The following is a 53935-nucleotide window of genomic DNA, read 5'->3' as shown; positions in this document are numbered from 1 at the left end:
AGGATCTGAAGGATTTGATGCTTTGGGTGTCAGTGAATTCTCTTTCTTTATCAGGTCAGTACCCTATAACCTGTATGCTCTGCTTACCATTATCATGGTAGTTGTCATCATTCTGAGCGGACGTAACTTCGGTCCCATGGCAAAAAGCATTGCCTATGCCAAGGAAACCGGTAACCTGTACAACGAGACATATGGACCAGCACCGGGTGAAATTGACATCGATGGTGATGTGAATGCAGCAAAGGCAAAGCCTCTGGACATGCTTTTCCCGATTATCGTTCTCATCGTTTCAGCGGTTATCCTGTTCCCTGTCACTACCTACCTCTCATCCATAGATGGAAAGACCATTACCAGCATCGGTGCTGCAGCAGCATCCATGTCTCTCGGTGATGCTTTCAACAATACCGATGCCTCAATGGCACTGTTCTATGCAGTAATCTTCACGTTGGTAATCACGTACATCTACTACACTGCTCGTAAGCTCTTTACGATCAAGGGAGCAAGTGAGGCAATTACCGACGGTATCAAGAGTATGGTTCCCGCCCTTATCATCCTTACCATGGCTTGGACCATTGGTACGGTTATCAAGAGCAGTCCTGCAGATGGTGGCCTTGGGTTGGCTGCCTATCTCAGTGATGTTGTTGTTGGTGGTGGATTCCCGATTGCCTTGGTCCCTGTCATTGGCTTTGCACTTTCTGCCCTGATCTCGTTCTCAACCGGTACGAGCTGGGGAACCTTCGCCATCATGATCCCGATCGTTATGCCTATCGCTGTCGGTCTTGCCCAGGCAAAGGGCCTTGCAGACGCAGGTTTACTCAATGCAGCTATGATCAGCGTGAGTGCTGTGCTTGGTGGTTCGGTCTTTGGTGACCATGCTTCCCCGATCAGTGATACCACCATCCTGAGTTCAACCGGGGCTGGGTGTCCACACCTTGAGCACGTTGCAACCCAGATGCCCTATGCAGTTACCTCTGCAGTTTGTGCATTGGTTGGTTTTGCCGTAGGGGGAATCTTCCTGAACGTTCTGGCAGCTTGGATTGTAACCTTGGCTGTTTTTGCAGCAGCCATGATCTTTCTTCCCAAGATCCTGAACAAGTAATCTCCAATTCACTGCCAAGTGAGCCCACCTAGCAAGGTGGGCTTACTTGCTCTCTGAGGCCAAGCGAACTATACTTTGGCTTGGAGGCTGATATGGACATTGTACAAATAAAAGGACATATCAAGGAGTATGAGTGGGGAAACACCTCATTTATTCCTGCGCTGTTGGGTGTTCCAGAGGATGGAAAAGCCAAGGCTGAGCTTTGGTTTGGTACCCATCCCTCTGGGGATGCGATTGTCATGGAAACAAACCAGAATCTTTCCTCCTTCCTGAAAGGGGACAGTGAGCATTGGTTCGGAGAGGACCACATCGAATCCTTTGGGGATGAGCTGCCACTTCTATTCAAGGTCCTGGCTATTGAGAAACCCCTCTCCATTCAGGTCCACCCTGATAAGCTTCAGGCGAAGGCAGGGTGGGAGTGGGAAGAAATCATCCGTAAGCGACTTCCCCGGGAACTCTGGAACTACAAAGACCCCAATCGTAAGGCGGAAGTCATCTATGCGCTTACCCCGATTACGGCAATGTGTGGATTTCGTCCCCTGGGTCAAATCACACCCGTACTGAAGCTTTTGTTACCTAAGGCATATGAGAACCATTTCTCTTATCTTGATGAATCAGGGGTTGATGATGATGAGAAGCTTGCACGGTTGTTCAAGCAACTGTATACCATGAACAATGAGTCCTTGTCCGCCCTTATTGATGAGTACATAGCCTCATTGAAGACCCATGAAGAGCTGCCCACCAGCACTGCTGATGGACGTTTTCTTGAGAGCAAGGGGATTGTGCTTGCCAGCTATGTCTCCTATCCCCATGACCCAGGACTGTTTTGTCCTTTCTTGCTGAACGTAAGACACCTTGAAAAGGGAGAAGCTCTCTATATCTCCCCGGGCACCTTGCATGCCTATGTTATGGGTAATGGTATTGAGCTTATGAGTGCATCGGACAATGTGCTTCGTGGCGGGCTTACCAACAAGAAGGTAGATGTCAAGGAGTTGATGAAGGTCACAGAGATCAAGGGGAAAGAGGTGGAGAAGGTACAGATATTGCGTGGGACCTCAGGGCGGATGCATCTTCTCACTCCTACCGAGGAGTTCCACTTGATGGTCCTTCCCAGTGGAACCTATGAGATTACCGACCGCAGAAGTATCGAGTTACTGTTTGTTGGTGAGGGAAGTGCCCAGTTCATCTCTGAGAAGGAGAAGCGAACGTTGCAGAAAGGTAGTTGTCATGTGGTTGCAGCATCACTTGACTCATATACCCTGAAAGTGGAGGGAATGCTGTTTATTGCTGATGTTCCAAGATGACGGAATATTTCGTTTTTTTTAGGTTGGAATGAGTATCTGAGCAGTGATATAGTACATATATGGATAAATACCTCAAAATATTGCGAAAAGAGTTGCGTCCCGCAATGGGATGTACTGAACCCGCAGCCTCAGCGTTGGCTGGTGCAAAGGCTGCGGAACTATTAGGACTGGTACCTACCTCTTTGGAGATTTGTACCAGTAGGGATATGGTCAAGAATGCGATGGGTGTCGCTATCCCAAATTGCTCCTTGAAGGGAATTCAGGCAGCAGTTGCCCTTGGAGCAAGCGGGGGAGACAGCGAGAAGGGGCTGAGCATTCTCAGTAGTCTTAGCGAAGAGCAGATAGAGAAGGCTTCAGCAATTCCAGTCTCTCTTGTTATTGAAAGCGGTGTCCCTTCCTTGTATATCAAGGTTACTGCAAAAGCGGGAGATGATCTTGCCATTGCCACCATCAGTGGGGAACATGACCGGTTCAGTTACCTGCAGCATAATACTACCGTTTTACGTGAACTCGCAGTTGATGCCTGTGGTACAGAACTGGAAGTGGAGGATGAGCAATTCCTCGCTGCTGCGAGTCTTGCTGATCTACTCTCGTGGGTAGAGCAGGCACCCCAGGAGGCAATCGACCTGGTTCTGGATGCAAAGGAGACCAATCTCGTCATTGCACGACATGCGCTCGAGCACCCCTATGGGCTTTCTGTGGGGAGAATTGCTGCTGAGCCGATTGGGAAAGAACCAAGCAACCTAACAGAAGCCTTCAGCCTGGGGTCAGCCATGGCTGCTGCAGCCAGTGACGCAAGAATGGCGGGATGTCCGTTGCCGGTGATTATCAACAGTGGCAGTGGAAACCAGGGGATCACCTTGACCGTTCCCATCGCGGTAGTCGCAGCATATTTGAAGAAAGATGATGAACAGCTTGGAAGGGCTTTATTGCTCAGTCAGCTGATAGGATTGGGATTGACTGCCAGGAAAGACCGGCTGAGTGCTCTCTGTGGTGCCTTCACAGCCTCCATTGGGACGGCTTGTGGGTTGGTATATCTGCTGGGAGGGAATCTGGAAGAGATGGACCGTGCTTTCAACACCATGGTTGGAAATCTTACCGGGATCATCTGTGATGGGGCCAAGTCCACCTGTGCCCTGAAGATCTACAGTTGTGTGGAAGCAGCAAACCTTGCCTGCAAACTTGCATTCCGTGGTCTTTCCCCAGGAAATGAGAGCGGAATTGTTGGAAAGTCGAGTAGGGAGAGTATGGATTTTCTTTCCAGAATCAGTCATGAGGGGATGGAAGAAACAGATAAGACGATTCTCTCCATCATGTTGGGAAAACAATCGTGAACTATGTAGCATTGGATTTCGAGACGGCAAACAGCTACCCCGGTGGTGCTTGTTCAGTAGCACTTGCACGGTTCGATGAAGAAGGTACCTTGCTTGAGACGTATTATTCATTGATCCGTCCCAAGCATCCGTATTTTGATCCAGGGATGACCGCAGTGCATAAACTCTCCAGTGATGAGTGTCTTGCTGCCCCTGAGTTTGATAAGATCTGGGAGCATATGCGTTCATTCATCGGTCGCGACATCCTTGTTGCCCATAATGCAGTCTTTGACATGGGAGTGATGAAGGCTGCATTTGAAGCATATGACCTGGAAGCGCGGGAGATGAGCTACCTATGCACCCTGACCATCGCTCGAAAGCTCTGGCCCAAAATGCACAGCTATAAACTCTCCTATCTGGTTGATTACTTCGATATGGAGTATCAGGCTCACTATGCCCTTGATGATGCAATCATGTGTGGAAAGATCATGTACCGGCTCTGCAAGGGGCACCTGAATGAGCTGCTCGATCTTCGCCGGTTCCTGATCACCAAGGGTATTGAGCCGAAGGTTATCGAGCACCAGAGAAAAGATGCAGATTTTTTCCTATAAGCGGATAGAGGCCGGTTGCCCAGAATCCTACAAGGCTGTATCGCACAAAGCTCCCAATTGCATACAGTGACTCTGGGATGATTACCTTGGAGCCCATGATCAGAAGCACAACAACCAAGCCGATAAGATAGCGGCCAATCTTCTTTCCTAATGTTCCTTCGGTCAAGAATTGGACCTTCTTGTTCTCAAGGGCGAATCCAAGATAGCCTCCACCACCGAGAGCCAGAATCTTCATCAGGTCATTGAATGCCGTCTCATCAGCAGAAAAGAAATTGAGCAGGATACTGATTACCGCTCCGCTCATGGCAAAGATGGTCCCGAGGACGATCAGGTACCTTATGCGTCGCTTCTCATCATCATAGATGAAGTCCAGGTAATGGTAGAAGGCAAAGCTGATGGAAACTCCGAGCAGGAGTCCAGCAAACACGTCAATCGGCCAGTGAACGCCAAGATAGAGCCGGCTCAATCCTACCAGCGTCATCATGATTGCACAAAAGATACTGAGCTTTCGTTTTCTAAAAGAAAGAGCAAGTGCAGAATAAAATGCTGCACCGGTGGTGGTATGTCCGCTGGGGAATGAGTATCCGGTTGCGGTTTCCAGTCGTTTGCCTTGGATCGAATCCAAAACCTGGAACGGACGTGGAGCCTTGACCGTGGCTTTCAGTATACCCATTGCGAGTACAGAGAGTAGAACTGATGAGTAGAGACCGAACCCTTTCTTCTTGTCATGATTCCAGAAGATATAAAGGATAACGACAATGACGAAGGTCTGCTCTCCCAAGAGCGATGCGAGGTTGCCCAGGAAGTCGAGAACGGGGTTCTCGATATTCAGAAAGAACAGCATTATGGATTCTTGCATGGGTATCTTCTCCTTGCGGGAAGTATACGAAAGGGTAGTCGTTATGGCAACCACAAAGCATGTTGACAAAAGATGGGCTATCGTGTAGTTTCCAAGAGTGCTTTTTGAGGGTGTAGCGAAGCTGGTTATCGCGACGGCCTGTCACGCCGTAGATCGCGGGTTCGAGTCCCGTCACTCTCGTTACCAAGAATCTTTTGTTCATCTCTGGTGAGCGAAGGATTTTTTTTGCTCCAGGAGATGACTATACAAGTCTTGATGATTTTAATGAAAATGGGAAAATCTTTTTTAGCTCTGTTGACAAAAATACAGGGATAGTGTAGTTTCACTCTTGCTATGAGGGTGTAGCGAAGCTGGTTATCGCGACGGCCTGTCACGCCGTAGATCGCGGGTTCGAGTCCCGTCACTCTCGCTTGAAGAAACCGCCTTGGATTCCAGGGCGGTTTCGTTCTATTATATGGTTCGATTGAATCTCGGAGGGATGATGAAGGTACTGGTAGGAATGAGTGGTGGGATAGATTCTTCTGTTGCAGCATATCTGCTGAAGCAGCAGGGACATGAGGTTACAGGGGTCACTATGACCATCTGGAACAAACGTGCCCATTTGGCTCGTCCGCTCGGTTCAACCAGTTGTTTCGCCCCCGACAAGAGCGAGGATATCAAGGCGATCAAGCGAATCTGTGAGAAGATCGGTATAGAGCATCATGTGCTTGAGCTGAGTGATCAATTTGAGGAAGTGGTGCTTGCAAACTTCAAGGACGAATACATGGATGGGCGTACACCGAACCCCTGTGTATGGTGTAATGCCAAGATCAAGTTCGGAGCCATGGTGGATTATGCCAAGGAAAGCGGGCTTGTCTTTGACAAGTTTGCCACCGGGCACTATGCCCGCATTACAGAAGAAAACGGTCGCTATGCGATAACCAGGGCTGTCGATCTAAAGAAAGACCAGTCTTACTTCCTCTATCGTCTCAGCCAAGCTCAACTTGCCGCCACATTGTTCCCCCTCGGTTCCATGACCAAGGAAGAAGCACGCACTATTGATATGGCGCAAGGATTCCATAAGGTCTACCAGGAAGAGAGTCAGGATTTCTATGATGGGGATTATACCGATCTACTGGAAGTGGAGAACAAGCGGGGAAATATTGTCACCCAGGATGGAAAGATCCTTGGAACCCATGACGGGATCTGGCACTACACCATTGGACAGAGAAAGGGGTTGGGTATAGCAGCCGAACGACCACTCTATGTATTGCAGCTTGACGCACAAAAAAATGAAGTGGTAGTCGGCTATGTAGAGGAGACTCTGCAAAGTACCGTAACAGCTGATGATGTTGTGTGGAGCAGCAAGCCTTCCTTGGATGGCGAAGTGGAGGTGCAGGCAAAGATCCGCTCCACCGGGTATCCAACAGAAGCCAGGGCCCACAGGAATGATGATGGTACCATCACCGCTGTATTCTCGGACTCTGTAAAGGCTGCTACTGTTGGACAGTCACTGGTTCTCTATGAAGGGGAGAGAATCCTCGCCGGGGGAATCATCAAGGAAGCCTTCTGATAGTTGTCTCATACTGTCTTTCCGTTTATGATGGAGTGACAAGGAGAGCATAATGCGAGTCATCATCCAAAATGATTATGAGAATCTTTCTCTCTGGGCTGCCCGGTATATTGCAAGCAGGATCAGGGAGTTCGAACCAAATGAGAACCGACCTTTCGTACTGGGACTGCCAACCGGATCTTCTCCGCTGGGTACCTACGCTGAACTGATCAGGCTGAATAGGGAAGGGTATGTCTCATTTGCCAACGTCGTCACCTTCAACATGGATGAGTATGTTGGTCTTCCAAAAGACCATGAGCAGAGTTACTACACATTCATGTGGAAAAACTTCTTCAATCATATCGACATCAAGAGAGAGAATGTCCACATCCTTGACGGAAATGCAAAAGATCTGGAGGCGGAGTGTGCTGCCTACGAGGATGCAATCGCTGCATTCGGTGGGATTGAGCTTTTTCTGGGTGGCATAGGTTCGGATGGCCATATTGCATTCAACGAGCCATTCTCTTCCCTCTCCAGCAAGACCAGGATCAAATCACTCACCTACGATACCAAGGTGATGAACAGCAGATTCTTCGACAACGATATGAACAAGGTACCATCCCAAGCTCTTACCGTTGGAGTGAAGACCGTAACAGACAGCAAGGAAGTCATCATCCTGGTAAACGGCCATGCAAAGGCACGTGCCTTGCAGGCAACCATCGAGGGTGGGGTAAGCCAGAACTGGACCTGTAGTGCTCTCCAACTACACCCGAAGGCAGTCATCGTCTGTGATGAAGCAGCCTGTGGGGAATTGAAGCTGAATACCTACAAATACTTCAAGGATATTGAAGGTGATAATCTTTCAGTAGAGAATATGCTCTCGTAAAGAAGATCGAGTGAACCAAGGAAACAGGCCCGAAACCAGGAAATTATCGGGCCTTCGTTACAGTGTTTCCTGATCAGTACGCTAACGAGATTCCTACATAGGGAGCGAGCGCGAAGCCGCTCATCCCAATATCAGATTCTGCTGAAGCATCATCAATTGATAGCGTGACAGTGCCACCAATTGGGAGCAATGCCTTTGCACCGATACTCACAAAGGTTGTTGCTGTTACTGCATAGTTGATTTCTGCATATCCCGCAACGTAGGCTGCGAAGATCTCCCAAGAGTAGGTGTCTGTTCCATCATCACAGGTCTCTGACTCACTGCAGAACTGGAGGCCAGCTCCCGCTTCAACAAAGGCTGAGTAGGATACATCCTGTTGGAAAGCTGCATATACGCCAATATCCCAGCGAAGCGGAATATCGGAAACATCCTCTTCTGACCCATCAACTTTGGACCCAATGGTCTTTCCTATTCTCAGGCCGTAGGAGCAGCCGAATAGGTTTGCTTGATCGGAGAAGTAAGATCCCTTGGCCATCAATCCAACACTGGTACGTTCAATATCTACTGCTGTGGAAGATCCCCATTGAGAAAGATACTGCTCAGAAGACTCTACTGAATAATACCCAGCAGCTGCGTACACGCAAGGAAGAAATGGGCCGGAAGAATAAAAATCCTGCCGGTATGGAGTGTTTCAGCAAGAATACCTGGCTTCTTGTGTGGTTACTTCACCTCAACCAGCTCATACTCCATCGTTCCCAAACCCAGTTTTTCCCCATGCTCCAGGGCCACTTTCCAGCTTGTGGTAGGGTGGGTGTCGGTGAAGTGGTCATGATGACAGTGTTCTCTCTCTCCAAGGGCAGAGGAAGGGATGAACGGTTGCCGGTTCACAGCATCCGCACATGCCTTGTCCAGGGCAATAGGGTCGAAGGATGCGAAAAATCCTACATCCGGTACAATGGCCAGGTCATTTTCTCCATGGCAGTCGCAATTCGGTGAGACCTCGATTACGATGTTGATATGAAAAGTTGGCCTTCCATGACAGATTGCATGGGTGTACTCAGCAATCTTGCAGTTCAGCTTGTCATTGGAGCTGTTGTCATTGTTTGAGATTGCATCAGTGGGGCAGACCGCAATACAGCGCCCACAACCAACACACTTGTCCTGGTCTATCCAAGAAAGCCCATCGGTGATGTGCGGGGCATCGTGGGCACAGATATCGATACAGGCACCACAACCGATGCAAAGACTCTGGTCAACCTGTGGTTTCCCATCACAGTGCATCTCCATCTTCCCTGCACGTGAGCCCCCACCCATTCCGATATTCTTGAGTGCACCACCAAAACCGGTGGCCTCATGACCCTTGAAGTGGGCGAGGCTGATAAGGATATCGGCGTCCATCAAGGCACGTCCTACCTTTGCTTCCTTGACATACTCCCCTCCAGGAACGGGGACCAATGTCTCATCTGTTCCCTTCAGTCCATCACCAATGATGATATGGCAACCTGTTGCATAGGGCATAAAACCGTTCTTATAGGCACTCTCCATGTGATCGAGTGCATGCTTTCTTCCCCCGACATAGAGGGTGTTGCAATCGGTAAGGAATGGCCTTCCTCCCAACTCCTTTACCAGTTCAACCACCGTGGCGGCATAGTTTGGTCTCAGGAAAGCCAGATTGCCAGGTTCACCGAAATGGATCTTGATGGCAGTAAACTTGTTCTTGAAGTCGATGGTCTCAATTCCTGCTCGCTTGATCAGCCTGGTGAGCTTATGCAAGCGTGAGTCCCCGTTATCGCAGCGTAGGTTTGTGTAGTAGACTTTGGATGCTTCCAAGAGATACCTCTCTTCATTCTATTTTTTTGCTTGATTATCGTAGTCCCAGCTCTCTAGCAACCTTGATGGCTAAAGCTGGTTTGTCGGTCATTACTGAATCTACCCCCATCTGGTAGAGACGCCTCATTTCAGCTTCATCATTGATGGTCCAGACTTGGATGATGCTTCCCCTGTTATGCATGGTTTTTACAAAAGAAGGGGTGATCACCTCGATGCCCCACTGACGGGTGGGGACCTGGAAAATGATGGGGTGCGTCTTCCCTGAGAGTAAGTGGAGCTTCTGGAGTGCCAGGAGGGGTACCACCTCAAGGGTGGTAACACTTGTCAGTATATCGGGAGCTTTTTTTCTCAGTAGTTTGAGATTTGGGAGATGAAAAGAAGCAGCAACGACTCGCTGTGTGGCCTGCGTCGAGTGGATAACCTCGATGAATGTGTCAACAATGGCTGGATCCTTGCTTTTTAGGTCAATGTTGAATCGCTGGTTTGGACATGCATCCAAGGCCTCTCTCAATGTACACAGTTGCACACCTTTTCCCCTGAAGGGAAACGTTTTTCCGTTGTCTGGAGTGAATGTATATCCTGCATCGTAGGTTTTCAGTTCAGAAAGGGTATGATCCTCCACCCGGCCGGAACCATCGGTATTGCGGTCCAATGTCTCATCATGCCAGATGACAAGCTGTCCGTCCTTACTCAGATGTACATCGGTCTCGATGACATCAACACCCAATGTACATGCACTCAGGAAGGCACTGAGCGTGTTCTCTGGGAAGTGTGCACTATCCCCCCGGTGGGCTATCACCCGGGGCATTGGGTCAAAAAAGGAATCAGTCATCTTGCTCCTTGGTCTTATGGGCCTTGATCCTGGCTGATTTAACAAAGACCTTTTCCATCTTCTGGATTTCGCTCTCTGTGAGAGCAGAACGTACAAATACATCACGAAGGAAGCGGAAAGTCCAAAGTTTCTCCTGGCCTAGTTTGAAGTACCCGATCTCATCGAGTGCATCACACGCTTTAAGTGCCGCTTCCTCACAACGGCCTTGCGTTACCGGGTTTGCTCCCTCAGGGTATGTCTTGATGGTATCGTAAAGGCAGTAGGTAATGATTTGGACCGCTTGAGATAGATTGAGAGAGGGGAACTGGTCGCTGGTTGGAATGGTGACCACCTGACTGCACATGGCCACCTCATCATCAGTAAGTCCGTCGGACTCTCGTCCGAAGACGATTGAGATAAGACCGTCACCGGTCTTCTGCACCACCTCAGCCAATTGGGTGGGGTTGAGCGAGCTATGCTTACGGAACTTTCCTCTTCTTCTTGTAGCTGCAACACTGAGCACACTTCCTGAAAGTGCCTCCTTGAGTGAAGAGAATCGTTTCGCTTGCAGCCAGACATCGCTGGCATGTAATGCAAGCGTTCTTACACGGTTCTCATCGTATTCACGATCACTCACCAAGGCCAGATGGGTAATGCCCATGGTCTTCATGGCTCGACAGGTTGAGCCAATATTGGCTCCATCCTGTGTATCAACCAGTACGATTTGAATCCTATCCAAATTGGTTTGTTGGTCCATGGAACCAGTAATAACAGATATTGCAGGTTTTTCCAAGCTAGTCTATAGTTGTCCTATGACAGAAAAACCGTTCTCAGGAAATAAGTACATCCAAATATTTCTTGGAGTCATCGTAACATTGGCAGTATTTGCCGCCTTGAAGATCTCCAAAGACGTCATGATTCCCCTTGTTCTTTCGTTTTTCTGTTATTTGTTATTCAGCCCACTACTTCGCAGGCTTGATAGACTCCATGTACCAAAAATCATCTCAGTCATCTTCGTCATGGCTTTGTTGCTCTTCCTGTTCCTTGCTGCAGGCTGGTTCATCTTCATCACAGTCAATACTCTGATTGACCTGGTGCCATTCTATGCAGAGAAAGTAGTCTCATTGGACCGTCTGCTTACCAGCAGGGCCAGTGCCTTTATTGATCTTCCTGAAGGGGCTTCCTTCCTATCCATACTGCCCGTGAACTGGTCGAACATTGCCATCAGCAGCTTGACCTCCATCAGCAACAAGTTCCTCTCGATTACCAAGGTTGCACTATTGGTTTATATTTTTGTTCTTTTCCTGTTGCTGGAACGGCAGAGTGTAATTCCCAAGTTGCTGGCAGCCATCCCTCGAAGCAAGGGTATGAAAGTTGCTGTCATGTTTGAACGCATTACCCGCCAGACCTCCAAGTACCTGTTGCTGAAAGTGGTGATCAGCTTATGTACCGGTGCACTCTTCTTTCTCACTGCAGTGGTCACCGGTCTCGATCTTCCCATTCTCTGGGGAGTCCTGGCATTCATATTCAACTTCATACCTTCCATTGGTTCAGTCATTGTGACAACCATTGTCATCTTTATGGCACTGATCCAGTTTGCACCCGATTGGACCAATGTCTTTTACGTGGCGATCCTTGCAATAAGTACCCAGATGATCCTGGGGAACATCATTGACCCCCGCTTGCAAGGAGGCCAACTCAATCTATCGCCCTTTGTTATTCTCGTCTCACTTTCTCTCTGGGGCTTCATCTGGGGACTTCCCGGGATGTTTATCTCTGTACCCCTGACCAGTGTGTTGCAGATTCTCTGTGCAAATATCAAGAGTCTCAGACCCGTTGCCATCCTGATAAGCAGCGGTAAGAGCTATCAGCGGGAGACGGCAAAACAAAAAGCGCTGGAGCGTTATCTAAGAAAGCAGGATAAGCTCAAGAGGGGAGAGCATCCCACCGCAGAGCACATCAATGAAGCACAGGAGAAGGAAGCCCATGAGAACTATCACAAGGGTGACTTCGTCCTTCCGGAGAATTTCGGCGACAAGAAATGATTGATTTTCCTACACTCTCAATGGAAGAAGCGGCAAACTATCTGAGCCTACCTTTCAGCCAAAGTCAAGAAGGGTATGAAGCATTTCTACAGACAATCCTTGGCTTCTATGAGGGACACGGAAGGCAGTTTATCTGGAGAGAGACCAGCGACCCCTATCGGATCCTGCTTTCCGAGGTAATGCTGCAACAGACCCAAACCAGTCGCGTCATTCCCAAGTATGAGTTGTTTCTCTCCCTATGGCCAACACTCAAGGACTTGGCTGGGGTGGCGCTGGATGAGTTGCTGTACCACTGGAAAGGATTGGGCTATAACCGTAGGGCGCTGAATCTCCGTAGGAGTGCCATCGCATCCAGGGAGTGGGATTGGAACCTACCCACAAAGCAGACTGAACTGCTCTCCTTGCCTGGGGTGGGGAAAGCAACCGCAGCCGCCATTGGTGCATTCAGTTACCGAGAGCGAACCATCTACCTTGAGACGAACATACGCAGGGTTCTGCTCCATTGCTTTTATCCCGACCAGGAAGGCGTGAAGGACAAGGAACTGGAATTGTTGCTTGGTCGTTTAGTGCAGTTGGTTGAGGACCCCAAAGCATGGTACTACGCCCTGATGGATTTCGGTGTCTTGCTTAAGCATCTCCTTCCCAATGCCAATATGAGAAGTGCCCACTATACAAAACAGGCAAAATTCGAGAACTCCAACCGACAGATTCGAGGACAGTTGATCCACCTGCTCTCTGATACCGGTGCCAAAGAACAGCAACAGGTCACCACATTGCTCTCCCACTTTGAAGAGGAGCGTGTACTGTACTGCCTTGGGCAGTTGGAAAAAGAGGGCTTCGTTGAGGAAACAGAAGGTACCTATCGGATAGCTAAGGCCTAGGCTTCCTATCCGCAGCCAGATTCCCTGCCATACCCAGCAGCATCAAGAGTGCTCCTATGAGAAGCGGTAGGCTGAAACTGTCAAAGAAGAGATAATCGATCAGGAGGCTCATCAGGATCTGGGCAGATGAGAGCAGGAGTGCAGAGTAAACAGCAGGAACCTTCACAATGACATAACTGGTACTTACCACGACAAATGCTGCCAGCGTTCCCCCACCAAGAATGAGAAGTAAAGGGATTTGGGGAATGGTTTTTATCCCAACGATTGTTGCATCCTTCTGGAACAGGAAATAGAAGACCAGGCCTGCCAACAGCCCGCCGATGAAATTCCTATGCGAGGCACGTATGGGCCCCTCGTAGAGGGCAAGTGTACTGTTGAGTACCATCTGTGTCATGGTAAGTGCACCTGCAAGTATGCCTAGCATAACATACAGGAAAGCAAAGTTCGCCGTACCTCCGCTCGCCATGATGATGATTCCGATTGCACTGATACTCAAACTGAATATCTTCGTTCGGTTAAGACTGCGCTTTTGCATTCCCATCCAACCGGTAAGGTCGAACACCAATGAACAGAAACTCTGCCCGAATACTGTGGAAGCCATCGCAAGCGATGCCCCGGTATGGACGACGGTCGTGTAGTTCAGGTTCAGGATGGCGAGGCCGAACAGGCCATTGAACATGAGATACCAGGGGACTTTTCTTCCTGGGCCATTGATGGCTGGCCTCTTCCTGCCAAGGAGCAGGATAAGGGAGAGGATGACCAATCCGATCATATGATTGACGATTAATGAGACACCCATGGTGGTAGCCTGTCCCAGGAGGGTGTTGGAGACCACCATGATGGAGATGATCATACCGGTCATCATGTCGAGGAAGAGATAAAGTGCCTGATTCATGGAGGCATTATATCGGTTTCTGCCTTGTAACGCCAGAGCCTCCTCCTCTACAATGAGCTCATGTCAATCAAAGCAATCGACTTCAACCGGCAAGCTGTATATGAAACCCAGTTGCTTGCAAAGGCCATGCCCCCAAACAGTCTCGGGAGACTCGCCTCCCTTGCGCTTAAGCTGGCGCTTATCAAGGATGGCCCGCTTGATTCCCTTTCTCTCTTGCTGTTTGCAGGCGACCATGGGGTGGTGGAGGAGGGGGTAACCCACAGTCCTCAACAGATCACCTACCAACAGTGTTGCAATTTTGCCTCCGGAGGAGGTGCGTGCAGTCTCTTCGCTTCCTTGAACCATGCAACGCTATCAGTAATTGATGTTGGGGTGAATCATTCATTTTCTGAACATGATGCGGTAGTCGATTGCAAAATCGGTTATGGGACAAGAAATTTCTTGCAAGGTCCTGCAATGGAACGTGAGCAATGCCTCCAGGCAATGGAAGCAGGTAGAGAACGGGTTCGCCTGGCAATTGGAGAAGGGGCCCACGCCATTGCATTTGGAGAGATGGGGGTGGGGAATACCACCAGTGCCTCGGCTGTAGCCGCTGCCCTTACCAATCTTCCAGTCTCGGCAATCACAGGGAAAGGATCCGGTCTCAGTGATGCCGAACTACAACACAAGATTGCAGTCATTGAACAAGCCTTGGTCCTGCATCCCGAGAGGGATCCCCTTACTGTGCTCTGCAATCTTGGAGGGTATGAAATAGCTGCCATCTGTGGTGGAATGCTGGAAGTTGCAGAGGCCTCTTTGCCCATTCTTCTTGATGGGTTTGTCGTAACCAGTGCTGCCTTGGTGGCGAATGCCATGGACGAGCACTTTCATGAGTATCTCATCCCCTGCCATCAGTCAGGAATGCAGGGGCATAGAAGAATGCTGGAATCTCTTGGTTGTGGCCGGCCTCTCTTGGACCTACAGATGCAACTCGGGGAGGGGACCGGTGCATTGGCGGCCTGGCCCTTGGTACGTCTGGCAAGTCATTTGCTTACCGATATGACCAGCTTCTCTGATGCGCAGGTAACTGATAGCACGAAGCTGTTGCTGTCAATGGGGTTGGTATGAAGCATATGCGAATTGGAACAACAAGTTACATCATCCCGGATGATATCCTGCCGAATGTACGATATCTTGCCGACAAGGTGGATGATATTGAGCTGGTACTCTTTGAAAGTGAAGAAATGAGCAACCTACCTGATGAGAAAACCATCAGGGAACTTGCCCGATTGGGTGAATCACACGGTTTAAGCTACACCGTGCATTTCCCCTTGGATATCTATCCCGGTTCAGCCGATCTGGATGAGCGAAGGCGATTCATGCGAACCGTTGAGAAAATCATCTTCCTTACTGAACCTCTTGATCCCTTCGGTTATGTGTTGCATCTTGCCCCGGAGTCCTATGGAACGGTGCCATCCAAGGATATAGAGCGTTGGACTACCTGTCTAGATATGAGTCTTGAGATGATGATGTCAAAGTATGAGGCTATGAGAAGGATGTTTTGTGTTGAGACCTTGAGCTATCCATTCTCGCATGTATATCATCTGGTGGAGCGCTATGACCTCTCTGTTACGCTCGATATCGGGCATATCTGGCTGATGGGGTACTCCATGCAGGCCAATCTTGACTTGCTCTTGCCGAGAACCCGCATTGCTCACCTTCACGGCGTTCATGACGGTAAGGATCATCTGGGTCTGGACAAGGGGAATCCTGCACTGATAAGCCAGTTCATTTCTGCCCTTTCGAAGCAAATCCAAACAGACAACAGGGAGAGGGTACTCACCTTGGAGGTGTTTTCTGAGGCAGAGTTGGATGCTTCCCTCTCCCTCTTGGGGAAAAGCCATGATATGATGGGAAAAGACTGGGGAGGTAGATATGGCCACCATTGATATGAAAAAGACTCTTGTAAAGGGATATCCGCTGCGGCCTGCAAAAGGCACGATTGTCTCCACCGCTGGGTCCATGAGAATCCACACAAAGATCAAGAGTGGGGTTACGCTGGTTATCGGGGGAGGAAGAAGCGGAAAGAGTTCCTATGCCCAGGACTATGCCCTGGGAGTATGTGACGGTACCCAGTCCCGTGCCTATATTGCTACCGCCGAACCGATTGATGAGGAGATGAAGGCACGGATTGCTGCCCATCAGAAGGATCGCGCTGATCGATTCATTACCATTGAGGAACCCCTTAACCTTGCAAAGGCCATACAGGATCTTCCCCCATCAGTCGAGGTCTGTATTGTTGACTGTCTTACTGTTTGGTTGGGAAACCTCCTTCATCATAAAGGAATCCCTGAGAAAAGATTCCCTGAGGAAGATGCTCTCTATGAGGTTCTCAAGCATCCCCCTTGTGAAATTCTCCTTATTACCAATGAGACAGGCCTTGGGCTTATTCCTGCAGATGCAGAGAGCCGCTCCTTCAGGGACCTGAGTGGATGGATGAACCAGGACCTAGCAGAGATTGCCACGAATGTAATTTTGATGGTTGCTGGCCTTCCCCTTGCCCTCAAGGGAAAAGTTCTGTGATCACACTCGGTCTTGGAGGAGCCCTGCGTACCCTCACTCGGTTTCCCTTGCCTTACCGAGCCTTGGAGAAGGAGCAACGGATTCTGTTTTGGTTTCCTCTTGTCGGGTCTCTCTTTGGTCTTTTCTTCATAGGGGTATCCCTGCTTCCTTTTTCAGTCCAGGTTCGTTCAGCGCTTATCATTGCACTCTCGGCATACCTGTCCAGGGGTTTCCATCTCGATGGGCTCTGCGATTTCGCCGATGGGCTGGGTGGAGGGTGGAATAAGGAACGCAGCCTCGCCATCATGAAAGACAGTCACAGCGGAGCCTTCGCCCTGATCACCCTGTCCTGTGTGCTCTTGCTACAATATGCAGCCCTGCAGCAACTCTCCGATATTCCTCTGGCATTGATGCTGGTACCGGTTCTGGGAAGGCTGAACCAGGTCATAGCTGCCTCCTTGATGCATTATGCGAGGGAAGGAGAGGGAACAGCCTCCCGCCTGGTACGTGCAGCAAAACCTTATCATCTGCTCCTCCCTCTCCTGCAGATACTTATCGCTCTGGCCCTGTTGCTTGTTTTTTCGAATGAGTATGCCCTGAATGCTGTATCCTCGTTCCTCTTTGCGCTCCTCGTTTGTTTCTTGCTGATGCTGGTCAGCAAAAAGCGACTTGGTGGGGTGACCGGTGATGTGTTGGGTGCTGTGGAGGTACTCACTGAGACTGCTGCCATGCTTGGATTCCTTCTCCCTCTTGCATCGGGGGCCCTCCCTCGGTAATACTAGGTGGTACAATCGGGGAGGTCGCGGATGGATATTGTGTGTCTTGATATGGAAGGGGTCTTGGTACCGGAGATTTGGATCAACGTGGCAGAGCGAACAGGTATTGAAGAACTGAAGATTACCACCCGCGATGAGCCGGATTATGACAAGCTTATGGCCGGACGGATCAGGATCCTTGAGGAACACAACCTGAAACTGAAGGATATCCAGGATGTCATTGCCCAGATGGGTCCCATGGAAGGAGCACTCTCTTTTCTCGATTCACTGCGGTCGATGACCCAGGTTGTCATTCTCAGTGATACCTTCAGCGAGTTTGCCAATCCCCTCATGCGTCAGCTCAAATGGCCTACCATCTGGTGCAACAGCCTGGAGGTGGATAAGGATAACCGTATCATCCGGCACAGGATGCGACTGCATGACGGCAAGAAGAAAGCCATCCAAGCCTTGAAGACCCTCAATTACCGTACCTTTGCGGCTGGGGATTCCTACAATGACCTTACCATGATCCAGGAAGCGGATGGTGGTTGCTTGTTCCGTGCCCCCAAAAACATACTGGAGCAGTATCCCCATCTGCAGATAGCCGAGACCTATGATGAGTTCCTGGAGATCATCAAGGAGTTCCTGGACTGATGAAACAGGGCAGGCTGACTCCCTCCATTATCGTTCTCATTCTCTCCCTGTTCGTAGGCTTTTCTCTCCTCGCAATCGCCTACAAGCCTTCTGTTGTCCTTGTGGTCATGCTAGCATTGGTCTTGATGGTACTCTCTGTACTGTTGATCAGGTATGCAATGATTTTTGACCGCCAAATGCGAGAGAAACAGGAGGGACAGCATGAAAAGGAAACTACGCGATAGCTTGGTAGCCTTGCAGGCTTGGAAAGAGCGGAAGACAGTCGTATTCCTCAGTGATTTCGGCATGTCCGACGGAGCAGTAAGTGCCATGCATGGGGTGGCAAACGGGGTGTCCAATCTCCTGAGATTGGAGGACCTTACCCATGAAATCCCTCAATTCAACATCTGGGAGGCCTCCTACCGACTGGTACAGGCACTTCCCTATTGGGCCAAGGGAACAGTCTTTGTCTGTGTGGTCGATCCTGGGGTGGGATCGGACCGAAAAAGCGTCGTCGCCTTGAGTGAGAGTGGCCACCTGATCGTCACCCCTGACAACGGAACGCTGACCCATGTGGCAGACAGTATCGGGATACTGGAGGTGAGGATGATCAATGTTGATACCCATCGTCTCTCAGGCAGCCAGAAAAGCCACACCTTTCATGGAAGGGATGTATATGCATACACCGGGGCACGATTGGCCTCTGGTGATCTGGACTATGAGGAAATCGGTCCATTGGTCCCAAAAACCGTCAAGCTGAAAATGGAACGCTCCAGAATTGAAGGATCCTCACTGGTCGGTTCAGTGGACATCCTTGATGCCCGCTATGGTTCGCTCTGGACCAATATCAGTGCTGACTTCTTGGATGAGCTTTCTCTGGGCAACGGGGATATGCTGCAGACAACCATCTCCTGCAATGGCCGTATCGTCTATGGATACAAGCTTCCAATCTGCAAGTCCTTCACTGAAGTGGGAAAGGGTGAGCCTCTTATCTACATCAACAGCCTCCTCAATCTTGCAGTTGCCCTGAATCAGGGGGATTTTGCTACAACCTACGGAATTGGAACGGGTGAGGGATGGAAAATCAGTTTTTCGGTGATAGAATGATTGGTAATTGCCTGTAAGGAGGTAACAAATATGGAACAGAACAAAGGAATGCAACCGGTGCGCATTGTCGTGATCATTGCCATCGGTGCAGCTCTCTATGGAGTGGGAGGACTGGTCAGTATCCCCGTCTTCGCCAACACCACCATCAAGCCTGCCATGGCTATTCTGGCCTTGTTTGCAGCTGTTTTTGGACCAATCGTGGGTTTCTTGGTAGGATTCCTGGGCCACTGGCTGACCGACCTGTTTGCAGGATGGGGTGTCTGGCCCACGTGGATGCTTGGTAGTGGTATTGTGGGGATTGCAATCGGAATGTTTCCTGCAATGAGCAAGAACTGTGTTGAAAAAGGAGAACTTCCCCGTTCCTCAATCGGTTTGTTCATCCTGCTCGCATTCCTGGGAAATTTCATCGGCTACATGATCAGTGCATTGCTTGATTTCCTCTTCTTCGCTGAGCCGATGGACAAGGTCATCACCCAGCAGTTGATCATTGCCTTCTCCAATACGGTTGTCATCGCCATTCTTGGTACTCTCTTGCTGCTGTTGGTTGTGAAACGCAACAAGAGCAGAGAAGGACTTACCAGGGACGAAGAAGCCTAAAGGAGAATATCTGCAGCTTGTTCTGCAGTCTGGTACATGCAAGCACCTCAGATTGTTTTCAAGGATTTCAGTTTTACATACCAAGGTCAGACGGAACCCACGCTTAAGCATATCGACCTTACCATTCGAGAGGGAGAGAAAGTCTTGATCGTGGGGCCATCCGGCAGTGGCAAAAGTACCCTGGGGTACTGCATCAATGCGCTTATCCCTCATGCTTTCCGTGGTGTCATTGAGGGAACTGCATCCATCTGCTCGATGAATCTTGAGGATGGAGACATCTACGCAGTGAACAAGAAGGTGGGAACGGTACTGCAGGACACTGATGCGCAATTTGTAGGATTGACTGTCGCTGAGGACATTGCATTTTCCCTGGAAAACCAGTGCATGGAACGCAAGAAAATGGAAAACCTGGTGTCCAAAATGGCTGGGATTGTTGGGATGCAGGAGTTCTTGAAGCAAAGTCCACAGGAAATTTCAGGGGGACAGAAACAACGGGTGTCTCTTGCCGGTGTATTGGTGGATGATGTGGAAGTTTTGCTCTTTGACGAGCCGCTTGCCAACCTCGACCCAGCCACCGGCCTGAAGGCAATGGGGCTTATCGACCAGCTTTCCAGGGAGACTGGAAAGACTGTCTTGATCATAGAACATCGACTTGAGGATGTGCTCTCCTATCCCGTTGACCGAATCCTGGTGATGCAGGAAGGTTCCTTGGTCGCCGATACCACTCCACAGGTACTGCTGGGGACAGCCCTGTTGAGTGAGCTGGGTTTGCGCGATCCCTTGTATCTGGCGGCTTTACGGATGGCGGGATGTGACTTCTCCACGCTTGGTGATGTAAGCAGCCTGGATACCATACATCTTAGGGGATGCATGGATAGGGTCAAGGCATGGCATCAAAAGGAACAGAGGCCCATCGATGTACAGGAGAAGCCTGTCCAGCTGGAACTGGAACATATCAGCTATTCCTATGATGGCCTGAAGACAGTGCTGGATGATGTTAGTGCGACCATTCATGAAGGGGAGATGGTCAGCATCCTAGGGAACAATGGGGCAGGGAAATCCACCCTCGCACAGATATTGATGGGAGTGATCCGTCAGGATTCCGGTCATATCCGGTATGAAGGGACCCTACTGGATGCCTACTCAGCAAGCCAACGCTCTTCACGGATCGGCTTTGTTATGCAGAACCCGAACCATATGATCAGCTGTGACCTCGTCTATGATGAGGTTGCCTTTGCCCTCAGGCAACAAGGCTATGGGGAGGAGCAGATCAAGGACCGTGTTATGGACGTGCTTGGGCTCTGTGCACTCCGTCCTTACCATCACTGGCCCATCTCAGCACTCAGCTACGGACAGAAGAAGCGGGTGACCATTGCCTCCATCCTCGTGACCAATCCAAAGTTGCTCATCCTTGATGAGCCAACCAGTGGCCAGGATTACCAGAGATATACTGCATTGATGGAGTTTCTCTCAGAACTGAATAGGAAGACCGGTCTGACCATTCTCTTCATCACCCATGACATGCACCTCGCTCTCGAATATACCCATCGTTCCTTGGTGTTGCATGATGGGCATCTGCTCTGTGACAAGCCAACCAGTGATGTACTTGCCGATGATGAGGTGCTCCACAAGGCAAACCTGAAGGAGACCAGTCTTTCCTTGCTCGCAAAACGGTGTGGAATTTCCGATGTCTCTTCATTCATCGATACGTTTGTCCGTGCAGAACAACAGACCCGGTCACGAGCGACCAAGGTTTCCCAGATTCCTGCCTTGGAGAAACCCCTCTCTGCAATGAAACCGAGACGGAAGCGGGTGGAACGAGCCAAGAAGGAGGGGAGAAAGTTTGGGTTTGCGCTTACCTATGAGGAGACCGATTCCCCGTTGCACCAACTCAATGGTGTTACAAAGTTCATCCTCTTCCTGACGTGGATTGTGTTCTGCCTTACCACGTTCGACATACGGTTCCTGATGGTAAGCACCATCATTTCATTCTCCTTGCTCTCCCTGACAAGGATACCCCTTCGCAAGTTCTCTCCCTACATCATGGGTATGTTGACGGTAATTGCTCTAAACGCAATGTTTATCTATCTTTTTTCCCCTGATCAAGGCACCCGGTATCTTGGCAGCAGAACCATCATCCTTGGTCCTGAACATGCCAGGTATTCCCTGAGTGCGGAAACCTTGTTCTACCTGGTGGTGGTCTGTCTGAAATATTTCTCCATCTTCCCGATGGCTTTGCTCTTTGTCAGCATCACCCATCCCTCACAGTTTGCTTCTTCATTGAATCGCTTGGGGATCTCTTATCGTATCAGTTACGCAGTTGCACTTGCACTGAGGTATCTCCCAGAAGTTACCAAGAGCTATATGCATATCCTGCATGCACAGATGGCAAGGGGCGTTGACTTCTCTTCCCAGACTCCACTAAAGAAACGGCTCTCTTCAGTGGGGCGTGTGATCACACCCTTGGTATTCAGCAGTCTTGACCGGATCGATGTCATCACCAATGCCATGGTCCTTAGGGGATTTGCCCGTTCAAAGAGCCGTACCTGGTACATGCAACGAAAACTAAAATCGGTGGATTTTGTGGTAATGGCTCTCATTATGGCCCTTCTTGCAGCCAGTCTCTATTCTCGTTTTATCGGAAAGGTTATGTTTTGGTACCCTTTTTAGACAAAATCACTCTGAATATGCTGAAAATGAGGTAAGGAGCTTGACAACAACGCATCTTATCCCCATCTTATATGGATAAAATCCAAAGGGTACAGGTACTGTCCCTTGTAGGAGGCGTATAATGTCCGAGGCATTTGTGCATGAGATGGAAGAGCTTCTCGTTTCCATGAGAAATGAACTGTTGGAGAAACTCACTGAGGATAACAGTGATTTCCGGGAAATGGTGAATTCCATGGGGATCAAGGACAGCATCGATGTTGCGGCTGATGATATTGCGTTCAAGAAGATGGAAGCGATCAACAAACATGAGGCAAACCGCCTCCGCTCCATCGAGAATGCCATCGCCCGTATCCATAATGGAAAATATGGGTACTGTCTGAGATGTGGAAAGAAGATTCCAGAGGAAAGGCTCAGAGCTATCCCCTATGCTGTACTTTGCATCGATTGCAAAAACGCAGAAGAGGTCCCGGGGAGAAAATAGTCTCCTGTCTGGGCAAAAAAAAACCAGATGGAACTCCTTGTTAGGGACCATCTGGATTTTTTTACAGAAATGGATTGTTGTATTCGTTCTTGATAGTACTGGTAGGTCCATGCCCGGGAAGTATTTGCACTTCCCCGGGGAGATTGAGCAATCGTTTGCAGCTTGCCATGATCTCGGTGTAGGAACCACCTTCCAGATCAGTCCGGCCTATACTACCGGCAAACAGTGTATCACCGGTAAATATGAATTGTCCTTCCTCATGATACAAGCATACACCCCCCTTTGTATGACCCGGGGTATGCAACACCAGCAGGTGGCTGTCTTGCAAATACTGGCCATCAGAGAGAAACCCTGTTGGCCTGGGAAGCTTTTGCAACTCCTTGTCATGCATTTGAAGGAAACTCTTATCAAAACAAACCTGTTTGACATGCTCATATGATAGAGCAGAGGCTTCCTCTTCAGCTACGAGCAGCTCAAGATCAGGCCATTTCTCTATAAGGGTTCCTATGGCAGCAATATGATCCCAATGAGTGTGTGTCAACAGAATGGCGACAGGGGTGAGGTTTCGTTGGGTGATGCGGTCAATGATGAGCTGACCATCAGCCCCTGGATCGATGATCCAGGCACTGGAGGTCTCTTCATTACCCATGATGTAACAGTTCGTCTGGTAGGGCCCCACCACAAGTCGTTCCACAATCATTTCCTACTCCTTGTTGGAATAGCTGATGGAAGCTGTCCTTCCTCTGATATCCATTCCATTAAGCTTCTCAATAGCTTTCTCACAGTTCTCTTCACTCATGCTGATGAAAGAGTACTTGTCATGGATGCGGATGCTGTAAATGTCATCCCTTTCGATACCAAGCTCTGTCTGGAGGATCTGGCTCAGTTCCTTGGTGTACAGTCTCTTCATCTTGCCAATGTTCAAGTACAGTGTCCTTGCTCCCTCTGGAAGGGTCCTGGGAGCTTTCTTACGGGGTTCCTGGCTCTCCTTCTCATCCTTGGGTTCCTCTTTCTTTGCAGGAGCTTCTCGCTTTGCCTTCGGTGCTGGTCTTGAACCAGCCTTTTTCGGGGTATTTGCCTGCAGGACTTCCCTGAGCAAATAGGCCATAAAATAGCCACGAAGTGTGAATGGGACATTCTTTTTGATCAGACGCTTGAGTTGTTCCAATTCATCAGGATTCGGGTCAGCCTTGGTTTTACCAGCAAGCAGCTGGATGGTGTCAATTACCAGGTCGTCGGTCGGGGTGCTCTTGTTGTCAATAGCCATGAGCAATTCTCCTTGGTTCGTAGAGCCTCTTGGTCCGTGCCAGCGGAAGGGCTGAATGTTTAAATTTTTTTGGGAACAGGCTCCCCCGTCCCCCCGCCTCATAGGGGGTGTGGGAAACGTGGTGGGCATAGCTTCTGCCCATTTGAGACAGAAGTAAGTGGATACCGTTGTGGTCACACTCATAGAAGAGGGTACATGCTGGCACATGTAAGCAAACGCTCTCCAAATCTGTCGTGGAAAAGAATATGGCAGCATGAATAAACCATTCCCATCCCAAGGCAGTTTGTATCCAGAATACCGAACCTCTTCTCCCTTTGTCAAGGAACGATGAAAAGGATGCATGCTGGTTCTTCTCTCTTTGCCTAGTAGCCCCCCTCTATGATACTATCAACTATGGGCTCATTACAGGCAGATATCCAGGAAAAACAGAAAGCGATCGAACAGCACCATGAAGATTTACTTGCTTTATACATGGATTTGGCAAAAAGCGTTTCCCTGATAGAGGAAAACGTCAGTCTTGGGTATGCCCGCAGTGAATATGAGCAATATCGGGACACCCGCCAGAAATGGGAAGAAGCGAAACAATCGTTCGAACAGGTACGTGTATATATTCAGCAGATGCAAGATCGTTCAAGAAAAGTGAAGGAGATTGCTTTTGACATCAAGGCACTTGCACAACCAAAACGTAAAATCCATGCCCAAATTGGCGCCATTGCCTATGAGGCTTATGGTTCAGAGTCCCTTCCCGGGTACATACAGGAGGTTTGCCAACCACTGTTTGAGGAGCACCAGAGAAAGACCCGGAAGATTGAGGAGCGCCTTGGGTCCTACAAAGGGAAGTTGGGAAGGCAGATCCTGCATCTGCGTCTCGATGCAGCAAGAAGGCAGATGGAGGGGTTGCTGTCAAAAGCAGGGGAGACCCTGGTAGCTATTGGGTGTGAAGCCGACCTTCCACTCAGCCGCCATCCTGAAGTTGGCAAGCAGCTTGAACGGCTGAGAAAGGAGGAATCTGCGCTCAAACAAGAGATGGAGCTGCACCAAAGTGCGATTGCACGACTTCGTAGTGAAGAGGTGCAAAGCCCAAAATCGCGGTTGGAAGAACTCTCTCAGGCTATGAAAAAGGAAGAGAAAACGTATCAAGGAGCGGCCCACTTGTATGGGAAAGCTCTCTATGAATCCCTTCCAGATTCAGTGCATGCAGGGATGGTAGGACAGAAAGCGATCTCCTTGATGGACCAGATTACACTTCATCGGTCCCGGATAAGAACATTGGAAGAAGAGATCAAGAATCTACAAAACTTGATCAAGGTACAGGAGTTGGAAGCACAGATTGAACTGGAAAAACAAAAGATCGACCACTTACAGACGCAAATTGAGACATATAACCGGCAGATTGCCCAGGTGCATGCATCCATCCGGCTCAAGCAGAACAAGATAAACGAGTTGTTGCCCATGAAGGAACCTGAGAGCGATGGCTGAGAAACCCAAACCTCCAAAACAGCTCACCCTTGACCTCGAGGGAAAGGAAGAGAAGCCAAAGCAAAAGAAGGGTACCTCATCCCACAGGGTAGTACTTGATGCTTCAGCCCCGTCAAAAAAAACCAGTACAACAAGAAAGAAGCCAACCGTCACCACACGCAGCATTACAGTCAGGATTCCCTCTGACAAGCAACCTGCGGTAAAGCCTGAGACCAGGGTTCCTCCTGCAAAGGGAAAGCCAACTCCCCGTACTGCTGATCAACCGAATCCCCATGTGGTGCAGACAAGAACCCGCAAGCATCCTGCAACCAAGACATCCAAGCCCAAGAAACAGCAGGTTGTGCCTCCTAAGATAGGCAAGCGTACCTCCTACCGTCCTCCTCTCTCTATGCGCCTTTTGCTTCCACTACTCATCGCATTGCTGGCATGTACCGCTCTTATCCTCCTCTATGCACACTATGAGAAGCCTGCCATTCTTGCCCCTTCTCCACCGGTGGTGGAGGAGCGCGATGTTGTAGCACTGACCATTGAGAGTGGAATGACCGCTCGTACTGTCAGCCTCTTGCTCGAACAGTTGGGGGTAGTTGAGGATGCGCAGGCGTTTCTTGCCTACCTGGTGGAAGAAGAACTTGCTACGGTGATTCAGACTGGTACCTATATAATGGGACGTAATCTGTCGTTCAGTGAAGTTGCATCCATGCTTGCAAATACTGAGAAAACCATGGATGTGACCATTCCCCCTGGTTTCACAATCTCTGAGATTGATGACTATCTTGCAAACAGACTGGAAGGGGAGTCGGGTATTTTCATTGAAGCAGTCAATGATTTGGCATCTGCCTACCAGCTCAGCTTCACTGAGGGGTGGTTATTGAGCGGAACCTATACGGTTCATCGTAATCGTGCCGGAGAGGAGTTGGCTCTGGCAATGTATCAGAAGATGCTGCGTGAACTGCAAGGGCTGTTGGACTCACCTCTGCTGGAACGCTACAGCATTGAGGAGCTCTTGATTGTAGCCTCCATGATCCAAGCCGAGACACAGGATGTGACACAAATGGAGGGGATTTCCTCGGTTATCCATAATCGTTTGGAGAATGGTGAGCCATTGGGAATTGATGCAACCACCCGCTATGAGATCGGTGATTGGGAAAACCCGATACCAACGGAAGCCTTGGAGACAAAGAGCCCGTATAATACGCGGAGAAAGGCAGGCTTGCCACCATCAGGGATTTGCAGCCCTGGAGTTGATGCGCTTGAGGCAGCTTTCTTCCCGAAGGACTCTCCCTATTTCTACTATCTACATGGGTATGACAAGGCAATCCACTATGCCGAGACCTACGAAGAGCATAAGCAGAACATCAGTCTGTACCGCTAGCCTGCTGTCTCTGGGCCAAAAGAAAAGAGTAGACCAATGGGAATGTCACCATCGCTGCGATGCCCAAAAAGAAAATCCAGACAACATAGAAATCAAGGAGGATGACCAGGATGAAGAACAGGCTGAAGAAAGTCCAGATCCAACCGGCAAGACGATGGGTTTTCTTCCAGTTCTCCTCATCGGCCAAGGTCCATGGCAGCTTTATGCCGATAGTGTAGTTCTGCTTGATCTTGGGTAGATAGTTCCCTACCACCAGAAGCAATACACTTACAGATAAAGGCACAACCTTTTCTACCCGGAACGGTTGTCCAAGTGCAATAAGGAGAGAGAAGGGAACAATGAACAGTGTCAGCATAGCGATGGTCCATCGTGCTATATGATACAGTTTGCTGGAGGTATCTCGCTTTGGGTCGGTTTTCACCGCAAGTTGCACAAAAATATTGAGTAGTGCCAACAACAATGGCATGCCGAATGCACCGAAAGCCTTGCTCGCATAATGATCGGGCCGCCCCTCTGCATTGAAATGTATGGGGACCTGGTCAGGCAACCGCTGGTAGACAGCAACCGAGAAGAGAATCGGGACCAAGCAGATAATGGTCGTGACTATGAGAGTTCTGTCAATGAGATGGTTACGGTTTTTCATCGATACCTCCGGTAAACTGGGCACACCAAAGTATGATTTCCTCAAATACTGAGGCATTGAGTTCATAGTAGATGAAGTTCTTGTATTTCGTCTCTGTGATCAGGGAAGCTTTTTTCAACAAGGAGAGATGGTAGGAGACGGTAGCTGCAGAGAGGTTGGGAAACTGCGTAGCAATCTCTCCCGCACTCATGCGTTGTTTCTTGACAAGGGAGAGCATCTCCCTTCGCTGGGGATCGGCTATCGCTTTCATGGTTTCTGAAAACCCCATGGTTACTCCTATTTCGAAATAATTCTAAATAGATAGTATCCTTCTCCTCACCATTGGTCAAGCGTATTCCTTATCTGTCTCTTAGGGATATACGTTTTCCCTCTACAGCGGAATTTCTTCAGCACTTCTTGTGCTACTGGAAGGTAATGTTGTAGGTTCAATCCAGGGGGGCCTCGTATGAATGAATACACACAAAGGAACGAGCAATGAGCCCGATACTTGTTGATGATGTGGTGAAGCATATCCTTACCAGCAAGGTATATGATGTTGCAATTGAAACCCCCACTTGCCTATGCTCCTCGCTTAAGCAAGGAGAAAGCCTGTTCTGTGTACCTGAAACGGGAAGATCTGCAGGGTATTCACAGCTTCAAACACAGGGGAGCCTACAACAAGATTGCTCATCTCAGATGTGAGGAGAAGAGCCGGGGAGTCATTGCCGCAAGCGCGGACAACCATGCGCAGGGAGTTGCCCTCTCAGTGCAAAAGCTTGGCATTGATGCCTTGATCATCATGTCCAAGACTACTCCGTCCATCAAGGTTGATGCTGTCAGGGTTTGGGGGCAAAGATTGAACTGTACAGCGATAGTTACTCCGAGACCTACGCATACTGCAGAAAGTGGATAGTGGAAAACGGAAGGACATTCATCCATCCCTTTGATGACCCTCTGGTCATTGCTGGCCAGGGAACGGAACGATTGGCAAGGAGCTCATGGAACAGCTCAGTGAGGTCACCCCTATATTTGTAGGGGTAGGGGGAGGGGCCTTATCAGTGGGATTGCAAGCTATGTGAAAGCACTCAGACCACATGTACAGATCATTAATGTGGAACCCCAGGACAGCAACTGCCTTGCCGCAAGTATAGCGAGTGGCCAGCGGGTGGTGCTTCCCCATGTTGGTATCTTTGCAGATGGTGTTGCCGTCAAACAGGTTGGCTCTCTTCCCTTCAGCCTTGCTTCCCGTCTTGTTGATGATTTCATGACGGTCAGTACCGACCAGATCTGTTATGCCATGAAAGGTATTTTTGAGGAGACGAAAAGTATCCTGGAACCTGCAGGTGTCTTGGCCCTTGCAAGTATGACCTTCCCTTTGATGTCCATGCGGCAGCCATCTGTTCAGGGGCGAATATTACATTCGAAAAGCTTCAGCAGGTTGCTGAGAGAACCCTTCTGGGTTCAGGAAAGGATGCGTTGCTCTCATTGCATATGCCCGGGAAGTCTGGAGCCCTGCATACCTTTTGCAGGGAGGTGGTAAAGGATAGAGGTGTTACGGAGTTCTCGTATCGATTGCAACGCCGATAAATGGCTCATGTATTGGTTGGACTGACTGTTGCAGGAAACGAGGACGAGCATTGCTTGTTGGAACGTATCAAGAAAGCAGGCTTTGCCTGTACTGATTTCTCGGATAGTGACATTGCCAAGGAGCATCTCCGTCATATGATAGGGGTGAGGCCACCGAAGTAGAGCACCAGGTCTTCTACCAGATTGAATTTCCTGAGACTAGGAGACTTCCTAAGTGCTCTGAAAAACCGATGGAATATCTGTCTTTTCCACTACCGTAATGCTGCAAGTGATACAGGAAATGTCCTCATTGGATTTGAGACCAAAACGCAAGAAGCATTGGAACTAGCCTTGAGTGAGGCAGGATACACTTGGTCTACCTGGTTGTGAGGACCTATCTCGGGGACTCCTGACTACTATCATATAGAGGTGTTATTCAGCCAAAAAACAACAAAGGTGCACATTTGTGCACCTTAAATCGTTATATAGTAATGATTTATCTACCGGCGATCGGACTTGAACCGATACAAGCTTGCGCTCAATAGATTTTGAGTCTATCGTGTCTACCAATTTCACCACGCCGGCGTTAACGAGATTCATGCTATCAAATCCCTTTGAAAAAAGCAACAGCGTTTCCAAAAAAGTAGCATGAGATTGTCTTTTCAGCCTCTTTGCTTTACAGTAAGGCATACATGGAGGAAATCGTGAAGACTTTCAAGAAGTTGCTGATAATGGCTTTGCTGATCTGTATGGTGCTTTCAAGCCTTGCGGCTGCTGATGAAGCTGATGATATTCTTCTCTCTGATGTACCCATCTCCTATGGGGATGAAATGTTCAGGGAGCGGATACTTGCACGTACCCAAGGAGAACGCTCTCCTGTCGGGCTCGTACTAAGCGGTGGTTCAGCACGAGCTTTTGCCCATATCGGGGTTCTGAAGTACCTGGAGGAGCAGGATATTGTCCCTGATTTCATCATAAGCAATTCAATGGGCAGCATTGTAGGGCTCCTCTATGCAGCAGGGCTTTCCCCTGACCAGATCCTTGAAAGCGTAACCTCGGTTAATCTCCAGAGCATGTTCGACCTTACCCTCCCTGTGAGCGGTGGGATGCTTGATTCCTCCCGTTTCCTGGCGAAGGTTGCCTCGATTGTTGGCTCCGACCTTCAGCTCGAAACGCTTCCCATACCCATCATTGTGGTGACAGAGGACCTTGTGACCAAGCGACAGGTTACCATCAGTGAAGGCGATTTCTTCACTGTCCTGCAGGCAAGCTATGCCCTCCCCGTGTATTTCCCTCCTGTTGAATACCGGGGGCACCTATTGATAGATGGGGGTATTACCAATCTCGCCCCTGTTGATTTGGCATACACGTATGCTGATTCTGTCATCGTCTCAACAACCTTCTATGATATGGATACCCTGAATCTTAAGAATCCTCTGACCGTGCTCAATGTTTCCATCGATATTGGGAAGAGAAGAAGGGGGGTGGAAGAGCTCAAGCAGGCCCTCCCAGATGTTGTCTGGATTCGTTGTGCCGTAGAGGATGTCTCGTTCATGGAATTCGACCGCGTAGAATACCTGGTCGAGCAAGGGTATCGCTCCGCTAGTGAACACCAGGAGCAATTGTCCACCTTGCATAAGAATTCGGTTTCCCTTGAACTCTCGGAAAAACGCAATGACTTGGCGTTGAAGATGGAAGAGAGCTCCAACCTCTATAATCTTTACAAACATGTGCCCTTGAATATTCCTTCCAAGCTGTTTGGATTGGGCTTGGATAGTGATTACCTCAAGGCTGATCCTTCTGTGCTCAAGGATGATTCCACCATCGGTTTGAAGTTCATCTACAGGAAGGATGATATCTCGGTAAGCGTCAATCCTGGATACTCCTTCGACTTCCGCAGCAATGACCGGTTTTCTACTGCCCCAGCAATTCGCGCACAGTTTGATTACACCTTCCTCAAGTATTTACGTCTCTCCCTCTACAGCTCCTTTATGTTCGATATTGCAAACGTGGCACCAATCATTTCCAGTGGTGTTGACCTGGAGGGAAGGATCTTCGCCTTTGATCAAAAACTGGGAATCAGCTTGCTGCAATCCTATGAGCAGATAAACAACTTTGAGGATAGTGACCATGTCGATTTCTTTGACGGTCATACCTTCCTTTACTCTATCATCGCAAAGGGGAGTCTGTATCCGGCGAATGGTGGCCTATGGGCATTCAACGATTCATCACTCTCTCTCTCCTTCCAGATGTTGGGAGATTTCTCAAAAGTACGCTCGTTTGTTGCTACTCGAGGAACAACAGAGATTCTTAACCAGAACCTCGACCTGTTTGCCACAGTCAATGCCTTTGGGCGATTTGCACTGGATGGACAGGGGGATGTTCCCTTCTTTTTCTCGGATGGGTTCAGAACCACTGACTCCCAGATCAAGAGCCAGGGCCATGACCTGACAGTCAGCAGCAATCCAGCGAATCATCTGGTGGGATTGGGGATGTCGATAGGGTACCGGCCGAGTGGATTAGCTCCCACGATGGCAGAGATGTTCATCTTCAACAACAGTTCTGTTGCCATCTATACGGATTTGCTCTGGAACCGGAATACCTTTGTTCCCTATCTCTCCCTTGGCTTGCAACTGCACACTGACATCTCCCTGTTGGGAATCCGTTCACTGCCGTTGACCATCTACGGAGGTTGGGACCAGAAGGTAAATACCCTGGTCTGGGGCTTCTATTTCAACATGGTATTTTAGTGATCTGTAACATGTAAATCTTTGCTTTTCATTTCTTGGGCCTATCGAACTGATGGACTTTGTTCATGTCAGCTCAGATATCTCGATATCTTCGCTTCCTTGTCCTCTGTCCGCTCCAAGCCCAGTTACAAGTTTGATCACTAGCGTTACTCAAGGTTGTGCTTTCTGATATACTCCAGGTCCTCCTCGGTGAGGTCTGTATTGGGGGTCCTGTCATCGCTCTCAACCAGCACGTTATTCTGCTGTTTGGGGGCGCTTTTCTTCTGTTTTTTAGGTTTTGCGAACCCCTCAAGCACATATCCCTCCTCTGGGGGAAAGTCCTGGTCGATTGATGCAGGCTTTTTCCCCAGTGCCACTGAAGCAGTGTCACTGTCTATCTCCAGTGCGCTTTTCCTTCTGGTCTCTGGATTTTCCAAGCCATCTATCATTTGCTGGATAATTTCCTTGCTGAAACCTGAGGTATTTGCGTAGCGGGCATCCAATGCCTTTTTAAGCAGTTCAATTGCATCACCCACTTGCCCAAAGTGAATTTTTACTTGTGCATGATGTACATAAGGTTCAGGGAAACGGGGACCCTTCTCAATGAGTTCCTGGAACAGTGCATCTGCTTCTTCCCATTTCCCACGAAGGAGAAGCAACCAGCCACGGCTGTCTCTGATGCCCGGGCTGCTTTCTTCCAGCTGTCCTGCCTCTTCAAGCAACTCTTCAGCTTTTTCAAGATCACCGGCAGCCAATGCATAGGTGGTGTAGTTGATGAACAGGTTCTTATCCCGATAACCACCCTCATGGACTTCCCTTACACATTCAATTGCTTTCTCAAGATCCCCATCCATCCAATAGGCCATGCTGACCATGGTCTTCGCAACATTGTCAAGATTTTCATTTCGGCCCTTTTCAGCGTTAAGGTAGTCTTCAATGATCTGCTTGCCTTCCTCTGCATCCCCACGCTGGAGGAACATGCTTGCTGCCGTAATGACAAAGGGTTTCTGCAATCCCGCCTTGATGGCCTTTCGGTAGAGGGGCCAGGCGTACTGCCAGTCATCCTCATTCTTGCTGGTGATCTTGCTGTTTGCCCTGATGTAGTAGATGACGCTTCGCCTGTAGTATAGCAGGGAGCACAGGAAGAGGGCGATCAAGAGGAATTTGCTATACGTAGGGATATCGATTACGGATATGAGTACCACGATCAACAACGTAATCCATAAGCCAAGGTTCTTCTTTCTATTCATAATGTTGGGACCTCCCTTCAACGGTTGTACTCTACACAGAAAGGCAGGTGGTTGCAAGTTCATGATGGTTTGCCGTATGCTGGGCACATGGAAGAGAATGACATTCTGGTACATGCCTGTTGCGGACCTTGCAGTACCGCCAGCATCGAGAGACTGCTTGAGGATGGGTGGAATCCTGTCCTGTACTTTTCAAATAGCAATATTTACCCCCTGGAAGAAGCCCAGAGGCGCTATGAGACTCTGGTGGAGGTGGCTCAAGCCTACTCCTTGGAGGTAATTCATGAACATTACGACCATGAACGTTGGTTGGAGAGTGTAAAAGGCCATGAAGGGGAGAGGGAAGGGGAAACCAGATGCAGCCTCTGTTTCGCTTACAACCTGAGGGAAGCCTCCCTCAAGGCTGAGGAACTGGGTTTCAAGCATTTTACGACTACCTTGACGGTCAGCCGATTCAAGAACAGTAAACGAATATTCAGCATTGGAGAACAATTTCCGGGTTTTGAGCAGATTGATTTCAAGAAGAAAGGTGGTTTTGAAAAGAGTGTCCGCCTAAGCAAGGAGTTGGGGCTCTATCGCCAGCACTATTGCGGGTGTGAGTTCTCGATGCCCAAGGAGTAGGCTTTGCCTAGCTAGGGCCGAAATGTTATACTCTTCTGCCAAGGGGGAGAGCAGCCATGTTTCGAAAATTACTGAAGTTCTTCACGGGCAGACTCTTTATCTCCCTCGTTCTCATCTCCCTCCAGATTGCCATCCTTATCAACATCTTTGGGTTTGCCCAAAATGATGCGCTCTGGATTAAGTTCCTCTCAGGTCTTTCCATCATGATGGCTCTTCTTGTAGTCGTCCGGGATCTCAACCCTGCATATAAGATCGGGTGGATGCTTATTTTCATGACCATTCCTGTCTATGGCGGCTTGTTCTATATCCTCTTCGGTACTCGTGGGCTCAATGCCCGCCTTCGTGCACGAATGGAAAGACTGGAGGAGCTCAACCTACGAGGCATGGCCGGTGGTGCCTATAGCAACCTCCTTCCCATGAAAGCCCTCGCTGCCTATTCAAGAACGCTTGCACGGCAAGCACAGTACATTGCACATATCAGTTCATACCCAGTATGGGGAAATACTGAAGTTGAATACTTTGCAAGTGGAGAGGACTGGATAAAGGATGTTTTGGTAGAATTGAGAAAGGCCAAGAGCTTTATCTTTCTTGAGTTCTTTATCATTGGAGAGGGAGAGGTCTGGGACTCTGTGCTCGCTGTACTCCTTGAGAAACGTATGCAGGGAGTACGTGTCTGTCTCATGTATGATGATGTAGGCTCCATTTTCGATATCCCTTCCCACTACGATCGTAAACTTCGTTCACTTGGGCTTGAGGTAGTTGCCTTCAACCCATTGAAGGCTCACTTGAATAGCCGATCGAACAGCCGCGACCACCGTAAAGTCTTGGTCGTTGATGGCAATGTGGGCTACACCGGTGGGATGAATATTGCCGATGAGTATGCCAACCGAAAAATCAGGTTCGGACATTGGAAAGATACTGCGGTCAAGCTTAGGGGGGATGCTGTTTGGAGTCTCACCCAGATGTTTCTCCAACTCTGGGCTTTCTCTATCGGGCAGCCCATGGATTACTATGCATATCGCCCCACCATAACCTGCAAAACGGATGGATTTGTCCAACCTTTCGCCGATAACCCTTTGGATAATGAGAATGTTGCAGAAAATGCCTATATCCAGATAATCAGCATGGCTAAAAAGTATGTCTGGATCACAACCCCCTATCTCATCCTGGACAATGAGATGCTCACTGCGCTGAAGATTGCCGCCCAAAGTGGCGTTGATGTCCGTATCATCACTCCCCATAAGCCTGATAAATGGTATGTGTTTGCGGTTACCAGGGAAAATTATCGGCCTCTGCTGGAGTCGGGGGTGAAGATTTATGAGTACATACCAGGGTTCCTGCATGCCAAGATGTTCGTAAGTGATGACCGGGTTGCCATTATTGGAACGATCAACATGGATTATCGCTCATTCTACTTGCACTTTGAGAACGGGGTGGCGTTTTATGGCTCTTCCGTCGTACAGAAAGTGCATGATGATATACGAAAGACCCTGGATGTCAGTAGAATAATCACCCTGGATTTTGTAAAGAACCGCTCATGGATCAAGAAGCTTACCGGGATGGTCCTGAAACTGGCTGCCCCGTTGTTATAGGAGGAAAGATGCGATTTCTCAATTATGGTTCTGTCAATATTGATTTGATTTTCACGGTAGACCACATTGTAAAAGGCGGGGAGACACTGCAGAGCACGTCTCTCACCAAAAGTGCCGGGGGCAAGGGTGCAAACCAGAGTGCTGCCCTTGCTAAAGCTGGTGCTGAGGTTTTTCATGCAGGAAAGATTGGGGAGGATGGCGCATTCCTGTTGGAGTTGCTCTCAAGCTATGGGGTCGATACTTCTCTCATCCATCGGTATGAAGGGGCGACAGGACAGGCGTTGATACAGCTGGATAGCAATAAACAGAATGCAATCATCCTCTACGGAGGAGGGAACACTGCCATTACCATCGATGAGATTGATAAAGCGCTCAAGCAATTTTCCTCAGGTGATATGCTGGTTCTCCAGAACGAGATTGTCCACAATGGGCACCTGATCCGTGAAGCGAAGAAAAGGGGGATGAAGGTTTGCATGAATCTGGCGCCCTATGACCAAAGTGTACGCAATCTTCCTCTGTCACTTCTGGATCTTCTGGTAGTAAATGAGATCGAAGGGGCCAACCTTGCCGATCTTCCAGAGGGCAGTGCTTTTTCCGATATTCTGGAACAGCTTGTTAAGAATTATCCTGAGAGCGAAATTCTCCTGACTATTGGGAAGGAGGGCTGTCTCTACGGTTACAAGGATCAGAGGATCAGTGAGGGAATCTACGACACTCCGGTTGTTGATACCACTGCAGCAGGTGATACCTTCATCGGATACTATCTGGCTTCGCTCTCACGTGGACTCTCCATAGGGGAGTGTTTGCGTGCAGCCAGCAAAGCGGCTGGGCTTGCTGTCTCTCGCCCAGGGGCAATGGCATCGATCCCTCTGGCGAATGAGGTATTCGACTAGGAATTCACCCATACAATCAGGTAAAGATAGAAGCCAGTGATGTTTCCCTCATCACTGGCTTCAATATTTGCAAGCTTGTCTGTCCGGACGCGCTTCAATCTGTCTTAATTGGCAACCACGAACAACATTCTGTTCGCTCCCTCTTCAGCAACTGAATAGGTGAAGTTGTACGCATTCGATTCAACTTCAAAGTATCCAGACTCATCGGCGGTAAAGGTGTTCCTCTCAGGGATGGAGGCGTGCAACTTGAGTACTGCCGTATCCTGCATGCCGGCAGCAAAAAGAGCAGAAGAGAAGACGGTCATCAAGATGGCTGTCAGTATGATGGCTTTAAGCTTCTTCATCTTCTTACTCCTTTGTAACCGTTGTTACAGTTATATAGTATGTAAGATGTAAGAAGATGTCAATAGAGAATAAAAATAAATTGTTATAATAGAAGAAATTATATATTGTCATATGTTAGAAGAAGTAACCTATAACATATACCAATAACATATCACATTACACAAGTTTCATGAGAAAATCTGCGAGAAGTAGTCACTTATGACATGATGAAATCGTCGAATCTGAGAGGGATTGAATAATAATGAAGAAATATTACTTGTGGCACATCCCATGATATGACAAAAGACATGTACAAAGGTACCTGTCACTTCTGACAAGAGGTGCGTGGAAGAAGTTCCGTATCTTCTTCCACACTTACAAGCCGAGAAGTTGCAAATGGGTCTTTCGGTAGGAAGAGGGGCTGCTCCCTGTGGATTGCTTGAAGCGTTTGGAGAAATGGAACTCAGAACAAAACTGCAGTTTCTCTGAAATTTCCTTGATGGATTGGGTTGTGCTGGTAAGTAGTGCACGTGCCACTTCAAGCTGCAGGTTTGAGTAATACCGCATCGGGGTGGTGTTCATGCGTTTCTTGAACAGACGAACAAAATATGAAGGATCGAGTTGCACATGGTCGGCGATCATCTGCAGACTCAGATTGTCAAAGACATGTCGTTGCATATAGCGGATGGCTTTCTCGAGGTGCACATTCTCCCCTTGATTCTCTTCCAGCTTTGTGCCGGCAGCAAGGTTGTACAAGAGGCCGAGCATCTGGTGGCAGGCACTGATGCGTAATTCCTTCAGTTGGCTGAGGCCCTTGTCCCTGACTTCCTCAAAGAAGAAACGCCAGTTTGTTCCCAGCCGAATAGGGTTCATTGTTTCCAGCTTGTTCACCAAATCCTGTTCTTCAGGACAGTTGATCAGGGTGGCATAATAGGTGAGACCAGCCTGGCGGTCGGCCTCGATAGCATGCACAGTTCCCCCAGTGGTTACAAACAATGAGCCTGGTGAGATGGTGTATCGGTTTTGGGCATTGCTGAACGTGCCACTTCCACTGACAAAGTAGTGGACTTCAAATTGTCCAGGCTCGTGATTGTGTACTCGCTGATGCCACAGGAGTTCCTGTTCTTCATGCATTTGGAATACAAAGACCGCATCTAACAGTTCCATAAGTCAATAATACATATGTTTTCACAATCTTGTCTATGGTAATCGTGTCTTTGATGGGTAATGCTATAACAAAGGAGAGGATTTGTATGCAAGTTGTTATAGGAATTGATACTGGCACCCAGAGCACCAAGGTACTCTGTTATGATGCTGAGACAAAGCAAGTCCTGCTGACCGTCAGTGCCTCCCACGAGATGGAGAGCCGGGATGATGGGACACGTGAGCAAGAAGCTGTATGGTATCTGGATGCAATCAGGTCCTGCTTTGCCCAGATAGATCCAAAGATCAAGGAGAAGGCAGTCGCAATCGGCGTCTCTGCACAGCAACATGGGTTTGTTCCCGTTGGAAAGGATGGAGAGGTGCTGGCTCCAGTCAAACTCTGGTGTGATACCTCAACCAAAGCACAGTGTGACGAACTTACGAAGAAACTCGGGGGAGAAGAGAGGGTGTTCGAGCTCCTGGGAAACCAGATTCTTCCCGGCTATACCTTGTCCAAGATCCTTCACTTGAAACAACATCGGCCAGATGCATATGCAAAGCTGGCGCATATCCTTCTTCCCCATGATTACATCAATCTGTATCTGACGGGAGTCTACAGTGCTGAAGCAGGTGATGCTTCCGGTACTGCCTTCTTTGATGTAAAGAACAAGGCATGGAGCAGGGAAGTACTGCTGGCGGTGGATGAGGAGCGTGATCTCTATAGCATGTTGCCGCCGATTACCAAGGCAGGGGATGCAGCTGGCAAGGTACAGGCATCAACGGCAAAGGAGCTTGGCATCCCACAAGGGATTCCTGTCTCCTGTGGTGCAGGGGACAATATGGCGGGAGCCATTGGGACCGGTTGTGTGGGAAAGGGCGATCTTACCATGAGCATGGGTACCAGCGGTACACTGTTCGGATACAGTGATGATTGCATTACCGACCGAAAAGGCAGACTTGCAGCCTTCTGTTCTTCCACCGGTGGGTATCTTCCACTGCTCTGTACCATGAACTGCACCATTACCACAGAGTCGGTGAGACAGCTCTTCGGCTATGATGTCAAGGAACTTGACAGGCTGGCTGAGAAGGCTCCCATTGGCTGTGAGGGGGTGACCATGCTTCCTTTCTTCAACGGAGAGAGAGTGCCTAACCTGCCACACGGAAAGGGAGTGATCGCCGGTCTGGATATGGGGAATATGAAGGTTGAGAACATTGCCCGGGCTGCCTTGGAAAGTTCCATCTATGCCATGAAGGGTGGATTGGATGCATTCAGGGAGCTTGGCTTCATCCCCAAGCGGATCATCCTCACCGGCGGTGGGGCTAAGAGTGCCATCTGGAGACAGATCGCATGTGATGTGATGCAGTTGCCGGTTTCTGTACCAGAAGTCGGAGAGAGTGCTGCCTTTGGAGCAGCTCTCCAGGCATTATGGACCCTCAAGGGAGGGTCGATTGTGGACCTTGCATCAGAGCATGTGCGGTTTGATGATGCAAAGGGTTGTGAACCGAATAAGGAAGCAGGAACGCAGTATGCGAAGGCATACGAGCGTTATCAATCGTATGTTGAGGCGATGACGCCTATATTTCAGTAGGAGGATGTAATGGAATATTTTGTCGGAGATCAGGAATATTTTAAGGGAATCGGAAAGATTGCGTTCGAGGGAAAGGGAAGCAAGAACCCGCTCGCATTCAAGTATTATGATGAGAAGAAGATGATTGGCGGCAAGACAATGGCCGAGCATCTTCGCTTTGCAACTGCCTACTGGCATAGTTTCTGTGCAGATGGTACGGATCCCTTCGGTAGTGCAACGATGGACTTCCCCTTCAGGAAGTCTGACCCGTATGCGAATGCAGTTGCCAAGGCTGATGCAGCTTTCGAGTTCTTCACCAAGCTGGGGACTCCCTTCTATTGTTTCCATGATGTGGATGCTTCTCCCGATAGTGAAGATGCGGTTACCTATGAGCAGACGTTTCACAAGATTGCTGACGAATTGCTCGCAAGGCAGAAAGCAAGTGGCGTGAAATTGCTTTGGAATACCGCAAATGTGTTCACGCATCCCATCTACATGAACGGAGCAGCAACCAACCCTGATTTCAATGTTGTCGCCCGTGCAGCAGTGCAGGTGAAGAACAGTCTGGATGTGAACGTAAAACTCGGTGGGCAGAATTATGTCTTCTGGGGCGGTAGAGAGGGGTACATGAGTCTCTTGAATACCGACATGAAGAGAGAACAGGATCATCTGGCACGATTCCTTACCATGGCACGTGACTATGGTCGAAGTATCGGGTTCAAGGGAACATTCCTGATCGAACCAAAGCCGATGGAACCGACCAAGCACCAGTATGACTATGATGCTGCCACCACAATTGGATTCCTCAAGGAGTATGATCTGGATAAGGATTTCAAGTGCAATATTGAAGCCAACCATGCAACCTTGGCAGGTCACACCTTCGACCATGACCTGTTGGTCGCTGCTAGTCGCGGTATGCTTGGCAGTGTCGATGCAAACCAGGGTGACCCGATCAATGGATGGGATACTGATGAGTTCCCGACCGACGTATATGCTACCACGATGGCGATGTTGGTCATCTTGCGGCATGGTGGACTGGGCAGCGGTGGACTGAACTTTGATGCAAAACGAAGGCGTAACTCCACCGACCTTGAAGATCTCTTCATCGCTCATATCGGTGGTATGGATAGTTTTGCTCTTGGTCTTGAGGTTGCCCACAAAATCATCGATGAAGGATTGTTCGATACTTTCGTCAAGAACCGCTATGCTTCATTTGATGCAGGGGAAGGAAAGAAGTTTGAAGATGGTTCCATGGATCTTGCATCTCTGGCTGCTATCGGTCGCAATGTCCAGATCGAGAAGCGCAGTGGGAAGCAGGAGTACCTGAACAATCTGGTAAACTCCTACCTCTTCGGCTAGGTAACCAGAAGAGAGAGGATGGTGAAGCTGGCAATACTTGCCAAGACTGAGAGAGAAGAGGTAAAGGAAGCAAGCTTTTTCTCGTCAGTCAGCTTTTCAAGAAAAGCTACCGAACTGGTAGAGCTTGGACTGAATACGACGAATACCAGGGTTGTCTTGATGATCTGGTTGAAATCGGTATGAACGATGAAATACCAGGCCATCAGGATACCCAGAGCGTATCGTATGGCCAGTAACCCCAGCGTATACTTGATCCAATTCTTCTCAAAATGAATGTCCAGCATTATCCCGATCATCAACATGGCGATGATCGGGTTTGCTTTTCCTATGGCCACCATCCAGTCTTGGAGAAAGAGAGGCAACCGGATATGTGCGAATGAGAGCGTGATCATAACCAGATAGGTGATGAACGGAACACTCGTGAAGAGTTTCCTTATGATGTCAGTAGTTTCTGGACGCTTTCCCTGGGAGACAGAACTTGCAAGGGAGTAGGTCAATCCTGTGGTCATCAGCGCATTGCCTAGGTCGAACAGGGAGGCTGCAACCAAGGCTTGGGCACCGAAGAGGGATTGGATGAAAGGGAAAGAGAAGTTGCCCACGTTATAGGTCGATCCACTCAGGAGGGCATATGCCTTCAGTGAATTGTTCTGCTTGCACATAAAAAGGTAGGAGAGAGAGGCAAGCAGGATGTTCGCCCCAATTCCATAGGCAACCAACACCAGCAGTGAATAATCCATCGTGAAGGTGTTGAAACTCGCCACGATAGCTGCTGGAAGGGTGATATTCAAGCTGATGCTGGACAGCGTGCTCCCTTCCTTCTCCGTAAACAATCCAATCCGCTTCAGGACCTGGGCCAAGATTATGATGAAGAGAAAGAGAGCAACCTGCGTGAGGGATTGCGTCATGAAGTGTATCCTACTGTCTCACCGTGTTAGATGCAAGCAAGTTAGCGAAGATCTTCGCTCAGGAAGGCGATTTGTTCCTCACTCAAGATCAGGTCACTGCCAGCGAGGGTTTCTGTGATCTGGGCTGTCTTGCTGGATCCAGCAATTGCAATGGTTGGATTTCTCTGGCTTGTCAGATATGCCATCGCTATCGCAGAGGGAGAAACATGCAACTGGGAGGATAGCTTCTCCACCTTGGGTACGAGGGCCAGGTTGATTTCAGTAAGGAATCGGCGCTTTGCCGTATCGCTGAGCGTTTCCGTCTTACCTGCGATAACTTTGGAAAAGAGCCCTTTTGCCTGCGGGGAGAAGCACATGACCGGCATGGATTCCTTCTCATACCATTGTCGCTGTTCCTCAGTCATGCAGACCAAGGTATCATCACCCCAGGTAGCTGGTGTGCAATGGGCAAGACTCCACTGGATCTCACTGATTGAAAATGCTGGCTTTCCGTGTTCTTTTGCCCATGTGTTGGCCTGTGCAATCCTCTCGGTGGTCCAGTTAGATGCTCCCAGGTGTCGAACCAGGTTTTTCCCTACGAGCTCTCCAGCCATGTCGATGATTTCATCGGCTGGCATCTGGGGATTGTCCCGGTGGAAAAACCAGATATCCAGATGGTCTGTCCCCAAGGAGTCAAGGCTTTGGTTGATATCCAACATCATGTCAGCTCTGTTTATCCTGCTTCTATGCATATCTTCCTTGTATGGATGACAGCCCTTTGATGCGACAACCATCCTTTCTCGTGAACCAGTTTCCTGCATCCATTTGCCAAGAACCAATTCACTGCTGGAGAGTGTGCCTGCCTTGCCTTGTCCATAGATGTGGGCAGTGTCAAGGAGAGTCCCCCCTGCGTCTGCAAAAATATCCAACTGCTTCAGTGCAATCTCTTCGCTGATGGACTCGCCGTAATGGTCGCACCCAAGGGCTATTTGTGAGAGCTTCAGGTTGTTAAATTCAAGGTATTTCATTTAGATGTCAATTCCCAGGAATCGCTTTACGAGGATTCCGATCACAAACGATATGGCAGCAACACTGAGACTGATGAGTGCCATTTCCAAGAATCGTTTACCAAAGGGAAGGTCTTTCGCGACTGCAGTATAATAGGTAAAAAACATGATGATGACAATGACAATCACCAGCATGATGAGCAAGGCGGCCACATAGCTATCAAGAAGCAGGTAGGGCAGAACCATGAAGGCTACGGTGAAGAGATAGGCAATGCCTGTGTACATGCTGCTTTTAGCCGCATTCTTTTCCCCGCTGTTCTTCGCAGAGAGATACTCGCTGGATGCCATGGAAAGGGTTGCTGAGATACCGGTAATCAAGCCGGATAGGGCAATGAGGCGGGTGTTCTGCAACGCGAAAGTCAATCCAGCCAGTGTTCCAGAGAGCTCAACAAGTGCATCGCTTAAGCCAAGCACCATGGATCCGATATATTGCAAGCGTTCCTCATCGAGCATTGCAAGCAGTTGTTGTTCGTGTCTGTCCTCATCTTCACTGATCTGTTTTGCCTGGGGTACTTCAGCGATCAGGGAACGGTAGGCCTTGGTGGCTTTGTCCTCTCCTTTTTCCATCTTCTTCAGCACGAAGGTATATCCCAGGATGAGTGCCATGAAGCTGTAGAACCATAGTTTGATTCTATTGATTTTGACTTCCTTGCCAGTCAGTTTCTGCCAGATTTTGGCATGTCTGAGTTCCTCATCGGCAATACCACGTAACACATTGCTGTTATGTTCATCCTTCACCCGGGATGCGAGAAAGCTGTAGATTCGATGCTCGGTCAACTCTCCCTGTTGTAGAAACAGGAGAATGCGCATTGTTTTTTTGCTATAGGTATTCTCACTCACTCTATTGCTCCTTGGCGATAGTATAGCTATCGCAGAATGTTTTGCAAATAGCGTTGCTTGACCGCTTCTGTTTCTCTTTGTAGTATGAAATGAAACGGAGGAGCCATGGATACTGAATATAAGGATTTGATTGAGGTCTTTAGTGCAACTAATAACCCTGAGGATATGGCCAAGTTGTTTGAGGAGATGCTCACTCCAAGTGAGCGGAAGGCGATCTTGCTTCGCTGGAATTTGATGAAGGACCTCTATCAGGGGCTTCCTCAGCGGGAGATTGCTTCCTCATACGGTATCTCCTTGTGTAAGATTACCAGAGGGTCGAAGATCCTGAAGCAAAAGGACTCCTATTGTAGAAAGATTCTCAGTGACCGGTATGATGATCACCTGCATATCTGATCAGTAAAAGGAGTTCCTCAACTCCCTTTGGTGTGATATCATGTACTGAAAGCATCCCTACATGCCAAAAGAAGGCATCCAGAGAGGTTGTACCTTGTCAATTTCAATTTCAGTCATATGTGACGTTTCTTCTACGCTTCTCCCATCTGATGATTATCATGCAATACCTGTGCAGTTTTATAAAGATATCTGTTATACCCCACTTTTCTCTTCTGACCTTCCGGAAGAAACACACATTGGACTTTTTATGGATAATACTTACCTTGTGCCGGGTGAGAAAGAACAAAAATTCTATCATGAAGAGTATATTGCACCAGAAACAGTAAGTGCGTATAGGATTGATAATCCAGATTTATATTGCCAAGTCATAGGGCAAGCAGATGTATTATGCCAGAATTCTTTACGTATTCCCACAAGCCTAAGGGTCCATTTACTAAATGAGTGCAATGTAAATGGTCAGGATTTAGATTGTTTGCTTGCAATGATAAAAGAACACTATCCAGCCTATACAAACCCGGCAACCTACAGTATGGAGAAAAAACTATATCTGCCTTCTATTGTCGCTGTTTTGAAACGATCGTGTTTCGAGGAGTTCATAACGTTTGCAGAGACGGTAATCCAAGCTTTTTTCTCTGAACTGGACCTGTCCAAGCTTTCCAATACAAGGCTACAGTCATTCAAACATCTCTATGTATTGCTATTCCAGGTATATCTTGCATGTTCTCCTTCTCTGGAAGTTAAGCGTTGCGCGACTGTCCAATTCAAACATGTTGAAGTCCCCAAATATCTTTCAGTATGGAAGAATTCTGCAGTTCCTGTTGTGTTTGCCTCGAATGAACGCTTTGCCCCTGCTCTTGGGGTATGTATAACTTCACTGCTCGATAATATTGATAGAAATCGGTCCTATGATATTATTGTACTGGAATCAGATTTATCAGAGGATTCAAAACAGAGGCTTGAACTGACTTGCAAACAGTATCCTCAAGTGCATCTACGATTCTTCAATCCCAGAATCTTAATGGGAAAGAGAGCTCTACAAAAGAATCCGACAGATCATATTACGATAGAGACGTATTACCGATTCCTGATAGCTGACATTCTTCCAGATTATAAAAAAGTACTCTATCTGGATTGTGATACCGTGATTCTGGATGATGTAGGTAAGCTATACGATACGGAAATGCATGGGAATATATTAGCTGCTACACTTGACCCAGAGGTTCCCAGTCTTGCAATGGGTAAGGATCCCAGTATGAAGTCATATTTACAAGATGTTCTGGGATTGCAAGAGGGAGACCCATATTTTCAAGCAGGTGTTTTGGTTATTGATCTGAAAGCAATGCGTTCATTTCATTCTGTAGATCAATGGATTGCATTGGTAGGAGAGCGAAGATACCGATTTAATGATCAAGATTTGTTGAACAAGGAGTGTAGAGGACGCTATCAGCTATTGGATATGCGATGGAACACAGTAGTGGATTGTAACCATACCAGAATGCAAACCATTGAAGATGGTCCATATTCACTTTATGATGCGTATACCCAAGCTCGAAAAGATCCCCATATTGTACATTATGCTGGATTTGAGAAACCTTGGGATGTACTCGATTCTGATTTTGCATATCTTTTCTGGCACTATGCGAAAAGGAGTGAGTTTTTTGAGCAGTTATTGATGATGGTGTTGAACGGTGCTAATGGAAAGAAAGAGTCTATCGTATTACGACTTTTTCCACGTGGGAGTCGGCGACGCCGATTTGCAAAGCAACTATTCTATAAAGCGACTCGCATTTAGTAAGGGAGCGAGGAATTTGGTATATGAAAAATAAGGCTAATAAAGCATTGTTGGTTTTAAAAGTATTAGGAGATACCATTGCTGTTTTGAGCGCTTGGTTGCTTGCGGGTTATTTACGTTTTTATATTCTTCCAGGGGGAAGAATTGCCTCATTCGCCTTGTTCATACAACTTTCTGTACTGGTATGGATCTTCAATATATTTTTTATAAGTAGGAATGACCTTTATATTGAGGAGTTGGAGCATTCATGGCGAAAAGAAACGAGTACTCTGATATTCAGTGCATTTGAAGCTTTCTTGCTTCTCTTGGTTGTACTCTACTTCTTCTTCTCTGAAAAAGTGAGCCGAATTGCCATTGGGCTGTATTTTTTTATTATCGTTATTTTCTTGGTTCTGGAACGGACCATCATTTCTTCCCATATAAAGAAAAGTTACAAGAAAGGAAAGTATACACGACGTATACTCCTTGTTGGTTATGGAGAGAAACTTGAACATTATGAAAGTGCATTGCATAGCAGGCGGATGCACGGTATCAAATTGGTTGGCCAATTCGACGGAGAAGGAGTTGCCATCGGCGGTGCAAGACAAATCAATGCAGGGTTGTTGCGTGAAGCTGTTGCATTGACAAATCCTGATTTGGTAGTGATTGGATATCCAGGAGAAGAGTATAAAAGACAAGAAAAGATGGTAGCACAGGCCTTGGATCTCCTCAATGAAAAAGTAATAATGCTACCAAGTATACCGGAATCGTATATTGGTACACAAATATCTGATTTTAGATGGATACCAATGCTTACTCTCAATGCTGCAGAGATGGGGTTCTTCCAGCGTTTTATGAAACGCACCTTTGATATTGTTTCTTGTAGTGTTGGTATAGTGCTTATTTCCCCAGTATTATTGTTGATTGCGCTATTGATTAAACTTTCTTCACCAGGCCCTATTATTTTCAAGCAAAAACGGATTACGCGAGATGAAGAAGAGTTTACCATGTACAAATTCAGGAGTATGAGAACTGACATCCCTGAAGGGAATGCCCACTGGACAGAAGAGAATGATCCAAGGATTACCAAGATAGGCCGATTTCTCAGGAAAACGAGCTTGGATGAATTGCCCCAGTTGTTTAATGTTATCGGTGGTTCGATGAGTTTGATCGGACCGCGACCTGAAAGGCCTGAATTGGTTGAGAAATTCAATCAGGAGATTCCTGGATATCGAATGCGTCATAGATTCAAGGCAGGGGTTTCTGGATGGGCACAGGTAAATGGTTGGAGAGGGAACACGTCACTGGAACGTAGAATTGAATTTGATTTATACTATATAAGAAATTGGACTATGCTTTTTGATCTAAAGATTGTACTTTTTACTTTCTTTAGAGGATTTGTAAATGAGAATGCGTATTAATGAGGAATTTATGAGAAAGTATTTACTTAGCTTATTTTTGTGTGTATTGGGTTTTTCGTCTTTATTTGCTGCAGAGCAAGAAATTCGTTTGACTTTGCCAGCGTTAACTTCATCCCAGATTCAGGATCTTCTGGACGGAAAAATCATCGATGGTGATACGATCGAAGGAGGCAAGATAACTCAATTTTTTGCAAAAGGAACTGAAGCGTATGATAGGGCTGCCATTGCTGAACAATCAACAAATGGGTTCAGTATTGCTGCAGTAAGTTATATTCCATATGGACCCGAGCTGAAAGCAATGAGCACAGAAGATCGGCAACTGGCGATCTTTAATAAGATTAGAGCAATATCCACACAAGAGGGAATTACCTATATTTCTTGGAGAGCGGGGAATAAGCCAAAAATACTTATCGAGAAATCATCCTACATGGAAGATGGCAAAAATCTGAACAATCTACTCCCAGACCCTGTAGCCACTACTTTCCCATACTCTGTACAGAGCTATGTTTACCAGCGGGATAGTTCCTTTGGCGGTAATCGTTACCTACACACCTATACGAATAGTGACAGGGAAATATTTGTAGAAATCATGAATATCAGTACACTACGGGTATTTGGTATTTTTACAGCTGTTCCAAAAGAACAACTCCACATCAGTATGGGTACATACCAGATGGAGGATGGCTTGTTGCTATGTGCTCTTACAACCATTGAGGATCGTGAGCCAGAAGTAGGTATTTTGGGTATTACTGTAGATCTTCCCTCTGCATTCATGAGAAGAATTAAGGCTCTACAAAACTGGTTTGTTGATCAGCTTGCTACAATAGAAACTAAATAGGATTTATTATGAAAACTATACGTATTGTATCACTAATTGGTGTGTTGTTTTTCACTTTCTCTACAATTAGTGCTGCTGATCAGCTTTCGGTGCCTCTAGATCATCGAGTATATCAAGTATTGGAGAATGCACAGATTCGTGGATTAATCGATAAGCAGATAGCTGTCCGACCCTATAGTGCCAACAAGGTGGTGTCATTGCTTACTGAGATTGCTGAAGAGCAAGAGCAGTTGAGTAAATGGGAAAGGGAGGAAGTGGAACAGCTTCTGGAACAACTTACCCGTACCTATGGCACCGATCCATCTCCCTTAGATGCTGTATTCTCAACTGGTTACTTCAGGACATATGATGAAGCAACAAAACTTGGTGCTTCCTTGGGTGTTACCCTCCAGACACAGCAGACTGTGGACGTCATTTCGAAGGAGTATGATTCCAGGAACACCATTCTTGCCTATCTGAGAGGTGATCTTGGAGAGCATATTTCCTACAACATGGATTTTGGGCTGAATATTGATAAGCTGAACTCAGAAGTATTCCTTCCCACAGAGTTCACCATCCCAGGAGAAGGTTTCTACATGCAGCTGTTATCCGGTGGATCACAATTGCGTTCCATTCCTGCTGACGCTTTTTATACTGGACTCTCCTTATCACCAGAGCTTGCTGGTTCTTTCTTTGATGGCGCTATTCAACTTCGCTGGGGTTCCATCAAAAGAGATTGGGGTCCCGGTCTCAACAATCTGATGTTGAGTACCGATGCAAGGAGCTTTGACGGGGTTGATATACAAGTAGATTTTGCTCCATGGTTACATTATTCAGTGATCACAGGATCACTGGGAAAATTCTCTCTTGATACCCTTGATGGTAATCCTTTCTTCTCCGATGACTACCAGCAAGATAAGCCGTACTACCGATTTGACAACAATTTCAGCGCCCACCGTGTTGAGCTGGATGTAGGAGAGTCTCTTACTCTCAGTATCTTTGAATCAACCGTATGGCAAAAACGATTTGAAATTGGATACCTCAATCCCCTTGCCATCTACATGTTCCAGCAGAACAACCTTGGTGATATTGATGATGTATTTGCCGGTCTGGACTTCTCCTATACGCTTCCCAACACCGCCAGATTCTATGGAGCAATGGGCATGAATGAGATGAATGTGGTGGGTAATCCCATCACCATGCTTAAGGCACCAAGGAATATGTTTGCCTTCCAAGCAGGTTTTGTTGTTCCCATTCCTGTAGGAAACTTCTCCAGCCTGACTGTTCAATGGACCTACATTGGCCCATTTGTATATACCCACTATCCAATTATGGAGAAGACGGGAGTACTGGATGATTTGAATCCTGGAACAACAACAATAACTGATTTTGAGAATACCTACGAAGTGAAGACAGTCGGTTTTGATAAAATACTCTATAAGAATTATGATTCTGATGATGACTATGATTGGAAAATTGATGTCTTAAATGAATATGATGAGTATACCTCTCCAGACGGCCGTACCGTGATTGAGAAAGAATCCGATGGTTTGTATCATATCTACGAAACCTCCAGCGAAACGGCCTATGTGAACAAGGGAGAGAATCTTGGCTATCCGCTTGATCCCAACAGCCAGGAGTTCCTGGTCCAGCTGGATCTTGGTCTTCCGAAGGGTTGGACCGCCCAGCTGCAGACAAAGTACCAGGTGCGTAGTGGCCAGTATGGGTTCATGATAGAACAGTACATGAATTATAGTGATGATGATAACTATCAGGAGAAGAATTTCTGGGATAATGAATTCAAGCGGACGCTCTCCATGCAGATGAAAGCATCTAAGAAATTCTCTGAAATGCCAATTGAACTTACCGCTGGCTATCGTTTTACGGTAGTATGGGAGAAGCCTGTCACTTCTGGAGATATACCATATGATGGAAGGGGTGTTACGTTCGGTCCATGGAATGACCCCACCTTTGATCATATAGTCCAGATCGGCGCAAAAGTGTTTTTCTAGATGATAGGAGGAGGTTTCTCTGATGACTTTTCAAAAAGGGGTATGCTCGGTAATTATACCAGCATTTAACTGTGAAGACACCCTCAGGGAAACTGTTCAATCAGCTCTTGCACAGACCTATTCATCTCTTGAGATACTCATTGTAGATGATGCATCCAGGGACCAGACCGCCAAGGTGATGAAGGAGTTGGCAGAGGAGGACTCTCGTATTCGTGTGTTCTTTCTCTCCCAGAATGGAGGCGTGGCACAGGCACGCAACGTTCTCTTTCAGCACGTGAAGGGAGAGTACACAGCCTTTCTCGATGGTGATGATGTTTGGAAGAGTGATAAGTTGGAAAAACAGATTCAGCTGTTGGAGTCTGAGAAGTGTGATCTGGCCTATTCAAGCTACTCCTTCATCGATGGAGAAGGGAATGACATTGGACATGATAAGATAGTTCCAATGCACTGTTCTTTCAAAGCATTGTTGAAGGAGAACTATGTGCTTCCTTCTACTGTGGTAATGCGTTCGACTTGGTTGCAGGACCGGGCCATGGATGGGACATATAGCCATGAGGACTTTGTATTCTGGCTAGGATTGCTACAGGATGGGGCTATCGCAAGAGGGTGTGTTGAATCCTTGGTCTTCTATCGGCTCTCTGATTCCAATCGATCAGGGGATAAAGTCAAAGCTGCCAAGAACAGGTGGATTGTGTATCGAGATTTCTTGCACTTATCCGTACCTGTTGCAGCTTGGTATTTTTTGCAATACACACTCAATGGACTACGGAAATATCGTGGAATATAAAAATCATGAGCAGAGAGGAGGATTTAGCATGCCAAAAAGACTAGTGCTCGCTCTACTAATGCTTTTGCTCTGCTTATCAGTGGGCCTTGCAAGTCCTTCGGACGTTTTCCCTCTTTCTCATTCTGCTCACCAACAGCTGTCTACGCTCTATCTTAGCCAGGGGCTTGCTCTTCCCTCAACAGCTCTTCCGTATACCAGAGCAGAACTAACATTTTTGCTGTCTCGTATCAATATTGAAGATCTTTCCTTGGTTGAAAACCAGATTTATGAATTATTGGCCGAGGAAGCCACAAGGGAAATGCCGGCATTCTCCATTGGTTCTGAGATTTCCTATGAAACCTATATCCACAGCAACACGAATGATTTTACCACAGAAGATGACTGGGTGTATTCCTATCAGCAAAGAAAGCCTTTGCTAACAGTCCCAATTGAGATCTCGCTAGGTGCAGTTACTGGGGCAATTGATTTTACACTGGTAAGCAGGAATGTGGGAGATGCCGATTCGATTGCTCTGTTATACGGCAAAAGGAATCTCAGTTCAAACATCCCTTATGATTTTTCTACTGGGGAACAATATTTGGATTCAAATATCCCATACCGTGCTTTCCTCGCTTCAGGTGGAGCAAATTGGGTAGTACAGGTAGGAAGGGACCGCCTCTCATGGGGACCTGGAGTTAGTGGGAATTTCGTAATCGGAGACCAACTTCAATACCATAACATGGCAAGGCTTTCTACCTATAAAGATTCCTTCAAGTACTCCTTTCTGGTTTCCTTTTTCCCTCATCCAAATGAGATCTATGATACCAGTCTTCCTGACAGTCAGGCGCGACCAATAACCGGGCTTAAGATGTTCATGGCCCACCGTTTTGAGTGGCGTCTCTTCTCCGACCGCGTCAATCTGGTACTCAGTGAGGGTATCATGTATCAAGACGGGGGAGGGAATTTGGACCTGCGCATCGTGAATCCCATGATGCTCTATCATAACTACTACCTACGTAGTCAAGCCAATTCCCTGGCCTCTCTGGAACTGGATTATACATTCCAAAAAGGGTTGAATATATATACGCAATTTGCCGTTGATGAACTGGCCTTCGGAGGTACAGAGTGGAACCTTGAAAGTGGTAGGCACCCTAACGGCCTGGCAATTATGCTTGGAGGAAGAATGGAGAAACCACTGAGAAACGGTGTTCTGCGAGGGCACCTGGAAGGTGTGTATACTGACCCTTATCTCTACCTAAGAAGTCTGGACGGTAACACGAGCCAAAGTAACGATTCAGCAGATAGTCTGAACTATGTAGTAGGGCTCCGTAAATGGTATTCTGACCATATTGAGTATGATCAAACCTATCTTGGATACCGATACGGGGGAGATGCAATCGTTTTAAGTACCTCCCTCGGGTATTATATTCCTAACTCATGGTATATTCGAGGGCGCTTTTTCGGTATGCTTCATGGAGAGAAGAGTGTAGAAAATCCATGGAAACTCGATGACATTGAACCAGCTCCTTCCGGCATTACGAGTACGTATGTCCAGCTTGGGGTTTCTGCTGGAACCTTCTTAGGAGCATGGAATGTATATGGTTCTTTCGATTTTTTATCAACAGCAAATAATGCTGATTATGACTTTGATTTTCAGCTAGTATTTGGAGCTACTTACTCATGGGAATGATGCGTCTAATCTGTGCATTTTGATTGGGTAAGTCAACTTTTTGGTGGTTTTATTGATCAGTTTGCATTTTCTTAATTAAGTGTTGTAATACATAAATTAGTAATAGATTTACCTCATTTTTGATACCAATCTGCTAGGATTATCACTATACTGCCGTTTTTCCTGTTACTTCCTTGCCTGAGTTCTGTTTACTACGTGTTGACACTGACCAGTAAAGCAACTAATCTTGTCAATAAGCATGAGTTTCTCGGGGAAATTGAGGTGGTATGAATATATTGAAGAAACAGGCACTCTTGGTATGCCTTTTTGTATTGCTTTTTATCGGGAGCCTTGCTGCTGAATCCAATACTTTGTTGACATCTGAAGATATTACTGGCTATGCAATACAATCGTATAAGTTTGAGGTTTCTGGCAAGACTACACAGTTTGCCTTACGGAGTGCCATTATTCCTGCTGATGGGGACCCTGTCTGGAAAACAGAAGATGCGTTCCTGAAGGCCCTGAATGCAAAACGCCAGACACTGGTCAATAAGCAACTCTTCTTGAACGTTGAATATGAATACTCCTTCACTTCTTTCTCTGATGGTATTGCCTACTATACCGTCACATTCTTTATTGAAGATTCCAACACCTTTATAGTTCTGCCTTACCCGAAGTTTGACAATGATGAGACCGGTTTTCTTTTTGGGGTAAAAGCGAAGGATACGAACCTGCTTGGGACCTTTGGTTTACTCAACCTTACTGCTTATACCGCACAGAATGATGGAACACTGGAAAGTTGGGATGATCGCGAGGACCATCTGGAATTTGACGTAACAGGGGTTGGTATCGGTGAGACGAACCTGAGTCTCAATTTCCTCTATGAACGGCAGAAAACAAGCAACCCGGATGGAAAGATTGAATATGACATCAATTGGACCGGCATTCGTCTCATGAAGACAAAGCTGGCGTTCTCTTTTGATGGGGTCATCGATCCCAGCGCCACCACCCAGCAGTTCAATTACGATATCAACTGGACAGGCCTGGAGCTGTTTGGTACGAGACTGAATCTAAAAACGTGGGCAGAGTATGCTCCTTCCAGTGGTTTTGAGCAGATGAATCCCAAAATCCAAGGTTTCAGCTGGACCTATGGGCCCTTCATGCAGAACGAGGGACGGTATACCTTGAGTAACCTTCTTGAGTGGAATACCGGTCTCACCAATCTCAAGACAGAAACCAACCTCATTCAGCATGACTTGAAACTCTTCACAAGACCTCTTTCCTTCAAGATTTATCTCCTTACCAACAAGAAAGTAGCGGATGAGAATCTGCATGATGCAACCCTCTCCACCACACTCGGAACGAACTTCAAGCTTCCCTTCATCGGTTGGAGATGGTCTACCTCGTTCACCCCGGGAGTTGAGTATCTGTATGGAAGGGAATCCTTGGATCAGTACCTGGAATACACCAATACGATCAGCAACGGAGGACGGGTCAATTACCTCTCCAGCAAGGATAAATACCGTGAAGGGCTTATATTCAACTTCAAGCACGTCTATCGTGATTACCAGAGTGAAGAGATTGCATCCAAGAGTTACTGGTATGTAGAGAGCAATATCACCTGGTTCCCCTTTGTGGTATGGCGGTTCAATCCACACCTCCGA

At 47.8% G+C, this 53935-nt stretch carries 54 protein-coding genes, 3 tRNA genes and 1 pseudogene; 41 read left to right on the top strand and 17 right to left on the bottom strand.

All coding sequences use genetic code 11. The features are described from left to right. The 4 genes from AB7S66_RS00930 to AB7S66_RS00915 form a co-directional block, all read left to right on the top strand. Positions 1–1099, top strand: a 1099-nt coding sequence (locus tag AB7S66_RS00930) for a Na+/H+ antiporter NhaC family protein (protein WP_428517504.1), incomplete at its 5' end; no start/stop codon positions are given. 92 nt (positions 1100–1191) lie between these two features. Beyond that, positions 1192–2403, top strand: coding sequence for a mannose-6-phosphate isomerase, class I (manA, locus tag AB7S66_RS00925; protein ID WP_428517503.1), 1212 nt, complete (start codon positions 1192–1194; stop codon positions 2401–2403). 59 nt (positions 2404–2462) lie between these two features. Next, complete coding sequence (locus tag AB7S66_RS00920; RefSeq protein WP_428517502.1) at positions 2463–3737, top strand: serine dehydratase subunit alpha family protein; 1275 nt, start codon at positions 2463–2465, stop codon at positions 3735–3737. Next, a complete protein-coding gene (locus tag AB7S66_RS00915) occupies positions 3734–4327 on the top strand; it encodes a 3'-5' exonuclease (protein WP_428517501.1) in 594 nt (197 codons plus the stop codon). Before AB7S66_RS00920 ends, AB7S66_RS00915 begins: the two co-directional genes overlap by 4 nt. Here AB7S66_RS00915 and AB7S66_RS00910 read toward each other — a convergent pair. Continuing rightward, a complete protein-coding gene (locus tag AB7S66_RS00910; protein WP_428517500.1) occupies positions 4287–5186 on the bottom strand; it encodes a phosphatase PAP2 family protein in 900 nt (299 codons plus the stop codon). The two genes, AB7S66_RS00915 and AB7S66_RS00910, sit on opposite strands and share 41 nt — an antisense overlap. Before the next feature lie 106 nt (positions 5187–5292). Between AB7S66_RS00910 and AB7S66_RS00905 the strand changes: the two genes are divergently transcribed. From AB7S66_RS00905 to nagB, 4 genes are all read left to right on the top strand, one after another. Next, positions 5293–5366: transfer RNA gene (locus tag AB7S66_RS00905), tRNA-Asp, on the top strand. A gap of 155 nt (positions 5367–5521) precedes the next feature. Further along, positions 5522–5595, top strand: a tRNA-Asp gene (locus AB7S66_RS00900). A gap of 45 nt (positions 5596–5640) precedes the next feature. Continuing rightward, the gene (mnmA, locus tag AB7S66_RS00895) at positions 5641–6738 is read left to right on the top strand and encodes a tRNA 2-thiouridine(34) synthase MnmA (protein ID WP_428517499.1); all 1098 of its coding nucleotides are present in this window, start codon (positions 5641–5643) and stop codon (positions 6736–6738) included. A gap of 52 nt (positions 6739–6790) precedes the next feature. Continuing rightward, complete coding sequence (nagB, locus tag AB7S66_RS00890; protein WP_428517498.1) at positions 6791–7603, top strand: glucosamine-6-phosphate deaminase; 813 nt, start codon at positions 6791–6793, stop codon at positions 7601–7603. 73 nt (positions 7604–7676) lie between these two features. Here the strand turns inward: nagB and AB7S66_RS00885 are convergent, their stop codons facing one another. From AB7S66_RS00885 to AB7S66_RS00870, 4 genes are all read right to left on the bottom strand, one after another. Beyond that, complete coding sequence (locus tag AB7S66_RS00885; RefSeq protein WP_428517497.1) at positions 7677–8243, bottom strand: hypothetical protein; 567 nt, start codon at positions 8241–8243, stop codon at positions 7677–7679. Positions 8244–8323: 80 nt separating this feature from the next. After that, positions 8324–9433 (bottom strand): DUF362 domain-containing protein, encoded by a 1110-nt coding sequence (locus AB7S66_RS00880; protein WP_428517496.1) that lies wholly within the window; start codon positions 9431–9433, stop codon positions 8324–8326. A gap of 34 nt (positions 9434–9467) precedes the next feature. Beyond that, the gene (locus AB7S66_RS00875) at positions 9468–10265 is read right to left on the bottom strand and encodes a glycerophosphodiester phosphodiesterase (RefSeq protein ID WP_428517495.1); all 798 of its coding nucleotides are present in this window, start codon (positions 10263–10265) and stop codon (positions 9468–9470) included. Next, a complete protein-coding gene (locus AB7S66_RS00870) occupies positions 10258–11001 on the bottom strand; it encodes an RNA methyltransferase (RefSeq protein WP_428517494.1) in 744 nt (247 codons plus the stop codon). Before AB7S66_RS00870 ends, AB7S66_RS00875 begins: the two co-directional genes overlap by 8 nt. Before the next feature lie 55 nt (positions 11002–11056). Between AB7S66_RS00870 and AB7S66_RS00865 the strand changes: the two genes are divergently transcribed. Both AB7S66_RS00865 and AB7S66_RS00860 read left to right on the top strand, forming a co-directional pair. After that, the gene (locus AB7S66_RS00865; protein WP_428517493.1) at positions 11057–12289 is read left to right on the top strand and encodes an AI-2E family transporter; all 1233 of its coding nucleotides are present in this window, start codon (positions 11057–11059) and stop codon (positions 12287–12289) included. Beyond that, a complete protein-coding gene (locus tag AB7S66_RS00860) occupies positions 12286–13170 on the top strand; it encodes a DNA repair protein (protein ID WP_428517492.1) in 885 nt (294 codons plus the stop codon). Before AB7S66_RS00865 ends, AB7S66_RS00860 begins: the two co-directional genes overlap by 4 nt. Here AB7S66_RS00860 and AB7S66_RS00855 read toward each other — a convergent pair. Further along, the gene (locus AB7S66_RS00855) at positions 13160–14065 is read right to left on the bottom strand and encodes a DMT family transporter (protein ID WP_428517491.1); all 906 of its coding nucleotides are present in this window, start codon (positions 14063–14065) and stop codon (positions 13160–13162) included. The genes AB7S66_RS00860 and AB7S66_RS00855 overlap by 11 nt on opposite strands. A 60-nt stretch (positions 14066–14125) precedes the next feature. Between AB7S66_RS00855 and cobT the strand changes: the two genes are divergently transcribed. The 10 genes from cobT (at position 14126) to AB7S66_RS00805 (ending at position 22849) form a co-directional block, all read left to right on the top strand. Beyond that, positions 14126–15172, top strand: a complete 1047-nt coding sequence (gene cobT, locus AB7S66_RS00850; RefSeq protein WP_428517490.1) for a nicotinate-nucleotide--dimethylbenzimidazole phosphoribosyltransferase — start codon at positions 14126–14128, stop codon at positions 15170–15172. Then, a complete protein-coding gene (gene cbiR, locus AB7S66_RS00845; protein WP_428517489.1) occupies positions 15169–15993 on the top strand; it encodes a cobamide remodeling phosphodiesterase CbiR in 825 nt (274 codons plus the stop codon). Before cobT ends, cbiR begins: the two co-directional genes overlap by 4 nt. Next, a complete protein-coding gene (gene cobU, locus AB7S66_RS00840) occupies positions 15980–16627 on the top strand; it encodes a bifunctional adenosylcobinamide kinase/adenosylcobinamide-phosphate guanylyltransferase (protein ID WP_428517488.1) in 648 nt (215 codons plus the stop codon). The genes cbiR and cobU overlap by 14 nt, the downstream gene beginning before the upstream one ends. Then, entirely contained in the window at positions 16624–17382 is a 759-nt protein-coding gene (gene cobS / locus AB7S66_RS00835) for an adenosylcobinamide-GDP ribazoletransferase (RefSeq protein ID WP_428517487.1), read from the top strand. The genes cobU and cobS overlap by 4 nt, the downstream gene beginning before the upstream one ends. Before the next feature lie 30 nt (positions 17383–17412). Then, the gene (gene thrH / locus AB7S66_RS00830) at positions 17413–18015 is read left to right on the top strand and encodes a bifunctional phosphoserine phosphatase/homoserine phosphotransferase ThrH (protein WP_428517486.1); all 603 of its coding nucleotides are present in this window, start codon (positions 17413–17415) and stop codon (positions 18013–18015) included. After that, positions 18015–18239 carry a hypothetical protein gene (locus AB7S66_RS00825; RefSeq protein WP_428517485.1) on the top strand — a complete coding sequence of 75 codons (225 nt, stop codon included), beginning with the start codon at positions 18015–18017 and terminating at the stop codon, positions 18237–18239. The genes thrH and AB7S66_RS00825 overlap by 1 nt, the downstream gene beginning before the upstream one ends. Next, entirely contained in the window at positions 18217–19101 is an 885-nt protein-coding gene (locus AB7S66_RS00820; protein WP_428517484.1) for an SAM hydrolase/SAM-dependent halogenase family protein, read from the top strand. The genes AB7S66_RS00825 and AB7S66_RS00820 overlap by 23 nt, the downstream gene beginning before the upstream one ends. A 30-nt stretch (positions 19102–19131) precedes the next feature. Then, entirely contained in the window at positions 19132–19698 is a 567-nt protein-coding gene (locus AB7S66_RS00815; protein ID WP_428517483.1) for an ECF-type riboflavin transporter substrate-binding protein, read from the top strand. A gap of 36 nt (positions 19699–19734) precedes the next feature. Then, complete coding sequence (locus tag AB7S66_RS00810) at positions 19735–22368, top strand: DUF3744 domain-containing protein (protein WP_428517482.1); 2634 nt, start codon at positions 19735–19737, stop codon at positions 22366–22368. Between the two features lie 121 nt (positions 22369–22489). Continuing rightward, positions 22490–22849, top strand: a complete 360-nt coding sequence (locus AB7S66_RS00805; protein ID WP_428517481.1) for a TraR/DksA family transcriptional regulator — start codon at positions 22490–22492, stop codon at positions 22847–22849. A 61-nt stretch (positions 22850–22910) separates the two neighbouring features. On the opposite strand, the gene AB7S66_RS00800 is transcribed toward AB7S66_RS00805, so the two are convergent. Next, positions 22911–23549: an MBL fold metallo-hydrolase gene (locus AB7S66_RS00800; protein ID WP_428517480.1), complete on the bottom strand. Its 639-nt coding sequence runs from the start codon at positions 23547–23549 to the stop codon at positions 22911–22913. A gap of 3 nt (positions 23550–23552) precedes the next feature. Further along, complete coding sequence (locus AB7S66_RS00795) at positions 23553–24116, bottom strand: DbpA RNA binding domain-containing protein (RefSeq protein WP_428517479.1); 564 nt, start codon at positions 24114–24116, stop codon at positions 23553–23555. A 393-nt stretch (positions 24117–24509) separates the two neighbouring features. Here AB7S66_RS00795 and AB7S66_RS00790 point away from each other — a divergent pair, with 393 nt between their 5' ends. Together AB7S66_RS00790 and mltG are read left to right on the top strand one after the other, a co-directional pair. Continuing rightward, positions 24510–25595, top strand: coding sequence for a hypothetical protein (locus AB7S66_RS00790; protein WP_428517478.1), 1086 nt, complete (start codon positions 24510–24512; stop codon positions 25593–25595). Next, positions 25588–26967, top strand: coding sequence for an endolytic transglycosylase MltG (gene mltG, locus AB7S66_RS00785; protein WP_428517477.1), 1380 nt, complete (start codon positions 25588–25590; stop codon positions 26965–26967). Before AB7S66_RS00790 ends, mltG begins: the two co-directional genes overlap by 8 nt. On the opposite strand, the gene AB7S66_RS00780 is transcribed toward mltG, so the two are convergent. Further along, positions 26951–27610 carry an SdpI family protein gene (locus AB7S66_RS00780; protein WP_428517476.1) on the bottom strand — a complete coding sequence of 220 codons (660 nt, stop codon included), beginning with the start codon at positions 27608–27610 and terminating at the stop codon, positions 26951–26953. The two genes, mltG and AB7S66_RS00780, sit on opposite strands and share 17 nt — an antisense overlap. Further along, positions 27597–27878 carry an autorepressor SdpR family transcription factor gene (locus tag AB7S66_RS00775; RefSeq protein ID WP_428517475.1) on the bottom strand — a complete coding sequence of 94 codons (282 nt, stop codon included), beginning with the start codon at positions 27876–27878 and terminating at the stop codon, positions 27597–27599. Before AB7S66_RS00775 ends, AB7S66_RS00780 begins: the two co-directional genes overlap by 14 nt. Positions 27879–28139: 261 nt before the next feature. Between AB7S66_RS00775 and AB7S66_RS00770 the strand changes: the two genes are divergently transcribed. The 5 genes and pseudogenes from AB7S66_RS00770 to AB7S66_RS00750 all read left to right on the top strand — a co-directional run bounded on the left by AB7S66_RS00770 (position 28140) and on the right by AB7S66_RS00750 (position 29545). Next, positions 28140–28502, top strand: a complete 363-nt coding sequence (locus AB7S66_RS00770; RefSeq protein ID WP_428517474.1) for a pyridoxal-phosphate dependent enzyme — start codon at positions 28140–28142, stop codon at positions 28500–28502. A 162-nt stretch (positions 28503–28664) separates the two neighbouring features. After that, positions 28665–28895 (top strand): annotated as a pseudogene (locus AB7S66_RS00765) (pyridoxal-phosphate dependent enzyme); the annotation flags it as partial. 185 nt (positions 28896–29080) lie between these two features. Then, positions 29081–29176 carry a hypothetical protein gene (locus tag AB7S66_RS00760; protein ID WP_428517473.1) on the top strand — a complete coding sequence of 32 codons (96 nt, stop codon included), beginning with the start codon at positions 29081–29083 and terminating at the stop codon, positions 29174–29176. Beyond that, entirely contained in the window at positions 29177–29338 is a 162-nt protein-coding gene (locus tag AB7S66_RS00755) for a hypothetical protein (RefSeq protein WP_428517472.1), read from the top strand. A 21-nt stretch (positions 29339–29359) separates the two neighbouring features. Further along, entirely contained in the window at positions 29360–29545 is a 186-nt protein-coding gene (locus AB7S66_RS00750) for a hypothetical protein (RefSeq protein WP_428517471.1), read from the top strand. A 111-nt stretch (positions 29546–29656) separates the two neighbouring features. Here AB7S66_RS00750 and AB7S66_RS00745 read toward each other — a convergent pair. Continuing rightward, positions 29657–29740, bottom strand: a tRNA-Leu gene (locus AB7S66_RS00745). 119 nt (positions 29741–29859) lie between these two features. Between AB7S66_RS00745 and AB7S66_RS00740 the strand changes: the two genes are divergently transcribed. Then, the gene (locus AB7S66_RS00740; RefSeq protein WP_428517470.1) at positions 29860–31905 is read left to right on the top strand and encodes a patatin-like phospholipase family protein; all 2046 of its coding nucleotides are present in this window, start codon (positions 29860–29862) and stop codon (positions 31903–31905) included. Positions 31906–32051: 146 nt separating this feature from the next. On the opposite strand, the gene AB7S66_RS00735 is transcribed toward AB7S66_RS00740, so the two are convergent. Then, entirely contained in the window at positions 32052–33134 is a 1083-nt protein-coding gene (locus AB7S66_RS00735; protein ID WP_428517469.1) for a tetratricopeptide repeat protein, read from the bottom strand. 87 nt (positions 33135–33221) lie between these two features. Here AB7S66_RS00735 and AB7S66_RS00730 point away from each other — a divergent pair, with 87 nt between their 5' ends. Genes AB7S66_RS00730 through AB7S66_RS00720 form a run of 3 tightly spaced genes read left to right on the top strand, consistent with a single transcriptional unit; the run spans position 33222 to position 36237 of the window. Beyond that, positions 33222–33752, top strand: a complete 531-nt coding sequence (locus tag AB7S66_RS00730; RefSeq protein WP_428517468.1) for an epoxyqueuosine reductase QueH — start codon at positions 33222–33224, stop codon at positions 33750–33752. 56 nt (positions 33753–33808) lie between these two features. Then, the gene (gene cls, locus AB7S66_RS00725; RefSeq protein WP_428517467.1) at positions 33809–35344 is read left to right on the top strand and encodes a cardiolipin synthase; all 1536 of its coding nucleotides are present in this window, start codon (positions 33809–33811) and stop codon (positions 35342–35344) included. An 8-nt stretch (positions 35345–35352) separates the two neighbouring features. Beyond that, complete coding sequence (locus tag AB7S66_RS00720) at positions 35353–36237, top strand: ribokinase (protein ID WP_428517466.1); 885 nt, start codon at positions 35353–35355, stop codon at positions 36235–36237. 104 nt (positions 36238–36341) lie between these two features. On the opposite strand, the gene AB7S66_RS00715 is transcribed toward AB7S66_RS00720, so the two are convergent. Then, a complete protein-coding gene (locus AB7S66_RS00715) occupies positions 36342–36581 on the bottom strand; it encodes a hypothetical protein (RefSeq protein ID WP_428517465.1) in 240 nt (79 codons plus the stop codon). Positions 36582–36936: 355 nt separating this feature from the next. Then, on the bottom strand, positions 36937–37728 hold the full coding sequence (locus AB7S66_RS00710) for an AraC family transcriptional regulator (protein ID WP_428517464.1): 792 nt from the start codon (positions 37726–37728) through the stop codon (positions 36937–36939). An 86-nt stretch (positions 37729–37814) separates the two neighbouring features. On the opposite strand from AB7S66_RS00710, the gene xylB reads away from it, so the two are divergent. Beyond that, positions 37815–39293 (top strand): xylulokinase, encoded by a 1479-nt coding sequence (gene xylB, locus AB7S66_RS00705; protein WP_428517463.1) that lies wholly within the window; start codon positions 37815–37817, stop codon positions 39291–39293. A 9-nt stretch (positions 39294–39302) separates the two neighbouring features. Beyond that, positions 39303–40631 (top strand): xylose isomerase, encoded by a 1329-nt coding sequence (xylA, locus tag AB7S66_RS00700; RefSeq protein WP_428517462.1) that lies wholly within the window; start codon positions 39303–39305, stop codon positions 40629–40631. On the opposite strand, the gene AB7S66_RS00695 is transcribed toward xylA, so the two are convergent. The 3 genes from AB7S66_RS00695 to AB7S66_RS00685 are packed head-to-tail and all read right to left on the bottom strand — an operon-like array spanning position 40628 to position 43422. Next, complete coding sequence (locus AB7S66_RS00695; RefSeq protein ID WP_428517461.1) at positions 40628–41536, bottom strand: AEC family transporter; 909 nt, start codon at positions 41534–41536, stop codon at positions 40628–40630. The genes xylA and AB7S66_RS00695 overlap by 4 nt on opposite strands. Positions 41537–41577: 41 nt before the next feature. Next, on the bottom strand, positions 41578–42543 hold the full coding sequence (locus tag AB7S66_RS00690) for an aldo/keto reductase (protein ID WP_428517460.1): 966 nt from the start codon (positions 42541–42543) through the stop codon (positions 41578–41580). Continuing rightward, positions 42544–43422 carry a VIT1/CCC1 transporter family protein gene (locus AB7S66_RS00685; protein WP_428517459.1) on the bottom strand — a complete coding sequence of 293 codons (879 nt, stop codon included), beginning with the start codon at positions 43420–43422 and terminating at the stop codon, positions 42544–42546. Between the two features lie 105 nt (positions 43423–43527). Here AB7S66_RS00685 and AB7S66_RS00680 point away from each other — a divergent pair, with 105 nt between their 5' ends. From AB7S66_RS00680 to AB7S66_RS00645, 8 genes are all read left to right on the top strand, one after another. Continuing rightward, positions 43528–43815, top strand: coding sequence for a Trp family transcriptional regulator (locus AB7S66_RS00680; protein ID WP_428517458.1), 288 nt, complete (start codon positions 43528–43530; stop codon positions 43813–43815). 61 nt (positions 43816–43876) lie between these two features. Beyond that, a complete protein-coding gene (locus tag AB7S66_RS00675; protein WP_428517457.1) occupies positions 43877–45607 on the top strand; it encodes a glycosyltransferase family 8 protein in 1731 nt (576 codons plus the stop codon). 23 nt (positions 45608–45630) lie between these two features. Continuing rightward, positions 45631–47007 carry an undecaprenyl-phosphate glucose phosphotransferase gene (locus AB7S66_RS00670; protein ID WP_428517456.1) on the top strand — a complete coding sequence of 459 codons (1377 nt, stop codon included), beginning with the start codon at positions 45631–45633 and terminating at the stop codon, positions 47005–47007. Beyond that, positions 46991–47845: a DUF6675 family protein gene (locus tag AB7S66_RS00665; protein ID WP_428517455.1), complete on the top strand. Its 855-nt coding sequence runs from the start codon at positions 46991–46993 to the stop codon at positions 47843–47845. Before AB7S66_RS00670 ends, AB7S66_RS00665 begins: the two co-directional genes overlap by 17 nt. An 8-nt stretch (positions 47846–47853) precedes the next feature. Further along, entirely contained in the window at positions 47854–49836 is a 1983-nt protein-coding gene (locus tag AB7S66_RS00660) for a hypothetical protein (protein ID WP_428517454.1), read from the top strand. A 22-nt stretch (positions 49837–49858) separates the two neighbouring features. After that, positions 49859–50623 carry a glycosyltransferase family 2 protein gene (locus AB7S66_RS00655; RefSeq protein WP_428517453.1) on the top strand — a complete coding sequence of 255 codons (765 nt, stop codon included), beginning with the start codon at positions 49859–49861 and terminating at the stop codon, positions 50621–50623. A 28-nt stretch (positions 50624–50651) separates the two neighbouring features. Continuing rightward, entirely contained in the window at positions 50652–52292 is a 1641-nt protein-coding gene (locus AB7S66_RS00650) for a hypothetical protein (protein WP_428517452.1), read from the top strand. A 266-nt stretch (positions 52293–52558) separates the two neighbouring features. After that, the coding region (locus AB7S66_RS00645) for a hypothetical protein (protein ID WP_428517451.1) at positions 52559–53935 on the top strand (1377 nt) is incomplete at its 3' end.

The organism is Sphaerochaeta sp. (genome assembly GCF_050178175.1).
In the GTDB taxonomy this organism is placed as follows: Bacteria; Spirochaetota; Spirochaetia; order Sphaerochaetales; family Sphaerochaetaceae; genus Sphaerochaeta.
Note: the sequence above shows the minus strand (reverse complement) of the source record. Positions and strands in the feature narration are given on the sequence as shown.

Coding starts and splice junctions, on each gene's coding strand:
- cbiR (WP_428517489.1), top strand. CDS start 15,169: ATGAAGCATATGCGAATTGGAACAACAAGTTACATCATCCCGGATGAT.
- AB7S66_RS00800 (WP_428517480.1), bottom strand. CDS start 23,549: ATGATTGTGGAACGACTTGTGGTGGGGCCCTACCAGACGAACTGTTAC.
- thrH (WP_428517486.1), top strand. CDS start 17,413: ATGGATATTGTGTGTCTTGATATGGAAGGGGTCTTGGTACCGGAGATT.
- AB7S66_RS00865 (WP_428517493.1), top strand. CDS start 11,057: ATGACAGAAAAACCGTTCTCAGGAAATAAGTACATCCAAATATTTCTT.
- AB7S66_RS00870 (WP_428517494.1), bottom strand. CDS start 11,001: ATGGACCAACAAACCAATTTGGATAGGATTCAAATCGTACTGGTTGAT.
- AB7S66_RS00805 (WP_428517481.1), top strand. CDS start 22,490: ATGTCCGAGGCATTTGTGCATGAGATGGAAGAGCTTCTCGTTTCCATG.
- AB7S66_RS00690 (WP_428517460.1), bottom strand. CDS start 42,543: ATGAAATACCTTGAATTTAACAACCTGAAGCTCTCACAAATAGCCCTT.
- AB7S66_RS00710 (WP_428517464.1), bottom strand. CDS start 37,728: ATGGAACTGTTAGATGCGGTCTTTGTATTCCAAATGCATGAAGAACAG.
- cobT (WP_428517490.1), top strand. CDS start 14,126: ATGTCAATCAAAGCAATCGACTTCAACCGGCAAGCTGTATATGAAACC.
- mnmA (WP_428517499.1), top strand. CDS start 5,641: ATGGTTCGATTGAATCTCGGAGGGATGATGAAGGTACTGGTAGGAATG.
- AB7S66_RS00795 (WP_428517479.1), bottom strand. CDS start 24,116: ATGGCTATTGACAACAAGAGCACCCCGACCGACGACCTGGTAATTGAC.
- AB7S66_RS00790 (WP_428517478.1), top strand. CDS start 24,510: ATGGGCTCATTACAGGCAGATATCCAGGAAAAACAGAAAGCGATCGAA.
- AB7S66_RS00655 (WP_428517453.1), top strand. CDS start 49,859: ATGACTTTTCAAAAAGGGGTATGCTCGGTAATTATACCAGCATTTAAC.
- AB7S66_RS00665 (WP_428517455.1), top strand. CDS start 46,991: ATGAGAATGCGTATTAATGAGGAATTTATGAGAAAGTATTTACTTAGC.
- AB7S66_RS00660 (WP_428517454.1), top strand. CDS start 47,854: ATGAAAACTATACGTATTGTATCACTAATTGGTGTGTTGTTTTTCACT.
- AB7S66_RS00825 (WP_428517485.1), top strand. CDS start 18,015: ATGAAACAGGGCAGGCTGACTCCCTCCATTATCGTTCTCATTCTCTCC.
- AB7S66_RS00735 (WP_428517469.1), bottom strand. CDS start 33,134: ATGAATAGAAAGAAGAACCTTGGCTTATGGATTACGTTGTTGATCGTG.
- AB7S66_RS00720 (WP_428517466.1), top strand. CDS start 35,353: ATGCGATTTCTCAATTATGGTTCTGTCAATATTGATTTGATTTTCACG.
- AB7S66_RS00820 (WP_428517484.1), top strand. CDS start 18,217: ATGAAAAGGAAACTACGCGATAGCTTGGTAGCCTTGCAGGCTTGGAAA.
- AB7S66_RS00810 (WP_428517482.1), top strand. CDS start 19,735: ATGCAAGCACCTCAGATTGTTTTCAAGGATTTCAGTTTTACATACCAA.
- AB7S66_RS00755 (WP_428517472.1), top strand. CDS start 29,177: ATGGCTCATGTATTGGTTGGACTGACTGTTGCAGGAAACGAGGACGAG.
- AB7S66_RS00855 (WP_428517491.1), bottom strand. CDS start 14,065: ATGAATCAGGCACTTTATCTCTTCCTCGACATGATGACCGGTATGATC.
- AB7S66_RS00675 (WP_428517457.1), top strand. CDS start 43,877: ATGCCAAAAGAAGGCATCCAGAGAGGTTGTACCTTGTCAATTTCAATT.
- mltG (WP_428517477.1), top strand. CDS start 25,588: ATGGCTGAGAAACCCAAACCTCCAAAACAGCTCACCCTTGACCTCGAG.
- manA (WP_428517503.1), top strand. CDS start 1,192: ATGGACATTGTACAAATAAAAGGACATATCAAGGAGTATGAGTGGGGA.
- AB7S66_RS00670 (WP_428517456.1), top strand. CDS start 45,631: ATGAAAAATAAGGCTAATAAAGCATTGTTGGTTTTAAAAGTATTAGGA.
- AB7S66_RS00680 (WP_428517458.1), top strand. CDS start 43,528: ATGGATACTGAATATAAGGATTTGATTGAGGTCTTTAGTGCAACTAAT.
- cls (WP_428517467.1), top strand. CDS start 33,809: ATGTTTCGAAAATTACTGAAGTTCTTCACGGGCAGACTCTTTATCTCC.
- nagB (WP_428517498.1), top strand. CDS start 6,791: ATGCGAGTCATCATCCAAAATGATTATGAGAATCTTTCTCTCTGGGCT.
- AB7S66_RS00860 (WP_428517492.1), top strand. CDS start 12,286: ATGATTGATTTTCCTACACTCTCAATGGAAGAAGCGGCAAACTATCTG.
- AB7S66_RS00875 (WP_428517495.1), bottom strand. CDS start 10,265: ATGACTGATTCCTTTTTTGACCCAATGCCCCGGGTGATAGCCCACCGG.
- cobU (WP_428517488.1), top strand. CDS start 15,980: ATGGCCACCATTGATATGAAAAAGACTCTTGTAAAGGGATATCCGCTG.
- AB7S66_RS00715 (WP_428517465.1), bottom strand. CDS start 36,581: ATGAAGAAGCTTAAAGCCATCATACTGACAGCCATCTTGATGACCGTC.
- AB7S66_RS00695 (WP_428517461.1), bottom strand. CDS start 41,536: ATGACGCAATCCCTCACGCAGGTTGCTCTCTTTCTCTTCATCATAATC.
- xylB (WP_428517463.1), top strand. CDS start 37,815: ATGCAAGTTGTTATAGGAATTGATACTGGCACCCAGAGCACCAAGGTA.
- AB7S66_RS00760 (WP_428517473.1), top strand. CDS start 29,081: ATGCCCGGGAAGTCTGGAGCCCTGCATACCTTTTGCAGGGAGGTGGTA.
- AB7S66_RS00920 (WP_428517502.1), top strand. CDS start 2,463: ATGGATAAATACCTCAAAATATTGCGAAAAGAGTTGCGTCCCGCAATG.
- AB7S66_RS00770 (WP_428517474.1), top strand. CDS start 28,140: ATGATGTTGCAATTGAAACCCCCACTTGCCTATGCTCCTCGCTTAAGC.
- xylA (WP_428517462.1), top strand. CDS start 39,303: ATGGAATATTTTGTCGGAGATCAGGAATATTTTAAGGGAATCGGAAAG.
- AB7S66_RS00815 (WP_428517483.1), top strand. CDS start 19,132: ATGGAACAGAACAAAGGAATGCAACCGGTGCGCATTGTCGTGATCATT.
- AB7S66_RS00650 (WP_428517452.1), top strand. CDS start 50,652: ATGCCAAAAAGACTAGTGCTCGCTCTACTAATGCTTTTGCTCTGCTTA.
- AB7S66_RS00780 (WP_428517476.1), bottom strand. CDS start 27,610: ATGAAAAACCGTAACCATCTCATTGACAGAACTCTCATAGTCACGACC.
- AB7S66_RS00775 (WP_428517475.1), bottom strand. CDS start 27,878: ATGGGGTTTTCAGAAACCATGAAAGCGATAGCCGATCCCCAGCGAAGG.
- AB7S66_RS00910 (WP_428517500.1), bottom strand. CDS start 5,186: ATGCAAGAATCCATAATGCTGTTCTTTCTGAATATCGAGAACCCCGTT.
- AB7S66_RS00730 (WP_428517468.1), top strand. CDS start 33,222: ATGGAAGAGAATGACATTCTGGTACATGCCTGTTGCGGACCTTGCAGT.